General features: G+C 71.1%; 52 protein-coding genes and 1 pseudogene (1 of these 53 running past the window's edge). 22 read left to right on the forward strand and 31 right to left on the reverse strand.

Going from position 1 to position 55,557, the window contains the following annotated elements; all coding sequences use genetic code 11:
- Window positions 1-41: 41 nt before the first annotated feature.
- Window positions 42-269: a chaplin gene (locus ACGF5O_RS05995; RefSeq protein ID WP_393808692.1), complete on the reverse strand. Its 228-nt coding sequence runs from the start codon at window positions 267-269 to the stop codon at window positions 42-44.
- Between the two features lie 290 nt (window positions 270-559).
- Window positions 560-976, reverse strand: a complete 417-nt coding sequence (locus tag ACGF5O_RS06000; protein WP_393808693.1) for a rodlin — start codon at window positions 974-976, stop codon at window positions 560-562.
- 271 nt (window positions 977-1,247) lie between these two features.
- On the opposite strand from ACGF5O_RS06000, the gene ACGF5O_RS06005 reads away from it, so the two are divergent.
- Together ACGF5O_RS06005 and ACGF5O_RS06010 are read left to right on the forward strand one after the other, a co-directional pair.
- A complete protein-coding gene (locus tag ACGF5O_RS06005; protein WP_294002033.1) occupies window positions 1,248-1,661 on the forward strand; it encodes a rodlin in 414 nt (137 codons plus the stop codon).
- Window positions 1,662-1,815: 154 nt separating this feature from the next.
- Window positions 1,816-2,226, forward strand: a complete 411-nt coding sequence (locus tag ACGF5O_RS06010) for a rodlin (protein WP_393808694.1) — start codon at window positions 1,816-1,818, stop codon at window positions 2,224-2,226.
- A gap of 58 nt (window positions 2,227-2,284) precedes the next feature.
- On the opposite strand, the gene ACGF5O_RS06015 is transcribed toward ACGF5O_RS06010, so the two are convergent.
- The 10 genes from ACGF5O_RS06015 to iolC all read right to left on the reverse strand — a co-directional run bounded on the left by ACGF5O_RS06015 (window position 2,285) and on the right by iolC (window position 17,807).
- Window positions 2,285-4,195 (reverse strand): AMP-dependent synthetase/ligase, encoded by a 1,911-nt coding sequence (locus ACGF5O_RS06015; RefSeq protein WP_393808695.1) that lies wholly within the window; start codon window positions 4,193-4,195, stop codon window positions 2,285-2,287.
- A 102-nt stretch (window positions 4,196-4,297) separates the two neighbouring features.
- The gene (locus tag ACGF5O_RS06020) at window positions 4,298-5,785 is read right to left on the reverse strand and encodes a von Willebrand factor type A domain-containing protein (protein WP_393808696.1); all 1,488 of its coding nucleotides are present in this window, start codon (window positions 5,783-5,785) and stop codon (window positions 4,298-4,300) included.
- A gap of 169 nt (window positions 5,786-5,954) precedes the next feature.
- On the reverse strand, window positions 5,955-6,830 hold the full coding sequence (locus tag ACGF5O_RS06025) for an ABC transporter permease (RefSeq protein WP_393808697.1): 876 nt from the start codon (window positions 6,828-6,830) through the stop codon (window positions 5,955-5,957).
- Window positions 6,827-9,472, reverse strand: coding sequence for a CocE/NonD family hydrolase (locus tag ACGF5O_RS06030; protein WP_393808698.1), 2,646 nt, complete (start codon window positions 9,470-9,472; stop codon window positions 6,827-6,829). The genes ACGF5O_RS06025 and ACGF5O_RS06030 overlap by 4 nt, the downstream gene beginning before the upstream one ends.
- 499 nt (window positions 9,473-9,971) lie before the next feature.
- Window positions 9,972-11,369 (reverse strand): APC family permease, encoded by a 1,398-nt coding sequence (locus ACGF5O_RS06035; RefSeq protein ID WP_393808699.1) that lies wholly within the window; start codon window positions 11,367-11,369, stop codon window positions 9,972-9,974.
- 329 nt (window positions 11,370-11,698) lie between these two features.
- On the reverse strand, window positions 11,699-13,201 hold the full coding sequence (mmsA, locus tag ACGF5O_RS06040; protein WP_393808700.1) for a CoA-acylating methylmalonate-semialdehyde dehydrogenase: 1,503 nt from the start codon (window positions 13,199-13,201) through the stop codon (window positions 11,699-11,701).
- A 14-nt stretch (window positions 13,202-13,215) separates the two neighbouring features.
- Window positions 13,216-15,087 carry a 3D-(3,5/4)-trihydroxycyclohexane-1,2-dione acylhydrolase (decyclizing) gene (gene iolD / locus ACGF5O_RS06045; RefSeq protein WP_393808701.1) on the reverse strand — a complete coding sequence of 624 codons (1,872 nt, stop codon included), beginning with the start codon at window positions 15,085-15,087 and terminating at the stop codon, window positions 13,216-13,218.
- A complete protein-coding gene (gene iolB / locus ACGF5O_RS06050) occupies window positions 15,084-15,899 on the reverse strand; it encodes a 5-deoxy-glucuronate isomerase (RefSeq protein WP_393808702.1) in 816 nt (271 codons plus the stop codon). Before iolB ends, iolD begins: the two co-directional genes overlap by 4 nt.
- 10 nt (window positions 15,900-15,909) lie before the next feature.
- The gene (locus tag ACGF5O_RS06055) at window positions 15,910-16,791 is read right to left on the reverse strand and encodes a deoxyribose-phosphate aldolase (RefSeq protein ID WP_393808976.1); all 882 of its coding nucleotides are present in this window, start codon (window positions 16,789-16,791) and stop codon (window positions 15,910-15,912) included.
- 65 nt (window positions 16,792-16,856) lie between these two features.
- Window positions 16,857-17,807, reverse strand: a complete 951-nt coding sequence (gene iolC, locus ACGF5O_RS06060) for a 5-dehydro-2-deoxygluconokinase (protein WP_393808703.1) — start codon at window positions 17,805-17,807, stop codon at window positions 16,857-16,859.
- Between the two features lie 458 nt (window positions 17,808-18,265).
- Here iolC and ACGF5O_RS06065 point away from each other — a divergent pair, with 458 nt between their 5' ends.
- Window positions 18,266-18,466 (forward strand): AlpA family transcriptional regulator, encoded by a 201-nt coding sequence (locus ACGF5O_RS06065; RefSeq protein ID WP_089105276.1) that lies wholly within the window; start codon window positions 18,266-18,268, stop codon window positions 18,464-18,466.
- A gap of 19 nt (window positions 18,467-18,485) precedes the next feature.
- Here the strand turns inward: ACGF5O_RS06065 and ACGF5O_RS06070 are convergent, their stop codons facing one another.
- Together ACGF5O_RS06070 and ACGF5O_RS06075 are read right to left on the reverse strand one after the other, a co-directional pair.
- Entirely contained in the window at window positions 18,486-19,529 is a 1,044-nt protein-coding gene (locus ACGF5O_RS06070) for a zinc-dependent alcohol dehydrogenase family protein (protein ID WP_393808704.1), read from the reverse strand.
- 32 nt (window positions 19,530-19,561) lie between these two features.
- Window positions 19,562-21,856 (reverse strand): MMPL family transporter, encoded by a 2,295-nt coding sequence (locus tag ACGF5O_RS06075; protein ID WP_393808705.1) that lies wholly within the window; start codon window positions 21,854-21,856, stop codon window positions 19,562-19,564.
- Window positions 21,857-22,054: 198 nt separating this feature from the next.
- On the opposite strand from ACGF5O_RS06075, the gene ACGF5O_RS06080 reads away from it, so the two are divergent.
- The 4 genes from ACGF5O_RS06080 to ACGF5O_RS06095 all read left to right on the forward strand — a co-directional run bounded on the left by ACGF5O_RS06080 (window position 22,055) and on the right by ACGF5O_RS06095 (window position 26,579).
- Window positions 22,055-22,741 carry a TetR/AcrR family transcriptional regulator gene (locus ACGF5O_RS06080; RefSeq protein WP_393808977.1) on the forward strand — a complete coding sequence of 229 codons (687 nt, stop codon included), beginning with the start codon at window positions 22,055-22,057 and terminating at the stop codon, window positions 22,739-22,741.
- Between the two features lie 166 nt (window positions 22,742-22,907).
- Window positions 22,908-23,858, forward strand: a complete 951-nt coding sequence (locus ACGF5O_RS06085; RefSeq protein WP_393808706.1) for a PrsW family intramembrane metalloprotease — start codon at window positions 22,908-22,910, stop codon at window positions 23,856-23,858.
- A gap of 73 nt (window positions 23,859-23,931) precedes the next feature.
- Complete coding sequence (locus tag ACGF5O_RS06090; protein WP_093508307.1) at window positions 23,932-24,171, forward strand: heavy-metal-associated domain-containing protein; 240 nt, start codon at window positions 23,932-23,934, stop codon at window positions 24,169-24,171.
- A gap of 128 nt (window positions 24,172-24,299) precedes the next feature.
- Window positions 24,300-26,579, forward strand: coding sequence for a heavy metal translocating P-type ATPase (locus ACGF5O_RS06095; protein WP_393808707.1), 2,280 nt, complete (start codon window positions 24,300-24,302; stop codon window positions 26,577-26,579).
- Between the two features lie 556 nt (window positions 26,580-27,135).
- On the opposite strand, the gene ACGF5O_RS06100 is transcribed toward ACGF5O_RS06095, so the two are convergent.
- Window positions 27,136-28,425 (reverse strand): citrate synthase, encoded by a 1,290-nt coding sequence (locus tag ACGF5O_RS06100; RefSeq protein WP_362582763.1) that lies wholly within the window; start codon window positions 28,423-28,425, stop codon window positions 27,136-27,138.
- Window positions 28,426-28,603: 178 nt separating this feature from the next.
- Window positions 28,604-30,892, reverse strand: a complete 2,289-nt coding sequence (locus tag ACGF5O_RS06105) for an ATP-dependent RecD-like DNA helicase (protein WP_393808708.1) — start codon at window positions 30,890-30,892, stop codon at window positions 28,604-28,606.
- A gap of 95 nt (window positions 30,893-30,987) precedes the next feature.
- Here ACGF5O_RS06105 and ACGF5O_RS06110 point away from each other — a divergent pair, with 95 nt between their 5' ends.
- Window positions 30,988-31,818 carry an isocitrate lyase/phosphoenolpyruvate mutase family protein gene (locus ACGF5O_RS06110; RefSeq protein WP_393808709.1) on the forward strand — a complete coding sequence of 277 codons (831 nt, stop codon included), beginning with the start codon at window positions 30,988-30,990 and terminating at the stop codon, window positions 31,816-31,818.
- On the opposite strand, the gene ACGF5O_RS06115 is transcribed toward ACGF5O_RS06110, so the two are convergent.
- The 3 genes and pseudogenes from ACGF5O_RS06115 to ACGF5O_RS06125 all read right to left on the reverse strand — a co-directional run bounded on the left by ACGF5O_RS06115 (window position 31,796) and on the right by ACGF5O_RS06125 (window position 33,171).
- Window positions 31,796-32,005, reverse strand: a complete 210-nt coding sequence (locus tag ACGF5O_RS06115) for a DUF397 domain-containing protein (protein WP_393808978.1) — start codon at window positions 32,003-32,005, stop codon at window positions 31,796-31,798. The two genes, ACGF5O_RS06110 and ACGF5O_RS06115, sit on opposite strands and share 23 nt — an antisense overlap.
- Window positions 32,003-32,326 (reverse strand): annotated as a pseudogene (locus tag ACGF5O_RS06120) (DUF397 domain-containing protein); the annotation flags it as partial. The gene ACGF5O_RS06115 and the pseudogene ACGF5O_RS06120, both read right to left, overlap by 3 nt.
- An 8-nt stretch (window positions 32,327-32,334) precedes the next feature.
- On the reverse strand, window positions 32,335-33,171 hold the full coding sequence (locus tag ACGF5O_RS06125) for a helix-turn-helix domain-containing protein (RefSeq protein ID WP_393808710.1): 837 nt from the start codon (window positions 33,169-33,171) through the stop codon (window positions 32,335-32,337).
- Between the two features lie 180 nt (window positions 33,172-33,351).
- On the opposite strand from ACGF5O_RS06125, the gene ACGF5O_RS06130 reads away from it, so the two are divergent.
- The 11 genes from ACGF5O_RS06130 (at window position 33,352) to rbsD (ending at window position 44,000) form a co-directional block, all read left to right on the forward strand.
- The gene (locus ACGF5O_RS06130; protein ID WP_393808711.1) at window positions 33,352-33,756 is read left to right on the forward strand and encodes an ATP-binding protein; all 405 of its coding nucleotides are present in this window, start codon (window positions 33,352-33,354) and stop codon (window positions 33,754-33,756) included.
- Between the two features lie 91 nt (window positions 33,757-33,847).
- Entirely contained in the window at window positions 33,848-34,171 is a 324-nt protein-coding gene (locus ACGF5O_RS06135; RefSeq protein WP_393808979.1) for a hypothetical protein, read from the forward strand.
- 108 nt (window positions 34,172-34,279) lie between these two features.
- A complete protein-coding gene (locus ACGF5O_RS06140) occupies window positions 34,280-34,996 on the forward strand; it encodes a VOC family protein (RefSeq protein WP_393808712.1) in 717 nt (238 codons plus the stop codon).
- Window positions 34,997-35,121: 125 nt separating this feature from the next.
- The gene (locus ACGF5O_RS06145; RefSeq protein ID WP_393808713.1) at window positions 35,122-35,904 is read left to right on the forward strand and encodes a VOC family protein; all 783 of its coding nucleotides are present in this window, start codon (window positions 35,122-35,124) and stop codon (window positions 35,902-35,904) included.
- Between the two features lie 145 nt (window positions 35,905-36,049).
- Window positions 36,050-36,958, forward strand: a complete 909-nt coding sequence (locus ACGF5O_RS06150) for an MBL fold metallo-hydrolase (RefSeq protein WP_393808714.1) — start codon at window positions 36,050-36,052, stop codon at window positions 36,956-36,958.
- Between the two features lie 90 nt (window positions 36,959-37,048).
- Entirely contained in the window at window positions 37,049-37,810 is a 762-nt protein-coding gene (locus ACGF5O_RS06155) for a DUF5995 family protein (RefSeq protein WP_393808715.1), read from the forward strand.
- Between the two features lie 238 nt (window positions 37,811-38,048).
- Window positions 38,049-39,116: a LacI family DNA-binding transcriptional regulator gene (locus ACGF5O_RS06160; RefSeq protein ID WP_393808716.1), complete on the forward strand. Its 1,068-nt coding sequence runs from the start codon at window positions 38,049-38,051 to the stop codon at window positions 39,114-39,116.
- A complete protein-coding gene (locus ACGF5O_RS06165; RefSeq protein ID WP_393808717.1) occupies window positions 39,113-40,690 on the forward strand; it encodes a sugar ABC transporter ATP-binding protein in 1,578 nt (525 codons plus the stop codon). The genes ACGF5O_RS06160 and ACGF5O_RS06165 overlap by 4 nt, the downstream gene beginning before the upstream one ends.
- Entirely contained in the window at window positions 40,680-42,626 is a 1,947-nt protein-coding gene (locus tag ACGF5O_RS06170; protein WP_393808718.1) for a substrate-binding domain-containing protein, read from the forward strand. Before ACGF5O_RS06165 ends, ACGF5O_RS06170 begins: the two co-directional genes overlap by 11 nt.
- A gap of 85 nt (window positions 42,627-42,711) precedes the next feature.
- The gene (locus ACGF5O_RS06175; RefSeq protein ID WP_393808719.1) at window positions 42,712-43,614 is read left to right on the forward strand and encodes a ribokinase; all 903 of its coding nucleotides are present in this window, start codon (window positions 42,712-42,714) and stop codon (window positions 43,612-43,614) included.
- Window positions 43,611-44,000 carry a D-ribose pyranase gene (gene rbsD / locus ACGF5O_RS06180; RefSeq protein ID WP_393808720.1) on the forward strand — a complete coding sequence of 130 codons (390 nt, stop codon included), beginning with the start codon at window positions 43,611-43,613 and terminating at the stop codon, window positions 43,998-44,000. The genes ACGF5O_RS06175 and rbsD overlap by 4 nt, the downstream gene beginning before the upstream one ends.
- A gap of 5 nt (window positions 44,001-44,005) precedes the next feature.
- On the opposite strand, the gene ACGF5O_RS06185 is transcribed toward rbsD, so the two are convergent.
- From ACGF5O_RS06185 to ACGF5O_RS06195, 3 genes are all read right to left on the reverse strand, one after another.
- Window positions 44,006-44,887: a hypothetical protein gene (locus ACGF5O_RS06185; protein WP_393808721.1), complete on the reverse strand. Its 882-nt coding sequence runs from the start codon at window positions 44,885-44,887 to the stop codon at window positions 44,006-44,008.
- A gap of 80 nt (window positions 44,888-44,967) precedes the next feature.
- A complete protein-coding gene (locus ACGF5O_RS06190; RefSeq protein WP_393808722.1) occupies window positions 44,968-45,393 on the reverse strand; it encodes a hypothetical protein in 426 nt (141 codons plus the stop codon).
- 111 nt (window positions 45,394-45,504) lie between these two features.
- On the reverse strand, window positions 45,505-46,500 hold the full coding sequence (locus ACGF5O_RS06195; RefSeq protein ID WP_393808723.1) for an ArsR/SmtB family transcription factor: 996 nt from the start codon (window positions 46,498-46,500) through the stop codon (window positions 45,505-45,507).
- A gap of 242 nt (window positions 46,501-46,742) precedes the next feature.
- Between ACGF5O_RS06195 and ACGF5O_RS06200 the strand changes: the two genes are divergently transcribed.
- Window positions 46,743-46,955, forward strand: a complete 213-nt coding sequence (locus ACGF5O_RS06200) for a hypothetical protein (RefSeq protein ID WP_393808724.1) — start codon at window positions 46,743-46,745, stop codon at window positions 46,953-46,955.
- A 175-nt stretch (window positions 46,956-47,130) separates the two neighbouring features.
- On the opposite strand, the gene ACGF5O_RS06205 is transcribed toward ACGF5O_RS06200, so the two are convergent.
- The 4 genes from ACGF5O_RS06205 to ACGF5O_RS06220 all read right to left on the reverse strand — a co-directional run bounded on the left by ACGF5O_RS06205 (window position 47,131) and on the right by ACGF5O_RS06220 (window position 49,325).
- Window positions 47,131-47,481: a hypothetical protein gene (locus tag ACGF5O_RS06205; protein ID WP_362582808.1), complete on the reverse strand. Its 351-nt coding sequence runs from the start codon at window positions 47,479-47,481 to the stop codon at window positions 47,131-47,133.
- Window positions 47,482-47,714: 233 nt separating this feature from the next.
- Window positions 47,715-48,806, reverse strand: coding sequence for a MerR family transcriptional regulator (locus ACGF5O_RS06210; protein ID WP_393808725.1), 1,092 nt, complete (start codon window positions 48,804-48,806; stop codon window positions 47,715-47,717).
- A gap of 46 nt (window positions 48,807-48,852) precedes the next feature.
- Window positions 48,853-49,125, reverse strand: a complete 273-nt coding sequence (locus tag ACGF5O_RS06215; RefSeq protein ID WP_393808726.1) for a hypothetical protein — start codon at window positions 49,123-49,125, stop codon at window positions 48,853-48,855.
- Window positions 49,122-49,325, reverse strand: coding sequence for a hypothetical protein (locus tag ACGF5O_RS06220; protein ID WP_393808727.1), 204 nt, complete (start codon window positions 49,323-49,325; stop codon window positions 49,122-49,124). The genes ACGF5O_RS06215 and ACGF5O_RS06220 overlap by 4 nt, the downstream gene beginning before the upstream one ends.
- Before the next feature lie 129 nt (window positions 49,326-49,454).
- Here ACGF5O_RS06220 and ACGF5O_RS06225 point away from each other — a divergent pair, with 129 nt between their 5' ends.
- Both ACGF5O_RS06225 and ACGF5O_RS06230 read left to right on the forward strand, forming a co-directional pair.
- A complete protein-coding gene (locus ACGF5O_RS06225) occupies window positions 49,455-50,279 on the forward strand; it encodes a helix-turn-helix transcriptional regulator (protein ID WP_362582822.1) in 825 nt (274 codons plus the stop codon).
- On the forward strand, window positions 50,266-50,475 hold the full coding sequence (locus ACGF5O_RS06230; protein WP_393808728.1) for a DUF397 domain-containing protein: 210 nt from the start codon (window positions 50,266-50,268) through the stop codon (window positions 50,473-50,475). The genes ACGF5O_RS06225 and ACGF5O_RS06230 overlap by 14 nt, the downstream gene beginning before the upstream one ends.
- On the opposite strand, the gene ACGF5O_RS06235 is transcribed toward ACGF5O_RS06230, so the two are convergent.
- The 5 genes from ACGF5O_RS06235 to ACGF5O_RS06255 form a co-directional block, all read right to left on the reverse strand.
- Window positions 50,465-51,223 carry an HNH endonuclease gene (locus tag ACGF5O_RS06235; protein WP_393808729.1) on the reverse strand — a complete coding sequence of 253 codons (759 nt, stop codon included), beginning with the start codon at window positions 51,221-51,223 and terminating at the stop codon, window positions 50,465-50,467. The genes ACGF5O_RS06230 and ACGF5O_RS06235 overlap by 11 nt on opposite strands.
- Entirely contained in the window at window positions 51,220-52,623 is a 1,404-nt protein-coding gene (locus tag ACGF5O_RS06240; protein ID WP_393808730.1) for an AAA family ATPase, read from the reverse strand. The genes ACGF5O_RS06235 and ACGF5O_RS06240 overlap by 4 nt, the downstream gene beginning before the upstream one ends.
- A 91-nt stretch (window positions 52,624-52,714) precedes the next feature.
- Window positions 52,715-53,548, reverse strand: coding sequence for a sugar phosphate isomerase/epimerase family protein (locus ACGF5O_RS06245; protein WP_393808731.1), 834 nt, complete (start codon window positions 53,546-53,548; stop codon window positions 52,715-52,717).
- On the reverse strand, window positions 53,545-54,639 hold the full coding sequence (locus tag ACGF5O_RS06250; RefSeq protein WP_393808980.1) for a dihydrodipicolinate synthase family protein: 1,095 nt from the start codon (window positions 54,637-54,639) through the stop codon (window positions 53,545-53,547). The genes ACGF5O_RS06245 and ACGF5O_RS06250 overlap by 4 nt, the downstream gene beginning before the upstream one ends.
- A 230-nt stretch (window positions 54,640-54,869) precedes the next feature.
- A protein-coding gene (locus tag ACGF5O_RS06255; protein ID WP_393808732.1) for a Gfo/Idh/MocA family protein crosses the window boundary here: on the reverse strand, window positions 54,870-55,557 show its 3' portion. It continues 470 nt past the right edge of the window; 688 of the gene's 1,158 nt are visible here — the last part of the coding sequence; its start codon lies beyond the right edge, outside the window — the gene reads right to left on this strand; it ends in the stop codon at window positions 54,870-54,872.

Genomic DNA, 55,557 nt, shown 5'->3' on the forward strand with positions numbered 1-55,557 from the left:
GCCATGACACAGCCGGGGGGTTGGTGCGCTGTGTGACGCCGTCAGACGTTGGCGCAGGGGTTGCCGAACGACGGGTTCAGCAGACCGATGACGTCGACGGTGTCGCCGCAGGCGTTGACCGGGACGTGGACCGGAACCTCGATCACGTCGCCGGAGACGACGCCCGGGGAGTTGGTGGCCGTGCCCTGCGCACCGGCGTCGGCGAAGGCGGGGACGGCACCGCCCAGCGCCAGGATGGCGCCGGCGATCACAGCAGCGGTCTTCTTCATGAACTTTCCCTTCTCTGCGGTCATGCCGAATGTCGGCCGAAACCGAGCGAGCACAGCTTGAACGGCTCGCACCATGACCGGCAGTTTGTAGAACGAGGAATAGACAGCCGAAGAAACTACGGAACGCAAGCCGTCGGTTAATTCACTCGAACGCCTCCGCAGAATTGACATAAAGAGCGGAAACGCTTCTTCGACGCTTCGGCCGGCGTCGGGAATTACGCGCCCACGACGAAAGCCCGCCCGGGGGCGCATGAACGCGCACCGCCCGGGCGGGCTTCACGGGACCGGGGTCACTGGTTGGCGACGCCGTTGGCCGCGAGGACCGCGATGTCGTCCAGGACGTGCGACACCGGCTCGTCGCCCTTGGCCTGGGTCGAGTTCTCGGCACACTGCTGGTTCTGTGCGGCGGACAGGACCGGGATGTCCTGGGCCACCCCGACGGCGGCGATGAGGCCGAAGATCCCCTGGGCGTTCGCCTTCGCCGGGAGACCGACGCAGAGCTTGTTGAGCGAGCTCTGGACCAGGGTGGCCTGCGGGCTCATCCTGCCCTTGGTCACCGAGTTGCCGAACGCCTCCTTGGCGCCGTTGCCACTGGCGGAGGTGGTGCCGTGGTCGTTGCCGGTGGCAAGCGCCTGGGGGGCTGCCGCCGCCGACACACCTACGACGGACACGGCGACCGCCGCCGCGGCCATTGCCTTCTTCAGCATTTCGCTATTCCTTTCCTGCCCCGGCTTCAGGCCGGGACGGACGTTCCTGCCCGGCATCAACCGCCCGCATCCGGAATGGTTTCGGCACCCGGCGGCACGTCACCCGTTCGGACCGACGGCCACCCGGAATTCCCCGGAAACCCGGGCCGTCGCACAATCCGGCGGCTGCCGGACCATGGGCCGTTGGAGTGAAGCGGAGCAACCAAACGGAGCGCGCGCAGTTGACCAGAGCGCTCCGGTGGACGGGGTATCCTCAGAAGGGAACTGACAAGTGATCAAGAAGGTTCTGGCCGCCGCCGCAGTCGCAGCCTCCGTCGTCGGCGCCTCCGCTGCCGCCGCCTCGCCGGCCCTGGCCACGGGCAACGACCACGGCACCACCTCCGCCAGCGGCAACGGTGCCCAGCAGGCGTTCGGCAACTCCGCCACCTACGGCAACATGAGCCCCCAGCTGGCGCTCATCCAGGGCTCCTTCAACAAGCCCTGCATCGGCCTCCCGGCGAAGCTGAACCTCCAGGGCCTGGCCGGCCTGGGTGCCGTCGGCGTCCTCCAGGACGTGCCGATCCTGTCCGCGCCGCAGAACCAGCAGTGCGTCGAGAACTCCACCCAGGCCAAGGGCGACGAGCCGCTGTCGCACATCCTGGACGACATCTCCGCGCTGTCCGCGAACGGCACCGGCAACAAGTAGTCCGGAAGTACGCCGGACCCCGGTTCGAGCGCGCCGGTCGGTTGATCCGACTGCGCTCCGCCAATCGGGGCATTCCACGCAACCTGGGCGAATCCGGGTAGGTTGACGATCACGCAGCTCCTCCCCGGAGCTCGCCTTTCGAAAGGGAACAAACATGAAGAAGCTGTGGGCAACCGCGGCTGTCGCCGTCACCGTCGCCGGTTTCGCGGCCACGGCCGCTCCCCAGGCCCTGGCCACCGGCAACGACAACGGCACCACCTCGGCCAGCGGCAACGGCGCCAAGTCGGAGTTCGGCAACTCGGCCACGTTCGGCGACCAGAGCCCGCAGCTCTCGCTGGTCCAGGGCTCGCTGAACAAGCCGTGCGTCGGCCTCCCGGTCAAGGCGAACCTGCAGGGTCTGATCGGTGCGGTCGCCGTCGGCGTCGCCCAGGACGTGCCGATCCTGTCCGCGCCGCAGAACCAGCAGTGCGTCGAGAACTCCACCCAGGCCAAGGGTGACGAGCCGCTGTCGCACATCCTGGACGACATCTCCGCGCTGTCCGCGAACGGCACCGCGAACCAGTAGTCCGCAGACTCCGCGGGCGGCGGGCCACCGGTTCCTCCGGTGGCCCGCCGCTCTTTGCTCACCTGCGGTACAGCGCCTCGATCTCGGCCGCGTACCGGGCCGTCACCGCGTGCCGCTTGACCTTCAGAGACGGCGTGAGCAGGCCGTTCTCCTCGTTGAACTCGCCCTCCACCAGGGCGAAGGCCCGGATCGACTCGGCGCGGGAGACGGCCAGGTTGGCGTGGTCGACCGCCTTCTGCACCTCGGCCCGCATCCGGTCGTCGCCCACCAGCCCGGCGAGCGGGGTGTCCGGCGGCAGTCCCCGCACGGACAGCCAGTGCGCGACCGCCTCGGGGTCCAGGGTGACCAGGGCGGCGACGAACGGCCGGTTGTCGCCGACCACCAGGCACTGGCCGACCGGCGACCGGCTGCGCAGCCGGTCCTCCAGGACGGCCGGGGAGACGTTCTTGCCGCCGGAGGTGACCAGGATGTCCTTCTTGCGGCCGGTGATGGTGAGATACCCGTCCGCGTCCAGCGCGCCGAGGTCGCCGGTCTCGAACCAGCCGTCGTCCGCCAGCACTTCGGCGGTCGCGGCCGGGTTGTTCCAGTAGGCCCCGAACACCACCGGTCCCTTGACCAGCACCTCGCCGTCGTCGGCGATCCGTACGGCCGTGCCCGGGATCGGCTGTCCCACCGTGCCGGGGCGCGGGGCGAGCGGCGGCACGATCGTGGCGGCCGCGCTGGTCTCGGTCAGGCCGTAGCCCTCGTAGACGACGATGCCGGCCGCGTGGAAGAACAGGCTGAGGTCGCGGTCGAGCGGTGAGCCGCCGCTGATCGCGTACCGCATCCTGCCGCCGAGCTCCTTGCGGATACGGCGGTAGACCAGCAGGTCGTACAGCGCCCAGGCGGCGTACAGGCCGGGCCCCGGGCCCTTCCCCCTGCCAAGGAACTTCGCCAGGTGGGCCGTGGCGAACCGCACTCCGGTCCGCTCGGCGCGGTCGAAGGACGCGGCCCGCCCGATCTTCTCCGCCGTCGCCCGCCCGGTGTCGTGGATCTTCTCGAAGAGGTACGGCACCCCGACCAGGAACGTCGGCCGGAACTCCCGCAGCGCGGGCCGGAGTTCGTCCGGCTTCACGCTCGGGAAGTGGCCCATCTCGATCCGGCCCAGCAGGCAGGCGATCTGGAGCGTACGGCCCAGGATGTGGGCGAGCGGGAGGAACAGCAGGGTGGACGCGGCCCGGCCGGTGACCGCCTGGAAGACGGGGTGCAGCAGCTCGACCGTGTTGGCGGCCTCGGCGTGCAGGTTGGCGTGGGTGAGGACGCAGCCCTTGGGGCGGCCGGTGGTGCCGGAGGTGTAGCAGACGGTGGCGACCGTGTCGGGGGTGAGCGCGGCGCGGCGCTTCGCCACGTCCTCGTCCGGGACGCTCCGGCCGAGGGCGGTCAGGTCGGCGAGTGCGCCGGCGTCCAACTCCCAGATCCGCGGCGGGTGTTCGTGGGCGGCCGTGCCGGTGGTGACGGTGGCGGTGTGCTGCGCGGTCTCGGTGACGACGTGGCGGGCGCCGGAGTCCCGGACGATCCACTCCACCTGGTCGGCGGAGGAGGTGGGGTAGACCGGGACGGTCACACCGCCGGCCGCCCAGACGGCGAAGTCGAGGACCGTCCACTCGTAGCGGGTACGGGACATGACGGCGACGCGGGCGCCTGCGGTCAGGCCGGCGGCGATGAGGCCCTTTGCGGCGGAGGTCACCTGGGCCGCGAAGGCTTCCGCGGTGACCGGGCCGTCGCTGCGGCGGATCGCGGTGGCGTGGGGTTCCGCCGCAGCGTTGGTGTAGGGGAGGTCGGCGAGGGAGCCGGTGGTGAGGGGTGGCGCCAGCGGCTCTCGGCGTGCCTCGCGTACGACACCCTTCGCGTCCTTGATGACCTCGACTCTGCCCCGATCTGCCAGATCCGTCAGCCGACGTGCTCGTTCGAGGTCGCTGCGTACGCTCATGGGGCGTCAACTTACTCGGAAGTAAGGAGAGGTCAATGGGTTCGGAGGGTTCGGAGTTCGGGTGCGGGTGGGTGGGGGCTGGTCGCGCAGTTCCCCGCGCCCCTAAAGGGGCGTTGCCTCGCCGATCGCTGTGGACAACTCGGCGACGTCCTTGTCCTCGGTCACCCTTGCCAGAGTCGTTGCCCGGGACTGGAGCTTGGTGAGGCTCGGTGCTCCCGGCATGCCGTACTCCCCCTCCGCCAGCGCGTCCGCGAAGTAGGCGGCGACTGCCGCCACTTGGAAGCGTGGGGAGGCCGACCAGACGTCGTCGTAGAGGGTGTTGGTCTCCATCGAGCCCGTGTTCTCGTGGGGGGAACGGGTGTTGGGGTCGAGCCAGCGGACCGTGGCAGTGGCGAGGTGGCCGGTCGTGCCGGGGACGGTGCGGACGGCGTAGAGGGCGGTGACCGTGTGGCCGGGGCCGATCTCGCCACCGTCGACCCGGTCGTTGCGGAAGTCCTGGTCGGCGACCTTGCGGTCCTGGTAGCCGATCAGGCGGAAGTCGGCGACCGTGTGCGGGTCGAAGGCCACCTGGGCCTTGGCGTCGCGGGCCACCAGGTCGATGTTCTGCGGGAGTCGGCGGCAGAAGACGTCGGCGGCGGTCGCGGTGTCGGAGACGTAGACCGTGTGGCCGTCGCCCTTGTCGGCCAGGCGTTCCATGAGCGCGTCGCCGTAGTCGCTGCCCACGCCGACGCCGAACAGGGTGATGCCGTACTCGCGGCGGTCGCCGTCGATGCGCCTGAGGATGGCGTTCGGGTCGGTCTCGCCGTCGTTGGCGAGGGCGTCGGAGATCAGGACGACGCGGTTGGTGGCGTTCTTGCGCAGGCCCTCGACGGCGGTGGCGTAGCCGGTCTCGACGCCCTCGCCGAGGTTGGTGGAGGAGAGCGGGGCGAGGCCGTCGACGGCGTCGTGGATCTCGGCGCGGTGGCCGCCGAGGCGGGTCATCGGGAGGACCGTCTCGGCGTGTTCGCTGAAGGTGACGAGCGCGACCGAGTCGTCGTCGCGCAGCCTGTCGGTCATCGTGTCCAGGGACTTCCTGGCCAGGTCGAGGCGGCCCGGTTCGCCCATGGAACCGGAGACGTCGATGACGAAGGTGAGGGCGGCCGGGGGACGTTCGTCGGGGTCGTCGGCGGCGGGGCGGGTGGCGAGGCCGACGCGGACCAGGGACCAGTCCGGATCGCTGGTGCGGGCGCCGTCGACGGTGACCGTGAAGCCGTTGTGCTCGGGGGTGCGGTAGTCCTGGCGGAAGCTGTTGACGAATTCCTCGGGCCGGACGGTCGAGGGGTCGGGGCGGCCGCCGTCGGCGAGGGTGCGGCGGGCGTAGCCGTAGGAGGCGGTGTCGACGTCGAGGGCGAAGGTGGAGAGGTGGTCGGAGGGTGCGCCGGTCTCGTCGCCCGCGGCCCGGGAGGGGTCCGGGGCGTCGGTGGCGGTCGTGTAATTCGCGCCGTCGGCGCGGTTCTCGTCGGCGCCGCAGCCGGTCAGCAGCAGGGTGCCCGCGGTGGTGAGAGCGAGCAGTGCCGCGCAGGTCTGTCGTCGGGTCCGGTGTCGGTTCATCGCTGTGCCCCCTGTGCCGGTCGGAGTCGACTTCCCGACTCTTCTTCCTGACTTGTCGTCGACTGTGACGGCGCGGGGGGCCGGAACGTGCGTCCCGTTGCGTTGCGGATGGATCTCGAAGCGGCCACGGACCAGGGGTTTCGAGGCCGGAGGGAGATCGTCCGGTGATCTAGGAGACGATGTCCTTGCGGGCGAAACCCCGGAAGGCCAGGGCGAACAGCACCAGGGCGTACGTTATGGAGACGGCCGTGCCCTGGATCATGCCGGACCACTCCAGGTGGGGTTGTACGGCGTCCGCCCAGGCGAACTGCCAGTGCGCGGGCAGGAAGTCGCGCCAGTGGCCGAGGGCGGTGACCGCGTCCAGGACGTTGCCGACGATGGTCAGGCCGACCGCGCCGCCGACCGCGCCGAGGGGCGCGTCGGTCTTCGTGGAGAGCCAGAACGCGAGGCCCGCGGTGACCAGTTGGGACAGGAAGACGTACGCGACGACGATCGCGAGGCGCTGGGCGGCGGTGGTGGTGTCGAGTGAGCCGCCGGTGGGGATCTGGAGCGGCCCCCAGCCGTAGGCGGCCGTGCCGACGGCCAGGGCGACCAGCGGCAGCAGGATCATCGCGGCCAGGCTGAGGCCGAGCGCGACGACCAGTTTGGACCAGAGCAGCCGGGCCCTCGGCACGGGTGCCGCGAGCAGGTAGCGCAGGGAGGACCAGCTCGCCTCGGAGGCGACCGTGTCCCCGCAGAACAGGGCGACCGGGATGACCAGCAGGAAGCCCGCCGACACGAACAGGTTGACCGCGGCGAAGTTGGCGCCGGACGCGGTGGCCGTGTCCAGGAGGGTGACCTGGCCGTTCTGCTCGCCCGGCTGGCCGCCGATGGCGAACGCGATCAGCAGCACGAACGGCAGTACGGCGAGGATCCCGCCCATCACCAGGGTGCGGCGGCGCTTGAGCTGGCGGACCAGTTCGACGCGGAGCGGCAGGGTGCGGCCGGCCCGGTAGCCGGAGGCGACCGCGGCCTTCTCGGTGAGAGTGCTCGTGCTGCTGCTCATGCGGAACCTCCGATCAGGGTCAGGAAGGCGTCTTCCAGACGGCGGTGCGGGCCGACCGACGCGACCGGCACGTCGAGGCGGACGAGTTCGGCGACCAGGCGCGGTGCGCTGCCGCCGGGCTCCATGCGGACGAGCAGGCCGTCGTCCGTGCTGGTCACGGAGGCCACGCCGGGCAGCGCGGCCACCTTCTCCACGACCGGCTCCTCCACGGGGGTGCCGGTGCCGACGAGGAGGGTGTCGCCGGAGCCGATGATCTCGGCGACCGGTCCGGCCTGGACGAGCCGGCCGCGGTCCATCACCACGAGGTGGGTGCAGGACTGCTCGACCTCGGCGAGGAGATGGCTGGAGACGATCACGGTGCGGCCGGCGGCCGCGTAGCGGATCATCACCTCGCGCATCTCGCGGATCTGCGGCGGGTCGAGGCCGTTGGTGGGTTCGTCGAGGATGAGCAGGTCCGGCAGGCCGAGCATGGCCTGGGCGATGGCGAGGCGCTGCCGCATGCCCTGCGAGTAGGTGCGGACCGCGCGGGCCAGCGCGTCGCCGAGGCCGGCGATCTGCAGGGCCTCTTCGAGGTGGGCGTCCTCCGCGGGGCGCCCGGTGGCCTGCCAGTACAGCTCCAGGTTCTCCCGGCCGGACAGGTGCGGCAGGAAGCCGGCGCCCTCCACGAAGGCGCCGACCCGGGAGAGGACGGGGGTGCCGGGGCGGATGGCGTGGCCGAAGACCCGGACCTCGCCGCCGTCCGGCCTGATCAGGCCCATCAGCATGCGCAGCGTGGTCGTCTTGCCCGCGCCGTTCGGGCCGAGGAGACCCAGCACCTGGCCCTTCTCGACGCGGAAGGACAGCTCCCGGACCGCGTACCGGTCGGTCGAGCCCTTGTAGCGCTTGCTCAGGTCCGTTATCTGGAGCGGGACTTCGGCGAGCGCCGGGTCGGGGGCAGGGCCCGCGGTGCGGCGGCGGCCGGTGAGCAGCAGGGCGAGGGCGGCCAGCGCGCCGGCCGCCGGCAGCCACCACACCCAGGCGGGCAGCGGTGCGGCGGCCGTGTCCACCTGGGGTGCCGTCGGCACGCTCAGCGGGCTCCTGAGGGTGACGGTGTAGGTGGCCGGGGCGGTCGGGGAGGCGTAGCCGAGGTCGGTGGAGGCGAGGACCAGGCGGAGCCGGTGGCCCTTCTGCACCTCGTGGTCGATGGCCGGGAGGGTGATCGTGACGTCCCGGCCGGCCTTGGCGCCCTCGACGCGGATCGGGGCGACCAGCTGGGAGGGCAGCACCTGCTGGGTGCCGTCGGGGCCGACGTCGTACACCTTGCCGAAGAGCACGGCGTCGTCGGTGGTGGAGGTGAGGTGGACGGTGGCCGTGGGGGCGCCGGTGATCTGCACGTTGTCGGTCATCGGTGCCGAGTCGAAGCGGGCGTACTGGCCCGGGAAGTCGAGGGAGACGCCGACGCCGAGGGAGGAGAGCTGGGAGAGGCCGCCGCCACCGAGGCCGGGCAGCGCGGAGACCGCGGGCGGGCTGGCGCCGGCCGGGTTGGCGACGCGCTGGGTGCCGCCCTTCAGGGCGATGTCCTTGCGGTCGCTCTCCAGGCCGGGGTAGCTGTCGGCGGTCGCGCCGCGCAGCTGGGCGGCGCCGTCGGTGGAGTCGACGCCGCCGGTGCGGGTGACGCGGAAGGCCGGGCCGGTGTCGGTGGCCTTGTCGCCCTTGAGATACCGGTCGAACCAGGAGGTCACCCGGCTCTCGACGCGGCTGGTCTCCAGGTTTCCGCCGTCGTGGCCGCCGGCGATCCAGTCGACGTCGACGGGGGCGCCGTTGGCCTTGATGGCCTTCGCGGCGGCGTCGGACTGGTCGAGCGTGAAGAGGGAGTCGGTCTGGCCCTGGAAGAGCAGCGTCGGCACCTTGATGCGGCTGCCGACGGCGGAAGGCGACCGCTCTTCGAGGAGCTTGACGGCGGCGGCGTCCGGCCTGCCCGACTCGGCGACCCGGTTGTACATCGCGCACAGCTCGGGCTGGAACTCGGCGCAGCCGCCGCCGGTGTTGAAGAAGATCCCGGCCCAGAGCTTCTTGAAGACGCCGTTCGGGAACAGGGCGTCCGAGAGGTTCCAGTACGTGATGGACGGGGCGATGGCGTCGACCCGGTCGTCGTAACCGGCGGTGAGGAGGGAGATCGCGCCGCCGTACGAGCCGCCCGCCATGCCGACGCGCGGGTCGCCGGGCTTGTCGAGCTGGACCTGGGGCTGCTTCGCCAGCCAGTCGATGAGCTTGGAGACGTCGGCGACCTCGCCCTTCGGGTCGTTGAGGCCGATCTTCCCGGTGGACCTGCCGAAGCCGCGGGCCGACCAGGTGAGGACCGCGTAGCCGTCGCGGGCCAGGTCCTCGGCCTCGGTGCGCATGTCGTCCTTGCTGCCGCCGAAGCCGTGGGCGAGGAGGACGGCGGGGCGGCGGCCGGTGCCGGCGGCGGTGAAGTACGAGGTGTCGAGACGCACCCCGTCCACGGCCATCACCTTGTCGGAGCGGTGCACCGGGGCCGGGTCGTCGGAGGCGACGGCCGTCCACGTACCGGCGCCGGCCAGCACGACGACGACGGCCGCGGCGGCCAGCAGCCGTCGCGGCCGCCCGAGCAGCGCTCGTAGGCCGGGGGGTCGAAGATCCATGCTTCAACGGTACGGGCCCGCACGGACATCCGATGCCGACGGTGGGCTGAACAGCGGGCCATCCCCGAGGAGTACGACCCTGTTCCCGCCTACTTCGACCGCGGTACACGGGGCTACCGCCCCACCCGATCCCGCCGCAACGACGGAATCCGGCGGCGCCGAACCGGCCGGTGGTCCCCCGCGGGCCCGGTGGGGGCCGGTCGCGCAGTTCCCCGCGCCCCTGAGGTGGGCGTCCGCCCCGACGCTCGCAACACACCGCCGCTCCACCGAACACCACCGCGCCGCCCAATCCCGGCGCCTCGCCCGATCCCCCCGCAACGGCCGAGTCCGGCGGCGCCGAACCGGCCGGTGGTCCCCCGCGGGCCCGGTGGGGGTCGGTCGCGCAGTTCCCCGCGCCCCTGGGTCGGGCGTCCGCCCCGGCGCTCAGAACCCACCGCTGCTGCACCGGACCGGTCGGTCATCCACCGCGGGACGGTCGCGTAGGTGGACTTGCCGGCGCTCAGGGCTGGGTGTCGTCCGGGATGGAGACGACCCAGTGGGTTTCCTTGCGGGGGCGGAGGTAGAAGGCCCAGTAGAGGGTGGCGGCGGCGGTGATGCCGCCGGTCCAGAGGAGGTAGGTCGTTTCCTGCTGGGTGAGGATGTAGCCGAGGACGGCGATGAGGAGGATCGGCATCGCGGGCCAGAGCGGCATGCGCCAGGCCTGGGTGTGCTTGTGGTGGCCGCGGCGGGAGAGGAGGGCCGCGACGGCGACGAGGAGGTACATGCCGGTCACCGAGACGCCCGTGACGCCGTAGAGGGTGTCCAGGTTGACGAAGCAGAGCACGGCGCCGGGGACGCCGACGGCGAGGGTCGCGACCCAGGGGGAGCCGAAGCGGCCGAGGCGGGAGAGGGCGCTGTTGACCGGCGCCGGCCAGGCCTTGTCGCGGGCCGAGGCGAACAGGACGCGGGAGTTCTGGATGACCATGACGATGCCCGCGTTGATGATCGCGAGGGCCACGCAGAGGCTGACGAAGGTGCCGACCGCGGAGTTGGACCAGGCGGTGACCATGGAGCTGATGTCGCCGCCGGTGAGGGCCTTGAGGTCGGTCGCGCCCATGGTGATCGCGGCGACCGGGACGAGGATGATCACCGTGGAGATCGCGAGGGTGGCGAGGACCGTGCGGGCGACGTTGCGGCGCGGGTCCTCCAGTTCCTCGGAGAGGTAGACGGCCGTCGAGAAGCCCTGGGTGACGAAGAGGGCGATGGCGAGGCCGGAGACGACCAGCATGGCGGTGACCGTGGTGGTGTGGCCGCCCGTGTCCGCGACCTGCATCGAGGTGAGGCTGCCGATGCCGCGGTGGCTGTGGGAGAAGCCGAGGACCGCCACCACGCCTGCCGCGATGACCTCCAGGACCAGGAAGATGCCGGTGATCCAGGCGTTGGCGCGCAGGTCCAGGAGGCCGGCGAGGGTCGCGAGGAGCATCACGCCGGCGCCGGTCATGGCCGGGTCGAGGTGGACGATCGGGGCGAGGTAGTCGGCCGTGCCCATCGCGATCACCGGCGGCACGATCATCACGACGAGGAGGGAGAGGACGAAGACCAGCCAGCCGGCGAGGCGGCCCGCCATCGTCGAGACCATCGCGTACTCGCCGCCCGCGCTGGGGATGAGGGTGCCCAGCTCCGAGTAGCAGAAGGCCACGGCGATACAGAGGAGGGAGCCGATGGCGATCGTGAGGGCGGTGGCGGTCCCGAGGGAGCCGAACAGGTCGGGGACGACCACGAAGAGCGTGGAGGCCGGGGTGACACAGGAGAGGGTGAGAAGGGTGCCGCCGACCACTCCGATGGAGCGCCTGAGCGTCTTGGGGCTGTCGGACGCCTCGGGGAGGGCGGTATCGACAGGGCGGAGCGTGTCGGTCATGCGGCGGTTCCGATCGACTCTGGCGGATGCCTCCGGCGTTGGACTGTGCTGCATGGAACCCCGACGAAAACCATTGCGTCAATGGCTGTTTACCTTCGGATTCCGCACTCGTAAAGCGACGCCCGTCACATCGCTTTCGCAGGAGCAAGCGACCGAATGAGGCAATCACCAAGCTTTCGATTCGCATGACCTTGGTTTTGAAGGTCATGAACGCAAAGAACTTAAGTCACCCGTTTCATCCCATGGAAACGAGAACCGCAGCATCGCCGACAAAAAAAGTCGGGGCCGTCCGGTATCCGGACGGCCCCGACGGGGTCAGGCGGTCATGCTCAGTGGTTGCGCGGGAAGCCCAGGTCGACGCCGGACGGGGCCTCGGAGGGGTCCGGCCAGCGGGTGGTGACGACCTTGCCGCGGGTGTAGAAGTGCGTGCCGTCGTTGCCGTAGATGTGGTGGTCGCCGAAGAGCGAGTCCTTCCAGCCACCGAAGGAGTGGTAGCCGACGGGGACCGGGATCGGGACGTTCACGCCGACCATGCCGGCCTCGATCTCCAGCTGGAAGCGGCGGGCAGCGCCGCCGTCCCGGGTGAAGATCGCGGTGCCGTTGCCGAACGGGGAGGAGTTGATCAGCGCCACGCCCTCCTCGTACGTCTCCACGCGCAGGACGCACAGGACCGGGCCGAAGATCTCGTCCTGGTAGGCCTTGGCGGTGGTGGGCACCTTGTCGAGCAGCGAGATGCCGATCCAGTGGCCGTCCTCGAAGCCCTCGACCGTGTAGCCGGTGCCGTCCAGGACGACCTCGGCACCCTCGGCGGCGGCGCCGGAGACGTAGGAGGCCACCTTGTCGCGGTGGACGGCCGTGATCAGCGGGCCCATCTCGGAGGTGGGGTCGTTGCCGGGGCCGATCTTGATCTTCTCGGCGCGCTCGCGGATCTTCTCCACCAGCTCGTCGCCGATCGCGCCCACCGCGACCACCGCGGAGATGGCCATGCAGCGCTCGCCGGCCGAGCCGTAGGCGGCGGAGACGGCCGCGTCCGCCGCCGCGTCCAGGTCGGCGTCCGGGAGGACCAGCATGTGGTTCTTGGCGCCGCCGAGGGCCTGGACCCGCTTGTGGTTGGCGGAGGCGGTGGTGTGGATGTAGCGGGCGATCGGCGTCGAGCCGACGAAGGAGACCGCCTTGACGTCCGGGTGCTCCAGGAGCCGGTCGACGGCCACCTTGTCACCGTGCACGACGTTGAAGACGCCGTCGGGCAGGCCGGCCTCGGCCAGCAGCTCGGCGAGCTTGACCGCGGCCGAGGGGTCCTTCTCGGACGGCTTGAGGACGAAGGTGTTGCCGGTCGCGATGGCCATCGGGAACATCCACATCGGGACCATCGCCGGGAAGTTGAACGGCGTGATGCCCGCGACCACGCCGAGCGGCTGGCGGATCGAGGAGACGTCGACGCGGGACGCGACCTGCGTGGACAGCTCACCCTTCAGCTGCACGTTGATGCCGCACGCCAGGTCCACGATCTCCAGACCGCGGGCGACCTCGCCGAGGGCGTCGCTGTGCACCTTGCCGTGCTCGGCGGTGATCAGCTCGGCGATCGCGTCCCGGTTGGCGTCCAGCAGGGCGCGGAAGCGGAACAGGATCTCCGTGCGCTTGGCCAGCGAGGACTGGCCCCAGGTCACGAAGGCGTCCTTGGCGGCGGCGACCGCGGCGTCGACCTCGTCGACGGACGCGAACGCGACCTTCGTGGTGACCGCGCCGGTGGCCGGGTCGGTGACCGGCCCGTAGTTGCCCGACGTGCCGTCGACGGACTTGCCGCCGATCCAGTGGTTGACGATCTTCGTCATGACCGGTTACTCCTTCACAGATGGCGGCGTCGGGTGGAGACGTGCCGTTCGTAGAGCTCACGTGCCTTGACCGCGGCGGATCGGGTCGCGGTCTCGGCCACAGGTACATCCCACCAGGCCTGCGCGGGAGGCGGGCCCGACACAGTGTCGGCCGTTTCGGTCTCCACGTAGACACATGTGGGAGTGTCGGCGGCCCGCGCCTCGGCGAGCGCCGTGCGCAGGTCCCGGACGGTCTTCGCGCGCAGGACGCGCATGCCGAGGCTGGCCGCGTTGGCGGCCAGGTCGACGGGGAGCGGGGCACCCGTGAGGGTGCCGTCGTCGGAGGGGAAGCGGTACGCGGTGCCGAACCGCTCGCCGCCCACCGACTCGGAGAGCCCGCCGATGGAGGCGTAGCCGTGGTTCTGCACCAGCAGCACCTTGATGGCTATCCCCTCCTGCACGGCGGTGACGATCTCGGTCGGCATCATCAGATACGTGCCGTCGCCGACCAGCGCCCACACGTTCCGCTCGGGCGCCGCGAGTTTCACCCCGATGGCGGCCGGTATCTCGTAGCCCATGCAGGAGTAGCCGTACTCCAGGTGGTACTGGTCCCGGGACCGGGCCCGCCACATCCGGTGCAGGTCGCCGGGGAGCGAGCCGGCCGCGTTGACCAGGACGTCGGTGTCGTCGACGAGCGCGTCCAGGGCGCCGAGGACCTGCGGCTGGGTCGGCCGGATGTCCGGCTCGTCGGCCTCGTAGCAGGCGTCGACGCGCTGCTCCCAGCGCTCCTTGTCCTCGGTGTACTCGGTGACGTACGAGTCGGCGGTGCGGTGGCCGTCGAGGGCCTGCCGCAGCTCGGTGAGAGCGCTGCGGGCGTCGGCGACCAGGGGCAGGCCGGCCAGCTTGTGGCCGTCGTACGGGGCGATGTTGAGGTTGAGGAAGCGGACGTCCGGGTTCTCGAAGAGGGTGCCGGAGGCCGTGGTGAAGTCGGTGTAGCGGGTGCCGATCCCGATCACCAGGTCGGCGGTGCGGGCGAGTTCGTCGGCGGTGGCGGTGCCGGTGTGGCCGACGCCGCCGACGTCCTGCGGGTGGTCCCAGCGGAGCGAGCCCTTGCCGGCCTGCGTCGAGGCGACCGGGATGCGGGTGGCCGCGGCGAACTCGGCCAGTACGGCCTCGGCACGGCTGTGGTGGACGCCGCCGCCCGCGACGACCAGGGGCCGGCGCGCGGTCCTGACCGCCGTCACGGCCGCCGCGAGTTCGGCGGGGTCGGCGCCCGGTCGCCGTACGGTCCACACCCGCTCGGCGAAGAACTCCTCCGGCCAGTCGTACGCCTCGGCCTGCACGTCCTGCGGGAGGGCGAGGGTGACGGCGCCGGTCTCGACCGGGTCGGTGAGGACCCGCATGGCGGCGAGGGCGGAGGGGATCAGCTGTTCGGGGCGGTTGATCCGGTCGAAGAACTTCGAGACGGGGCGGAGGGTGTCGTTGACGGACACGTCGGCCGCGTGCGGGACTTCGAGCTGCTGGAGGACCGGGTCGGCGGGGCGGGTGGCGAAGACGTCGCCGGGCAGGAGCAGGACCGGGAGGTGGTTGACGGTGGCGAGGGCGGCGCCGGTGACCAGGTTGGTGGCGCCCGGACCGATGGACGTCGTCACGGCGTGCGTGGCGAGCCGGTTCGACTGACGCGCGTAGCCGACCGCCGCGTGCACCATGGCCTGCTCGTTGCGGCCCTGGTGGTACGGCATCTCGTCGCCGTGCTCCAGGAGCGCCTGGCCGAGGCCGGCCACGTTGCCGTGGCCGAAGATGCCCCAGGTGGCGCCGATCAGGCGGCGGCGCTCGCCGTCCCGCTCGGTGAACTGGACGGCGAGGAAGCGGACAAGCGCTTGCGCGACGGTCAACCGAATCGTCATCGGTAACCCTCCGTATGGTCCGGGTGGAAGCAGATCCGCCACTCCCGCGTCGCACCGGGCCCCGCCATGACGTTCAGGTAGTACATGTCGTGCCCGGGCTGCGCGATCGACGGGCCGTGCCATCCGTCGGGAACGAGCACGGCGTCGCCGGAGCGGACCTCGGCGAGGACGTCCGTACCGCCCTCACGGGAGGGGAATACGCGCTGATACCCGATACCGTTCGGTCCGTCGATCTCGAAGTAGTAGATCTCCTCCAGCTCCGACTCCTCGCCGGGCCGATGCTCGTCGTGCTTGTGCGGCGGGTACGAGGACCAGTTGCCGCCGGGCGTGATCACCTCGACGGCGATGAGCTTGTCGCAGTCGAAGGCGGACGCGGAGGCGAAGTTGCGCACCCGGCGGGCGCTGGTGCCGCTGCCGCGGTCTTCGACGGGGACCTCCGGCGCGGGGCCGTAGCGGGCGGGGAGTTGTCGCTCGCACTTCGCTCCTGCCAGGGCGAAGCGGCCTCCCGCGCCGGAGGCGATCTGGACCTGGGCGTCCCGGGGCACGTACGCGAAGTCGGAGACTCCGCTGAACACGCTTTCCCGGCCCAGGATCTGGAACTCGTTTCCCTCTGTTTGCACCGTACAACCGCCCTGTAGCGGAAGCACGATCCATTCGCTGTCCCCGGTGGTGAACAAATGCGTTCCGCCCGGGGGCAGTTCGACGATCCTCAGGCTGCTGTGCGCCCAACCGGCCCGCTTGGGGTCGATGTCGAGCGCGTACTGGGCGTTCGTGGTCGAACCCTTGGTGAGGTGCAGCTCGTTGGTCGTCATCTTCTCGCCCTCACAGGAGTCCGACAGCGGTGTCCACGGCGGCGGCCACGTCGCCGTCCGCCGGGTACAGCAGCGAGCGGCCGACCACCAGGCCGCGCACGGTGGGGAGTTGCAGGGCGCTGCGCCACTTCTCGTAGGCGCCGTCCTGATCGTCGCCCACCTCGCCGCCCAGCAGCACGGCGGGCAGCGTGGACGTCTCCATGACCTGGGCCATGTCGTCGGGGTTGTCGGTGACCGGCACCTTCAGCCAGGTGTAGGCCGAACTCCCGCCGAGGCCGGAGGCGATGGCGATGGACTTGGTGACCGCCTCGGGGGACAGGTCGTTCTTGACCTTGCCCTCGGGGGTGCGACGGCTGATGAACGGCTCGACGAAGACCGGCAGCCGGCGCGCGGCCATGTCGTCGATGGCGCGGGCCGTGGACTCCAGGGTGGTGAGGGAGCCCGGGTCGTCGTAGTCGATGCGCAGCAGCAGCTTGCCGGCGTCGAACCCGAGGCGCTGTATGTCCTCGCCGCGGTGCCCGGTGAAGCGGTCGTCGAGCTCGAAGGAGGCGCCCTGCAGTCCGCCGCGGTTCATCGAGCCCATGACGACCTTGCCGTCGAGGGCGCCGAGCAGGAGCAGGTCGTCCAGGATGTCGGCGGTGGCGAGGACGCCGTCGACGCCGGGCCGGGACAGCGCCAGGCAGAGCCGTTCGAGCAGCTCGGCCCGGTTGGCCATGGCGAGCTTGTCGCCGCCCACGCCGAGGGCGCCGCGGGCCGGGTGGTCGGCGGCGACGATCATCAGCTTGCCGTCCTCGTTGAGGAGCGGACGGCGGACGCGGCGGGTGGCCGCCTCGGCGATGGCCTCGGGGTGGTGGGTGCGGGTGTGGACGAGGGCGGAGACGTCGACCTTCACCTGCGGGGCGGGGACGCCGGCGCCGGCGCCGTCGACGGGGTGCGCGCCCGCGACGCGGCCGGCCCTCACAGCACCGCTCCGGCGGCGAGCGCGGCGTCGATCTCGTCGCCGGTCGGCATGGCGGAGGAGCACTCCAGGCGGGAGGCGACGATCGCACCGGCCGCGTTGGCGTGCCGCATGATCTTCTCCAGGTCCCAGCCTTCGAGGAGGCCGTGGCAGAGGGAGCCGCCGAAGGCGTCTCCGGCGCCGAGGCCGTTCAGCACGTCGACGGGCAGCGGCGGGACCTCGGCGGAGTCGCCGTCGCGGCCGACCGCGAGGACGCCCTTGGGGCCCTGCTTGACGACGGCGATCTCGACACCGGCGTCGAGGAGGGCCTGGGCGGCGGCCCGCGGCTCGCGCACGCCGGTCGCGACCTCCACCTCGTCGAGATTGCCGACGGCGACGGTGGCGTGCTTGAGCGCCTCGGCGTAGAACGGCCGGGCCGACTCCGGGTCCTTCCAGAACATCGGCCGCCAGTCGAGGTCGAAGACGGTGGTCCCGGCCTTGGCGCGGTGGGCGAGGGCCGCGAGGGTCGCCGTACGGCTGGGCTCCTCGCTCAGGCCGGTGCCGGTGATCCAGAAGATGCGGGCGGACCGGACGGCGTCGAGGTCCAGCTCGTGGGCGTCGATCTCCAGGTCCGGGGCCTTGGGCTGCCGGTAGAAGTACAGCGGGAAGTCGTCCGGCGGGAAGATCTCGCAGAACGTGACCGGGGTGTTCAGGCCGGGGACCGGGGTGACCCAGCGGTCGTCCACGCCGAAGCCCTGGAGGGCCTCGTGCAGGTAGGCGCCGAAGGCGTCGTCACCGGTGCGGGTGATGACGGCGGTGCTGCGGCCGAGGCGGGCCGCGGCCACGGCCACGTTCGTCGCCGACCCGCCGAGGAACTTGCCGAAGGACGACACCTGGGCGAGCGGGACTCCGGTCTGGAGCGGATAGAGATCCACCCCGATCCGCCCCATGGTGATCAGGTCGTACGCCATCGGCTTCCCTTCGTCATGGCTCTCCCGTGGTTTGTAGTCCGGGAGGGGACGTCGTGTCAATGGTTTGTCCGGACATTCTGACGAGAAGCGGTGGCTGGGGGCCGACAGCACCTACGGGGGTGGGTACAGCGGTGGGTGCGCGGGTGCAGGCCGGGGGGGGTGGTTGGTCGCGCAGTTCCCCGCGCCCCTGAAGGGCCCGCTATTGTTCACGCAGATGTCAACGCGCCTCGCCGATGAGCCGGCGCATTCCTGTGGCCCGGCTGTGTCACAAAGTCGTCCCCTGTGTCACACATGTCGCGTGTACGCGGGCTCTCGGTCACACCCGGTCCACAGCTGCTTGCGCACAGTCACTCTCCGTCGTTCACCGGGCACAGGCTTTGTGATCGCCAGCGCAGCGCCCGGCTCCCCCGACGACCGCCTCAGGTCGCCCCCGCGGTGCGCGCAGGGAGGTGCACCTCATGACCGACCGACGGCTCTGGTCCTACAAGGAGATCGCGGCGCACATCCGGGTGCAGCCGGACACCGTCCGGTCCTACCGCAAGCACGGGCTGCTCCCGCCGCCGGACCATGTCGAGGGCGGCAAGCCCTACTGGTACGCCGACACGGTCCGGGCCTGGGTCGCCTCCCGGCCGGGCAACCGGGGGCGCAGAGACTTCTGAGCCCGGTCGCGGGGGCCCGTCAGGCCCAGGGCTCGATGACCGTCACCCCTGCCGCCGGCGCCGCGCCCATCGCCGCGAGGGCCGCCGGGGCCGCGTCCAGGGTGATCGTCGAGGTGACCAGGAGGTCGGGGCGGAGGGTGCCGGCGCGGACCGGTTCCAGCATGGCGGGGTAGGTGTGGGCCGCCATGCCGTGGCTGCCGAGGAGCTCGAGCTCCAGGCCGATCGCGCGGGCCAGCGGCACCGGGGTGTTGCCGTCCGGGGACGGCAGCAGGCCCACCTGGACGTGGCGGCCGCGGCGGCGCAGGGAGTTGACCGAGGCGGCCGAGGTAGCGGGTGAGCCGAGGGCGTCCAGGGAGAGGTGGGCGCCGCCGGAGGTCAGGTCGCGGACCGCCGCCGCGGGGTCCGCGACGTCCGACGCGTCGACGGCATGGGCCGCGCCGAACTTCCTTGCCAGGTCCAGGGCTTGGGGCGACACGTCGACCGCCGCCACCCGCGCCCCCGACGCCGCCGCGATCATCACCGCGGACAGGCCCACGCCCCCGCAGCCGTACACCGCCACCCACTCCCCCGCCGCGACCCTGCCCTGCTGCACCACCGCGCGGAAGGCGGTGGCGAAGCGGCAGCCCAGGGAGGCGGCGGTGGCATACGACATGTCGTCCGGGATCGCCACCAGGTTCACGTCGGCGTGGTCCAGCGCCACGTACTGGGCGAAGGAACCCCAGTGGGTGAAGCCGGGCTGGGTCTGGCGTTCGCAGACCTGCTGGTCGCCGGCCGCGCAGGACGGGCAGCTGCCGCAGGCGCAGACGAAGGGGACGGTGACCCGGTCGCCGGGGTGCCAGGCGGTCACTCCGGGGCCGACCTCCTCGACGACCCCGGCCAGTTCGTGGCCGGGGACGTGCGGGAGGGTGATGTCCGGGTCGTGGCCCTGCCAGCCGTGCCAGTCGCTGCGGCAGAGGCCGGTGGCCTCCACGCGGACGACCACTCCGTGGGGGGCCGGGCGGGGGTCGGGGACGTCCCGTACCTCGGCAGGGGTGGCGTAGTGGTCGAAGACGACTGCTCGCATCGCGCGGGCTCCTTTCGGGGGCTGCGCGAAGGCTAAGCGCCGCGGGGCTCCTGTTGCAGCGCCAGTTCCGGCTCGTCGTGGCCGGTCGCGCCCACGCGGCGGCAGCCGCATGTCGAATGCAGCCCCGCGCCCCTTTGGGGCGCCTCAAGCGCCTGCCGTTCGCCCTCGCTCAGGCCGAACCGGTCGTGGAAGCGGCGCAGGGGGGCCGGGGCCCACCAGGTGGCCTTGCCCGTGAGGCGCATGATGGCCGGGACCAGGAGGCTGCGGACGACCATCGCGTCCATCAGGACCGCCAGGGCGATGCCGAGGCCGAGCATCTTGGTGTTGGTGACCCGGGAGGTGCCGATCGCCACCATCACCACCGCCAGGATGATCGCCGCCGCGGTGATCAGGCCTCCGGTGCGCTGGAGGCCGAGCCGGACCGCCCGTTCGTGGTCGCCTGTCCTGTCGTACTCCTCCTTGATGCGGGAGAGCAGGAACACCCCGTAGTCCATCGAGAGGCCGAAGGCCACGCAGAACATGAGGACGGGGAGCGTGGTCTCGATCGAGCCGGGGCTGGTGAAGCCCAGCAGGTTCGAGAGGTGGCCGTCCTGGAAGACCCAGACCACCGCACCGAACATCGCCGTCAGGCTGAGCGCGTTGAGCACGACCGCCTGTATGGGGATGAGGACGCTGCCGGTGAGGAGGAAGACCAGCAGCAGGGTGACGATCGCTATGATCGCCGCCGCCCAGGGCAGGCTCTCCCCGATGGCGTGCTTGGAGTCGACCAGGACCGCGGCCGTGCCCGTCACCTTCGTGTCGAAGGGGGTGTTCAGCGCGCGCAGTTCGCCCACCAGGCGCTGGGCGCCGGCGTCCACCGACTCGCCCCTCGGCTGCACCGTGAAGTACGCCGCGTCGCCCTTGACCAGCGGTCCGGCCACTCCGGCCACCTCCGGCAGGGCCGCCACCCGCTCCTTGTAGGCCGTGTACTGCGCCTGGGTCGCCCCGCCCGCGGCCAGGACTTCGAGGTCACCGCCGGGGTTGCCGGGGAAGCCGTCCCGGATGTGCTGCTGGACGACGTGGGACTCGGCGCCGGCCGGGAGCTGGCGGTCGTCCGCGGTGCCGAACCTGACGCCCAGGAACGGCAGTCCGAGGACGATCAGGAAGGCCGTGGTGGCGACGGCGAAGAGCGGGGCCCTGCGCATCACCAGGGTCGCGGCGCGGGCCCAGGCCGTGCCCTCGGTGCCGGAGGGGCGTGCTTCCCGGCCCCTGCGGAACACTCTGCGCAGGTCCAGTGCGTTGACCCGGTCGCCCAGCAGGATCAGCGCCGCCGGGAGCAGGATCAGGGCGGCCCCCGCGGCCAGCAGGACCACCGCTATGCCGGCGTAGGCGAAGGAGCGCAGGAAGTACTGGGGGAAGACGAGCATCGCCGCGAGGGAGACGGCCACCGTCAGGGCCGAGAAGAGCACGGTGCGGCCCGCGGTGCGCAGGGTGGTGCCGACGGCCGTCAACGGGTCGGCGCCCGTGGCGAGTTCCTCGCGGAAGCGGCGGACGATGAAGAGGGCGTAGTCGATGGCGAGGCCGAGGCCGAGGGCCGTGGTCAGGTTCATCGCGAAGACGGAGACGTCCGTGAAGGACGTGATGCCGCGCAGGACCGCGTTGGTGCCGAGGATGGCGACGATGCCGATGCCGAGCGGGAGCAGGGCCGCGATCGCGCTGCCGAAGACCATCACCAGCAGGACCAGGGTGACGGGCAGGGCGATCAGCTCGGCGCGGGCCAGGTCCTCCTTGATGATCGTCTGCATGTCGCTGCGGACCGCCACCATGCCGCCGACCTTGACCGCCACCGGTCCGTGCGTGCCCCGGTAGTGCGGGGCGATGCGGTTCAGGGTGTCGGCCGCCGCCTTCTCGTCACCGGTGATGCGGGCCGCGATCAGCGCCTCGTGGCCGTCCTCGGCGCGCAGGGACGGCGACTTGGTCTGCCAGTACGAGCCGACGCCTATGACGCCCTTCTCGCCGGAGAGGCGGGTGACCAGGGCCTTCGCCTCCGCCGCCACCGCCGGGGCGTCCACCGAGCCGCCCCGCGCGTCCACCAGCAGGAGCAGGTTGGGCTGGGAGTCCGGGAACTCGCGCTCCAGCGCCTTCGTCGCGTACGTCGACTCGGCGGCCGGGTCCTCCCAGCCGCCGCTGCCGAGCCGGTCGGCGACCCCGCTGCCCGCCAGCACGGCGAGCGCGGTGATCACCAGGGCGAGCAGCAGCGAGAGCCGGGGGCGGGCGGTCACGAACCGGGTCCAGCCCCCTGGCCGGGCCCCGCTCCCGGCCTCCGAGGGCTTGTTGACTTCGGTCATCCTGCGGTGTCCCCTTCACCCTGACCACTGCCTGCCGGTACGCATCCGCTTCGTGCGCAGGGCAGCATGGGTCGGCCATTGCCAATTAGACTGGCAAACACGAGTCGTCGCTCGCGTTCCATCAGAATGCGAGCGACCGCTCGCGTTTGTCAATCGCGTTCGAAGAGCTGGGGATAACGCGTGCCCGACAAGCCCGACATGCCGGAGCGGCCCGCCACCGCCGGCCCCGACGACCCCGCCGGCACGGCCGCGGCCAAGGAGCAGCCGCGCCGGCGGCAGGCCCGCGGCGAGCGGCGCATCCAGCAGCTGCTCGAAGCCGCCGCGTCGGTCTTCTGCACCTCGGGCTACACGGCCGCCAGCACCAACGCCATCGCCCGCGAGGCCGGCGTCTCCCCCGGCACGCTCTACCAGTTCTTCCCGAACAAGGAAGCGATCGCGATCGAGCTGGGCGACCGGCTCATGCACGTCCTGCGGGACACCTACGGCGAGGCGCTCGCGCCGATCGACCCCGGCACCTCGCTGGCGGACGCGGTCGACGCCACCGTGGACCGCCTCACCGCCTTCAACACCGAACACCCCGTGTTCTTCGCGCTGATGCACGGCCCCGACGTGCCCGGCGGGATCGCCGAGGCCCACGACGCCCTGCACACCAACCTGCTCGGCCGCATCGAGGGCCTGCTCGCCTCGCTCCTCCCGCCGGACGCCGACAAGGCCTACATCACGCGCACGGCGCATGTCAGCCTCGGCATCTACAAGGCGGGGCTGGAGCTGGTGCTCAGCCACGAGGGCGCCGAGCGCCAGGCGTACATCCAGGAGATCAAGAACGTGCTCACCCGCTACCTGGAACCCCTGGTCGGCGAAGAGCTCGGCCGCCCCTCCCGCTGACCGGCCACCCCCTCGAACCACCCAGACTGCAATACACGGCACATCTGCCTAAAGTGCGGGTAAATCGCGCCAATCCCGATTCGTCGATCCGATTCGTCGATCCCGATTCGGAGATCCCGAGCCGACGAGCGCCACCCGCACCCGCAGGAGCACAAGGGGGACCGCCGTGACCCACTCTCCGCCGCCCGGCCGGCCGCAGGCCCGGATCCCCGGTCCGCTGCAGCCGCCACCGCCGTACCCCCGCATCCGCGCCGGCCTGTGGCGGCGCTGCCTCGGCGGCGGGCTCGCCCTGTGGGCGCTGACCGCGGTGGTCACGTACACGACGAAGAACACCACCCTGCTGCCGACGCTGATCCTGCTCGGCAGCTTTCTCGTCCCGGTCGCCTTCGTGCTGTGGGCGTACGAGCGGCACGGCCGCGACCTCGGGGTCAGCGCGATCCTCGGCTGCTTCCTGACCGGCGGCACGCTCGGGGTGCTGGGCGCCTCCGTGATGGAGTCCTACCTCGTCCGGCCGTCCTGGGGGATGTTCGTCGGCGTCGGCCTGATCGAGGAGGCGGTGAAGCTCGGCGCGCTGGTGTTCGTGCTGCGCCGGATGCCCGGGATCCGGGGCATGCGGGCCGGGCTGGTGCTCGGCGCCGCCGTCGGCTTCGGCTTCGCGGCCCTGGAGAGCACCGGGTACGCGTTCAACGCGGCCGTCTCCACCGAGGGCGTCGACCTGCGCGCGCTGATCGAGACGGAGATCCTGCGCGGGGTGCCGGCCCCCTTCGGGCACGGCCTGTGGACGGCGATCGCCGGCGGTGTCCTGCTCTCCTTCCGGCGCCCGAACGGCCGCTTCCGCGTCACCGCCCCGGTCGTGGCCGCCGGCCTCGGGGTCGCCCTGATGCACGCGCTGTGGGACTCCACGCACGGCATCGCGATCTGGCTGGTGGCGCACCTGGCGGGCACCGGGCTGGACCGGCAGCTGTTCGCCGAGGGGTACATCCCGCGCCCCAGCGCGGCACAGGAGCACCTTTTCACGGTGTTCTCGGTCGGCCTGCTGGTACTCGTCTCGCTGCTCGGCGTCGCCTGGGTGCTCTCCCTGACGCGCCGGGACCCCTCTTGGAGAAATACCCCCTAGGGGTATAGTGTGACCACAGTGGGGTTCTCTCGTGGGCCCCATCGGCCCCACACGCCTCGACGAGGAGAACGACATGACCGCCCAGACCGACACCCCGGGCTCCGTGACCGCCGTCTACAAGGTGACCGGCATGAGCTGCGGACACTGTGAGGGTTCCGTCTCCGCAGAGATCTCCGGGCTGCCCGGCGTCAGCTCGGTGACGGCCGTCGCGGCCAGCGGCGAGGTCACGGTCGTCTCCGCCGCCCCGCTCGACGAGGAGGCGGTCCGCGCCGCCGTCGACGAGGCGGGCTTCGAGCTCGCCGGCCGCGTCTGAGCACCCGAACACCGAGCACCACAAGCACCGCAGGCAGTACGCACGACGGAAACGTATCTCTCCGCCGGGCCGTGCCGACCAGCTGATACTGGCTCCGTGCGGTCCGGTCCGTTGTCTGGAGTCCGGACATGACGACCAGCACCACCACCAGCACCACGCAGGCACCGACACCCATAGCCCTGCCGCGCCCGGCCGACGGCGAGTCCGAGGTCGAGCTGCTCATCGGCGGGATGACCTGCGCCTCCTGCGCCGCCCGGGTCGAGAAGAAGCTCAACCGCATGGACGGCGTCACCGCCACCGTGAACTACGCGACCGAGAAGGCGAAGGTCACATACCCCCAGGGGGTTCAGGTCACCGACCTGATCGCCACGGTCGTGAAGACGGGCTACACCGCCGAGGAACCCGCGCCCCCGGAGCCGGAACAGCGGCCGGAACAGGAGACCGGGCCCGGGCGGGATCCCGAGCTCGCCGCCCTGCGCCACCGCCTCCTGGTCTCCGTCCTGCTCGCCGCCCCGGTGGTGCTGCTCGCGATGGTCCCGGCGCTCCAGTTCGACAACTGGCAGTGGCTGTCGCTGACGCTCGCCGCCCCGGTGGTCGTCTGGGGCGGCTGGCAGTTCCACCGGGCCGCCTGGACCAACGCCCGGCACGGCGCCGCCACCATGGACACCCTGGTCTCGGTCGGCACGCTGGCCGCGTTCGGCTGGTCGCTGTGGGCGCTGTTCTTCGGCGACGCGGGCATGCCGGGCATGCACGACGCGTTCCGGTTCACCGTCTCCCGGATGGACGGCGCGTCCACGATCTACCTGGAGGTGGCCTCCGGGGTCGTCGCGCTGATCCTGCTCGGTCGCTACCTGGAGGCGCGCTCCAAGCGGCGCGCGGGGGCGGCCCTGCGGGCGCTGCTGGAGCTGGGCGCCCGGGACGTGGCGGTGCTGCGGGACGGCCGTGAGGTGCGGGTGCCGGTGGCGTCGCTCGAGGTCGGCGACCGGTTCGTCGTACGGCCCGGGGAGAAGGTCGCCACCGACGGGACCGTGGTCGAGGGGGCGTCCGCGGTGGACGCGTCGATGCTGACCGGCGAGTCCGTGCCGGTGGACGTGACCGTCGGGGACGCCGTCACGGGCGCGACCGTGAACGCCGGCGGGCGGCTGGTCGTCGCGGCGACCCGGGTCGGCGCCGACACGCAGCTCGCGCGGATGGCGCGGCTGGTGGAGGACGCGCAGAACGGCAAGGCCGAGGTGCAGCGGCTCGCCGACCGGATCTCCGCGGTCTTCGTCCCGGCCGTCATCGTGATCGCGCTCGGCACCTTCGGGGTCTGGCTGGGCGTCACCGGGGACACGGCCGCCGCGTTCACGGCCGCCGTCGCCGTCCTGATCATCGCCTGCCCCTGCGCCCTGGGCCTGGCCACGCCGACCGCGCTGATGGTCGGCACCGGGCGGGGCGCCCAGCTGGGCATCCTCATCAAGGGCCCGGAGGTCCTGGAGTCCACGCGCCGGGTCGACACCGTCGTGCTCGACAAGACCGGGACGGTGACCACCGGGCGGATGAGCCTCCAGGAGGTGTACGCCGTCCAGGGCGCCGACGCGGACGAGGTGCTGCGGCTCGCGGGCGCCCTCGAACACGCCTCCGAGCATCCGGTCGCCCGGGCGATCGCCGCGGGGGCGGCGGAGAGGATCGGCACGCTGCCCGCGGCCGAGGATTTCGAGAACGTCCCCGGGCGGGGCGTACGCGGGCGCGTGGAGGGCCGTGAGGTGGCCGTGGGGCGCCTCTTCGACGTGGTGCCGGAGGAGTTGACCCTGGCCCGCTCCCGGGCCGAGCAGGAGGGCCGTACGGCCGTCCTGGCCGGCTGGGACGGGCAGGCCCGGGGTGTCCTCGCCGTCGCCGACACGGTCAAGGAGACCAGCGCCGAGGCGGTCCGGGAGCTGCGCGCGCTCGGGCTGACGCCGGTGCTGCTGACCGGGGACAACCGGGCGGTGGCCGAATCGGTCGCACGGGCGGTCGGGATCACCGAGGTCGTCGCCGAGGTGCTGCCCGAGGAGAAGGTGGACGTCGTACGACGGCTGCAGCGCGAGGGGCGGACGGTCGCGATGGTCGGCGACGGCGTCAACGACGCGGCGGCGCTGGCCACCGCCGATCTGGGGCTGGCGATGGGCACCGGGACGGACGCGGCGATCGAGGCCGGCGACCTGACCCTGGTGCGCGGGGACCTGCGGGTGGCGGCGGACGCGATCCGGCTCTCCCGGCGGACCCTCGCCACCATCAAGGGGAACCTCGGGTGGGCCTTCGGCTACAACGTGGCCGCGCTCCCGCTGGCCGCCGCCGGTCTCCTCAATCCCATGATCGCGGGGGCCGCGATGGCCTTCTCGTCGGTCTTCGTGGTGACCAACAGCCTGCGGCTGCGCACCTTCCGCTGAAAGTTACCGGCGGTTCGGCCCAGTGGATGTATGAGTCCCCCTGGAGTCCAACGCGCACCTCACATAAGCTCTTCACAAGGCTCGCGCATCATCCTTACGCTTGAGCTCCGATCACCATATCGGGGCTCTTGCGCATCTATCGGACAGATGCAAGAGACGCAGATCACAGTGATGTGAACGTAACCATCGAAGGGGTTCGAAGGTCTAAGTTGGCGATGTCAGAGATGCGTCTTGGGGGGCGCTGACCTGGCATCTGGGGATGTCTTGGGGGACTTCCTCAGAGATGCGTTGCCGGGGCACGTACGACGGGAAGCTTTGAGCGGCCCTCCCGTGCCGTACGGGTCCCGGCAGATCGCACCGCATCACTGGATCAAGTACGGCGAGTTCTGCTCGTTGTGCTCACAGCAGCGATTCAGGCGCTGCCGTACCGAGCGCCCGGCCGGATCCCGTGGGGGGAATCCGCACCGGGACACGGGAAGGCGCCCTGGTCGCCGGCCCGTGGGGGGACCGGCGCTCCAGGGCGCCTTCTGCTGTGCCCGTATGGTCGCTAGCGCGTTCAGCGCTCCTCGACGGGCACGAAGTCGCGCTCGACGACGCCCGTGTAGATCTGGCGCGGGCGGCCGATGCGGGAGCCCGGCTCCTTGATCATTTCCTGCCACTGGGCGATCCAGCCGGGCAGCCGGCCGAGGGCGAACAGGACCGTGAACATCTCGGTCGGGAAGCCCATGGCGCGGTAGATCAGGCCGGTGTAGAAGTCCACGTTCGGGTAGAGGTTGCGCGAGACGAAGTAGTCGTCGGAGAGCGCGTGCTCCTCCAGCTTCAGCGCGATGTCCAGCAGCTCGTCGGACTTGCCGAGAGCGGAGAGGACGTCGTGCGCGGCCGACTTGATGATCTTGGCACGCGGGTCGAAGGACTTGTAGACCCGGTGGCCGAAGCCCATCAGGCGGACGCCGTCCTCCTTGTTCTTCACCTTGGTGATGAAGGAGTCGACGTCGCCGCCGTTGGCCTGGATGCCCTCCAGCATCTCCAGGACGGACTGGTTGGCGCCGCCGTGCAGCGGGCCCCAGAGCGCCGAGATACCGGCCGAGATCGACGCGAACATGTTCGCCTGCGACGAGCCGACCAGGCGGACCGTCGACGTCGAACAGTTCTGCTCGTGGTCCGCGTGCAGGATGAGCAGCTTGTCCAGCGCCGAGACGACGACCGGGTCCAGCTCGTAGTCCTGCGCCGGCACCGAGAACGTCATGCGCAGGAAGTTCTCCACGTAGGAGAGGTCGTTGCGCGGGTAGACGAACGGGTGGCCGACCGACTTCTTGTACGCGTACGCGGCGATGGTCGGAAGCTTGGCGAGCAGGCGGATGGTGGAGAGGTCGCGCTGCTTCGCGTCGAACGGGTTGTGGCTGTCCTGGTAGAAGGTGGACAGCGCGGAGACCACCGACGACAGCATGGCCATCGGGTGCGCGTCCCGCGGGAAGCCGCGGTAGAAGTTCTTGACGTCCTCGTGCAGCAGCGTGTGCCGCGTGATCTCGTTCTTGAACGTGGTGAGCTCGTCCACGGTCGGCAGCTCACCGTTGATCAGCAGGTAGGCCACCTCCAGGAAGGTGGAGCGCTCGGCCAGCTGCTCGATGGGGTATCCGCGGTACCGGAGGATGCCCGCCTCGCCGTCGAGGTAGGTGACGGCGGATTTGTAGGCAGCGGTGTTGCCGTAGCCGCTGTCCAGGGTCACAAGGCCGGTCTGCGCCCGGAGCTTCCCGATGTCGAAGCCCTTGTCACCGACGGTGCTGTCGACCACCGGGTAGGTGTACTCGCCGTCGCCGTACCGCAGTACTACTGAGTTGTCGCTCACGTCTTCCCTCACCGACGTAGTGCCTCATCTTCGAGGTGCCCTGACTGTCTCTACCATCCCCCATTTGGCTCAGGAGAGTGCACTCGGGGTCGACCGTTGGGCCCATCGGCGGCACTCAGTGCCGCCAACCCACTCATCCTGCCCCCTCGTCCCCCCATCGGGAAGGGCTCTGTGACCTTCACGACTCATTTGATCGATCATTTTTCCGGAGATCGCTCCGTCCGAGCCGGAAGTCCAGTGCCGTACAGCGCCGACCTGCCGACACGGTGCGTACCGCCTGGCCGATCGCCTTGCGCGAACCGACGAGGACGACGAGCTTCTTGGCCCGGGTGACCGCCGTGTAGAGCAGGTTCCGCTGGAGCATCATCCACGCTCCCGTGGTGACCGGGATCACCACCGCGGGATATTCACTCCCCTGTGAACGGTGGATGGTCACCGCGTAGGCGTGCGCCAGTTCGTCCAGTTCGTCGAATTCGTACGGCACCTCCTCGTCCTCGTCGGTCAGCACCGTGAGGCGCTGGTCGACCGGGTCGAGCGAGGTGACCACGCCCACGGTGCCGTTGAAGACGCCGTTCTCGCCCTTCTCGTAGTTGTTGCGGATCTGGGTGACCTTGTCGCCGACCCGGAACACCCGCCCGCCGAACCGCTTTTCGGGCAGCTCGGGCCGGGCCGGGGTGATGACCTGCTGGAGCAGGCCGTTGAGCACGCCGGCGCCGGCCGGTCCGCGGTGCATGGGGGCGAGCACCTGTACGTCCCGCCGCGGATCGAGCCCGAACCTGGCCGGAAGGCGCCGGGCGGCGACGTCCACGGCGAGCTTGCCCGCCTCCTCCGTCTCGTCCGCCACGAAGAGGAAGAAGTCCTTCATGCCGTCGGTGACGGGGTGTTGTCCCGCGTTGATCCGGTGCGCGTTGGTCACCACGCCCGACTGCTGGGCCTGCCGGAAGACCTGGGTGAGCCGGACGGCGGGGATCGGGCCGCCGTCGGCGAGCAGGTCCCGCAGCACCTCCCCCGCCCCGACGCTGGGCAGTTGGTCCACGTCCCCCACGAAAAGCAGGTGCGCGCCGGGCGGTACGGCCTTGACCAGCTTGTTGGCGAGGAGCAGATCGAGCATCGACGCCTCGTCCACCACCACGAGGTCGGCGTCGAGCGGCCGGTCCCGGTCGTAGGCCGCGTCCCCGCCCGGCTTCAGCTCAAGGAGGCGGTGCACGGTCGACGCCTCGGCGCCGGTCAGCTCGGCCAGCCGCTTGGCGGCCCGCCCGGTCGGCGCGGCGAGCACCACCTTCGCCTTCTTCGCCCGCGCCAGCTCCACGATCGACCTGACAGTGAACGACTTGCCGCAGCCGGGCCCGCCGGTCAGCACCGCGACCTTCTCGGTCAGCGCCAGCCTGACGGCGGCCTCCTGCTCGGGGGCGAGGTCGACGCCGGTACGGTCCTTCAGCCAGCCGAGCGCCTTGTCCCAGACGACGTCCCGGAACGACGGCATCCGGTCGTCGTCGGTACGGAGAAGGCGCAGCAGCTGGGAGGCGAGGGCGACTTCGGCCCGGTGGAAGGGGACGAGGTAGACGGCGGTGACGGGTTCGGCGTCCGGGTCCGGGCCGGGGACCTTCTCCCGTACGACGCCCGGATCCTCCCCGTCCTCGGGCGGCGCGGCCAACTCGCCGAGACAGTCGATGACAAGGCCGGTGTCGACCTGGAGGAGTTTCACGGCATCCGCGATGAGCCGCTCCTCGGGCAGGTAGCAGTGCCCCTGGTCGGCGGACTGGGACAGCGCGTACTGCAGCCCCGCCTTCACCCGCTCCGGGCTGTCGTGCGGAATCCCCACCGACTGGGCGATCTTGTCGGCGGTCAGGAACCCGATGCCCCACACGTCGGCGGCGAGCCGGTACGGCTGGTTCTTCACCACGGAGATCGACGCGTCCCCGTACTTCTTGTAGATCCGCACGGCGATCGACGTCGACACCTCGACGGTCTGGAGGAAGAGCATGACCTCCTTGATCGCCTTCTGCTCCTCCCAGGCGTCGGCGATCTTCCTCGTCCGCTTCGGCCCGAGCCCCGGCACCTCGACGAGCCGTTTCGGCTCCTCCTCGATGATCCGGAGGGTGTCCACCCCGAAGTGCTGGGTGATCCGGTCGGCGAACACCGGCCCGATGCCCTTGACAAGACCGGACCCCAGATAGCGCCGGATCCCCTGGACGGTGGCCGGCAGCACGGTCGTGTAGTTCTCGACGGTGAACTGCTTCCCGTACTGCGGATGCGACCCCCACCGCCCCTCCATCCGCAGCGACTCCCCCACCTGGGCGCCGAGCAGGGCCCCGACGACCGTGAGCAGGTCACCGGCGCCTCTGCCGGTGTCGACGCGGGCGACCGTGTACCCGTTCTCCTCGTTGGCGTACGTGATGCGTTCGAGCACGCCTTCGACGGTGGCGAGTCGTCGTTCGCCTGTGGGGGTCCCCGCCTGCTGAGCCATGATCCGACGGTACCGGTGGGCTCTGACAGCGGGCTCCGCATCCATGTCGGATTCCTGCCAGCCGTAGCCCGGGGCCGGGTGGTTGAGTCGTCCCCATGACGACGAATCACCTCCTCCGCGACCAGGCCCTCGCCTTCCGCTCCCACCACGTCCCCGGACGCCCGCTCGTCCTGCCGAACGCCTGGGACGTCACGAGCGCCCGCCTCGTCGAGGACGTGGGCGCCGCCGCGGTGGCCACCACCAGCGCGGGCCTGGCCTGGGCGCTCGGCGCGGCGGACGGCGACCGGCTCGACCGCGACCGGGCGCTCACCGCGGTCGCGCGCATCGCCGAGGCGGTACGCGTACCGGTGACCGCCGACATCGAGACCGGCTACGCGCCGGACGCCGCGGGCGTCGGCGACACGGTCCGCGCGGTGATCGCCGCGGGCGCGGTCGGCGTCAACATCGAGGACGCGCTCTACGGAAGCGGCGAGGGCCCGCTGCGGGCGGTCCCCGAACAGGCCGAGCGCATCGCCGCCGCCCGCGAGGCCGCGGACGCGGCGGGCGTACCGCTGTTCGTCAACGCCCGCATCGACACGTTCCTCAGCGGCGCCGGCGGAGTCGCCGAGACCCTGGAGCGGGCCTCGGCGTTCCTCGCCGCGGGCGCCGACGGGGTCTTCGTCCCCGGGGTCGTCGACCCCGACGCCCTCAAGATGCTGGTCGCGGGCGTCGACGGCCCCCTCAACGTCATGGCGGGCCCCGGCGCACCCGCGGTCGCCGACCTCGCCGCACTCGGCGTCGCCCGCATCAGCATCGGCTCCGCCATCGCCCAGGCCGCGCATGCGGCGGTCCGCCGCGCCGCACGGGAACTACTGGAGACGGGGACTTACGAGTCGCTGACCGACGGTCTGGGCTACGGCGACCTCAACGACCTGCTGGGCCGCTAGCCCGCTTCACCTCTTCGAGGAAGGGCGCGAAGGCGGGGGCGGGGAAGGTGAGGGTGGCTCGGGCGGGGGCTTTGGAGTCGCGGACGGCTGTGTGGGTGGGGGTGGTGGCTATCTCGACGCAGTTGTTGCCGTCGTCCGGGCCCGAGTAGGACGACTTCCGCCAACCGGCTGCCTTGAGGCCGTGGATGAAGGCGCTAAAGACCCCGGCGCGGAAGGCCAGGACTGGGCCGGTCGGGGCCTTGGAGTCTCGGACAGCTGTGCAGGTAGAGACAGTGGCTATCTCCACGCACTCGTTGCCGTCGCCACCGCCGGAGTAGGACGACTTCCGCCAGTCGGTGTTTTTGAGGTCGCCGATGAAGGCGGTGAAGGCTTCGGCAGGGAAGGTGAGGGTGGCCCGGGCGGGGGCTTTGGAGTCTCGGACGGCTGTGCGGGCGGGGGTGGTGGCTATCTCCACGCACTCGTTGCCGTCGTCCGGGCCCGAGTAGGACGACTTCCGCCAGTTGTCCATGGGGTGCCTCACAGCTCTTTCGCCAGCCGGTTGATGAAGTCACGCGACCGTTCGGGGCCGAGTGCTACCGCTTCAACCTTACGGAAGCGCGTTCGAAAGGCGTTCAGTTGAGCTTCTGAGTCGATGAAGGCCGAGCCATGGGGCACGTCGCGGACGACAGTGTCCAGCTTGGTAACAGAGCTGCCCGCGTACGTCATCGTGCTTGCGGCCTGGGCGAAGCCGTCCAAGTCGAAGGGGATGACACGTACGGCAGCGCGGTCCGCTTCGGAGAATTCCAGGATTTTGGCGAGTTGAGCTCGGGAGGCGGCGCGATCACTGACCCTGATGCGAAGGGCCGACTCATGGATCACCAATTCGTAGGGAACTGCGATCTGCTGGCGTCGCATCCTGTGCTGGACGCGCAGCTCAAGTTCCTCTGAGGTGAGTTCAGGCACCCTGGAGGAGAAGACGGCACGAGCGTAGCCCTCCGTCTGAATCAGACCCGGAACGTACAAGATCGCCACCTCGTGAAGGTAAGCAGCATGGTGATCCAGTTCAGCGAGGTCCAGGAATGACGTGGGCAACAGCCCCCGGTACTCCTCCCACCAGCCCCGCGTCCGGTCGGTGGCCATCTCGACCAAGGCCTCGACGAACTCGGTGTCCGTACAGGCGTAATGAGAGGCCAGTCGACGCACCCGCTCCTCGCTCACACCCGTGAGCCCCAGCTCGATGTGGCTGATCTGCACCCTGTTCGCCCCGAGAAGGGCCGCCGCCTGCGCACCGGTCATGCCGGCGGCCTCACGGAGCCTGCGCAACTCAACACCCAGGCGCACCTGACGGGCTGTCGGCTCACGCCTCTGGACCATGAGTTGCTCTCCTCTTTCGGGGGCGGATCACGCGATCAGCTTGCCACGGGTAACAGATTACCCATACCGTCGGTGACGCAACACTCACACAGCGGAAGTGCACCGCTCCGCCCTGCCAAAGCGGCCGCGGCAACGCCACCGCGCGTGAAACTCCCCCAGGTTCACCGGAGTTGATGACGCATGCCCGAAGCCTGGGAGTACACCCTCACCATCCCGAACGACCTCCGGGCGGTCACCGTCAGCCGGCACACCCTCAGACTCGTCCTCACCGCGCACGAACTCGGCGACTTCCTGGACGTCGCCGAACTGCTCGCGACCGAGCTGGTCTCCAACGCCGTACGGCATACGAAGGGGCCCGCCGCGCTGCGGGTCCGCTGGTCGCCTCCCGGGACTCTCCGGATCGGTGCCTGGGACGCGGACCCGGAACCGCCGGAACCGCCCGTGCCGTTGGAGCGGCTCGGGGAGGTGGAGGACGGGCGGGGGCTGGCGCTCGTACGGGCCTGTTCGGATCTGTGGGGGTGGCAGCCGCTGTCGAGGTTCGGCAACCGGGGGAAGTACGTGTGGTGCGAGCTGGCCGCGGCCTAGTTCGGATAACGCGTTGTGGGGCCGGATGCGCCGCCATAAGGTCACCGGCATGTCTGTGCGTCTGCGTATGCGTCAAGCCCTGCCGGAAGCGATGCGTGCCCGTGACAGGGTCGCGGTGAGCGCCCTGCGCTCGACACTCGCCGCGCTGGACAACGCGGAGGCGGTGCCCGTGGGCGAGACGGAGCTGCGCGGTCTGGCCCTTGAGGCGTCGCCGGTCGGGGCCGGTGCCACCGAGGCGGCGCGGCGGGAGCTGAGCGAGCGCGACGTGGTGGATGTCGTGCGTGCCGAGGCCGCCGAACGCCTGGAGGCCGCGGCGCTGTTGACCGCGCCCGCGCATGCCGACCGGGCCGAGCGGCTGCGCGCCGAGGCCGCCGTGCTGCTGCGCTTCGCCGACGGGACCGCAGGGGACCACTGAGCGCTCGCGGTGGGACGGACGGCGCTTCGCTGACGTCGGCCCGCGAGAGCCGAAGACGGGAGCGCACGGCGCTGTATCGGCTGTCAATGGATCGGAGACCCACCGGATATGACCAGTCAACTGTTCGCCGTCTGCTTCCACGCGACCCGGCCGTCGGACCTGGCGCGGTTCTGGTCCGGGGTCCTGGGCTGGGAACTGGGCGACGGCCCGGACGACGGCGTCACGATCCGGCCCCCCGACGCCGCCGGGTTCCGCATCCGTTTCCTGCCGAGCCAGGAGCCGAAGACCGGTCAGAACCGGGCGCACTTCGACCTGACGAGCGCATCGCCGGAGGAGCAGCGGCAGACGGTGGCGAGGGCGCTGGCGCTCGGCGGGAGACACATCGACGTGGGGCAGCTCCCGGAAGAGGGGCATGTCGTGCTCGCCGATCCGGACGGCAACGAGTTCTGCGTCATCGAGGCGGGCAACAAGTTCCTCGCCGACACCGGCTTCATCGGAGCGCTGGCCTGCGACGGCAGTCAGGAGGTCGGTTACTTCTGGAGCGAGGCGCTGCGGTGGCCGCTGGTCTGGGACCAGGACCAGGAGACAGCGATCCAGTCGCCCGACGGCGGTACGAAGATCACATGGGGTGGTCCGCCGGTGGCGCCGAAGACGGGGAAGAACAGACTGTTCCTCGATCTGGAGCTGCCCGCCCACGAGGACTGGGAGACGGAGCTCGGCCGTCTGATCTCGCTCGGCGCGACGCGTGCGGACGGCGGCGGCGCCGACCGGGTGCCGATGCTCGACCCCGACGGCAACGAATTCGTCGTCCACAGGCACCGGTGAGAAACGGGCCGGCGTGAGTCCACCGGGGTTCGACCGTAAAAGTCCGGCCGTTCCGGTGGCGAGAACCGGCCAGGGCGGTGATGGTGGGCGGCGGGGATATTTTTCGCGCGCAGGGAGAACCCGAGATGCCCGAAGTCACTACTCCGTACCCGACCGGAACCCCGTGCTGGGTCGATCTGATGGCGCAGGACCAGCAGGCCGCGCTGGACTTCTACCGTGACCTGTTCGGCTGGCAGGGCGAGGTCGGCGGGGCCGACTTCGGCGGGTACGCGGTCTGCACGCTGCAGGGCAAGCCGGTGGCCGGCATCGGCTCGGCCATGGCGCCCGAGGGGCAGCCGGAGCCGCCGACCGTCTGGACCACCTACCTGGCCAGCACCGACGCCCAGGCCACCCAGGACACGATCGTCTCGGCGGGCGGCACGCTGATCGCCCCGGTGATGGACGTCGGCGCCATCGGCCGGATGCTGATCGCCGCCGATCCGCAGGGCGCGGTGTTCGGGGTGTGGCAGCCGGGCGACTTCCACGGCGCGGGCGTGGTCAACGAGCCGGGCGCGCTGATCTGGAACGAGCTGAACACCAGCGACGTACCCGCCGCCACCGGCTTCTACGGCGAGTCCTTCGGGATCGAGATCCAGCCGATGGAGGGCGCTGGCGGGAACTACTGGTCGCTGAACGTCGGCGGCCGGGGCGTCGGCGGCGCCGCCCAGCTCGGCGACGACCGTCCTGGCGTCCCGCCGCACTGGCTCACCTACTTCGCGGTCGACGACGTCGACTCCACCGTGGACGCCCTGGTCAAGCGCAACGGCACGGTGTTCCAGCCGCCGTTCGAGATGATGGCCGGCCGCATGGCCGTGGTCGCCGACCCGCAGGGCGCGACCTTCGCGGTGTTCAAGCCGAAGCCCATGTAAGACGGCCGGCGCGAGACGGCGCGAGACGGCGGCGGCAGAGCGGCACCTTGCCGAAAGCGCCAGAACCCGACCCCCTTCCGCTTTCCTGACCGCCCGGGATACCCCTGAGGAGACCGGCGGTACGGGAACGGAAGGGGACGGGATCATGGGGACCGAGCAGGCCGGGCACGGCTGGCGGGTGGACGGGCGCTGCACGAACTGCGACGTGGCACGGCAGCTCGCGCCGGGGCTCGTCGGGGAGGTGGCGGGGCGCTCGGCCGTACTGCGCCAGCCGCGCGACGCGGCGGAGGCGGAGCTTCTGCACGCGGCGGCGCACGCCTGCCCCACCCGGTCCGTCCGGCCTCCGGGCGGGCGGCTGGACCCGGCACGGGATCCGTTCCCGATGCCCCTGGACGGCGTCGGCTCCGACCCCGGCGCCGTGCTGCTGTGCGGGCACAACTCGCCGCACACCGCCGGCGCCAACTCCTACCTCCTGCGCCGCCCCGACGGCACGTCCATGATGATCGACACCCCGCGCTGGAGCCCGGCGCTCGCCGCCCGCTACACGGCGCCGGGGCCCGTCACCGACGTACTCCTCACCCACCGCGACCACGCCGCGCACGGCCGCCGCTACGCCGACCGGTTCGGCGCCCGGCTCTGGATCCACGAGGGCGACCTCGCCGCCGCCCCGGACGCCGACCGGGTGCTGCGCGGCACCGGACCGGCCGAGATCGCCGACGGCGTCCTCGCCCTCCCCTTCCCCGGGCACACCCGGGGCAGCGTGCTCTACCTCGCCGACGGGCGGTACTGCTTCAGCGGCGACAGCTTCTACTGGTCGCGTACGACGGCGGACATCGAGGTGGTCGACAGCGTCACCTGGTACTCCGTCCGCGAACTGGCCGCCTCGCTGACCCGGGCCGCCGCCGAGGAGCTGTGCTTCGAGTGGCTGCTGCCGGGACACGGCGACCGCCGCCACCTCCCCCACGAGGATATGGCCGCGCGGCTACGGCATCTGGCGGCCCGCACCCGCCAACTCCGGCCCCGTCCGGTGGACTTCACCGCAGTCCGCTGGTGAACCCCCATCTCCCGGGTTCAACCCCCGTCCGGCGCCTCGCGGTGGTAGGACAGGGCTGCGTACCGGTCCCGCCGGCAAGGGGAGTTGGGCATGACGGCACAGAACATCGACGATGTCGTGGACGGGCTCGCCGGGATCGTGCGCGAGGCCGAGCGCACGGGTGACCGGATCGGGTACTTCGCGGCGCTGTACCGGCAGGTGACCGTCGAGATCCGCGCCGCGATACACAGCGGGCAGTTCGACGACGGCCCCCGCATGGACCGTTTCGACACGCTCTTCGGCAACCGCTACTTCGACGCGTACGACGCCTGGCGCCGGGACCGGAGCGGGCCGCGCTGCTGGCGCGAGACGTTCGGGCTGCTGGACGACGCCGACACCGTCATCGTCCAGCACCTGGTCCTGGGCGTGAACGCGCACATCAACCTCGACCTGGCGGTCGCCGCCGCGGCGACCGTCCCGGGCCAGGACATCCAGGTCCTGCGCCACGACTTCCTGCTGATCAACGACATCCTCGCGCGGGTGGTGCTGGCGGTGCAGGACTCCGTCGACGCCCTGTCGCCCCTGCTGTCGCTGCTGGACAAGGTCGGTGGCCGCACCGACGAGCGGATCCTCGACTTCAGCGTCCGCGAGTCACGCCAGGAGGCCTGGTACAACGCCGTCCTGCTGGCCGGCCAGAACGAAGCGGAGCGCGCGGCCACCGTCGAGCGGCTCGACACCCGGGCCACCGTGCTCGCCCGGCTGATCGCACGGCCCGGCGGCATCGTCCGGCCGGCCCTGGAGCTGATCCGGCACACCGAGAGCGACGACGTCCCGGCCGTCATCAGGCATCTGGACAGCGCCGTGCCCCGATGACGGCTGCGACCGTCTAGAGGCCCGCCGCCGCCGGACGAGGTCACGGACCGGAACTCCCCAGGTCAGGGCGCGAGTGGACCAGCCCCCTCCGGCTCTCCCTCCGGCTCTCCCTCTGGCAGCCCTCCGGTCACGATTGGATTTCGGCCACCTCCGGGCCCTTGCACCATCGCCGTGTAATCGATTCCAATCCTCGGTACACGAAGTCGTGTAATCGATTCCACGAGGAGGTGGAGCGGCGATGGCGAGCATCAAGGACGTCGCCGCCGAGGCGGGCGTTTCCGTCGCCACGGTGTCCCGGGTCCTGAACGACCATCCGTCGGTCAGCGACGACGCCCGTACCCGCGTACTGGCCGCCGTCCAGGCGCTGGGCTACCGCCCGAACGCCGTCGCCCGCTCCCTGCGCACCGACCAGACCCGCACCCTCGGCCTGGTCATCAGCGACGTGATGAACCCCTACTTCACCGAGCTGGCCCGCTCGGTCGAGGAGGCGGCCCGCGCGCTCGGCTACAGCGTCATCATCGGCAACGCCGACGAGCGGCCGGAGCTCCAGGACCACCACGTACGGACGCTGCTCGACCGGCGGATCGACGGGCTGCTGGTCTCCCCCACCGACGGCGGCTCGCCGCTGATGCTGGAGGCGGCCCGGGCCGGGACGCCCATGGTGTTCGTCGACCGGTGGATCCCGGGCGTCGACGTGCCGGTGGTGCGGGCGGACGGGCGGGCCGCGATCCGCGACCTCGTCGCCCACCTGTGCGGGCTGGGGCACCGGCGGGTCGCGATCATCGCCGGGCCGGCGGCCACCACCACCGGCAGCGAACGTGTCCAGGCCTTCCGCGAGGCCCTCGCCGAGTACGGTGTCCCCCTCCCCGACGCCTACATCGGCCAGGGCGACTTCCAGGCCGAGAGCGGGCGGCGGGTCACCGAGGGGTTCCTCGACCTGCCCGAGCCGCCCGAGGTCGTGTTCGCCACGGACAACCTGATGGCGCTGGGCGCGCTGGACGCGGTGCGGGCGCGGGGGCTGCGGGTGCCATGTGACATAGCACTGGCCGCCTTCGACGACATCCCCTGGTTCGTGCACACCGACCCGCCCGTCACCGCCATCGCCCAGCCGACCGGCGAACTCGGCCGGGCCGCCGTACGCGCGCTGGTCGACCGCATCGAGGGCCGGCCGCCCAGGTCCGTCACCCTCCCGGCCCGGCTCGTCGTCCGCCGTTCGTGCGGCGAGGGCCGCGGCGAGAGCGCCGGTGACAACGAGAGGCAGACCCCCGTGCAGAACCAGACCCCTGTGCAAAGGAGCACGTCGTGAGCAACCCGGACGAGTTGCTGCGTATCGAGGGCATACGGAAGTCCTTCCCCGGCGTGGTCGCGCTCGACGGCGTCGACTTCGACCTGCGCCGGGGCGAGGTACACGTACTCCTCGGTGAGAACGGCGCGGGCAAGAGCACGCTCATCAAGATGCTCTCCGGCGCCTACACCCCCGACGCGGGGCGGATCCTGGCCGGCGGCGAGGAGGTGCGCATCCATGGTGCGCAGGACTCCGAGCGGCTCGGGATCGCCACCATCTACCAGGAGTTCAACCTCGTACCCGACCTCACGGTCGCCGAGAACATCTTCCTGGGGCGGCAGCCGCGCCGTTTCGGGATGATCGACCGGAAGCGGATGGAGGCCGACGCCCAGGTCCTGCTGACCCGGGTCGGCGTGAACGTGCCGCCACGTGCGCGGGTCCGTGAACTCGGTATCGCCCGCCTCCAGATGGTCGAGATCGCCAAGGCGCTCAGCCTGGACGCGCGCGTGCTCATCATGGACGAGCCGACCGCCGTGCTCACCTCGGAGGAGGTGGAGAAGCTCTTCGCGATCGTGCGGCAGTTGCGCGCGGACGGGGTCGGGATCGTCTTCATCACGCATCACCTGGAGGAGATCGCCGCCCTCGGGGACCGGGTCACCGTCATCCGCGACGGGAAGAGCGTGGGCCAGGTGCCCGCCGCCACCCCGCAGGAGGAGCTGGTCCGGCTGATGGTCGGGCGGTCCATCGAGCAGCAGTACCCGCGGGAGCGGGGCGAGGCCGGTGCGGCGCTGCTGTCCGTGGAGGGGCTGACCCGGGACGGCGTCTTCCACGACGTGAGTTTCGAGGTGCACGCCGGGGAGGTCGTGGGGATCGCGGGCCTGGTGGGCGCGGGCCGTACGGAGGTCGTACGGGCCGTGTTCGGGGCCGATCCGTACGACAAGGGGGCCGTGAAGGTCTCCGGTGCGGCGCTGCGGCGGCACGACGTCAACGCGGCCATGACCGCAGGGATCGGGCTCGTCCCCGAGGACCGCAAGGGGCAGGGGCTGGTCCTTGACGCCTCCGTCGAGGAGAACCTCGGCCTGGTGACGCTGCGCAAGGCGACCCGGGCCGGGATCGTCGACCTCAGGGGGCAGCATGTGGCCGCCGAGCGGATCGCCGGGCAGCTGGGCGTGCGGATGGCCGGGCTCGGCCAGCACGTGCGGACGCTCTCCGGCGGCAACCAGCAGAAGGTCGTCATCGGCAAGTGGCTGCTCGCCGACACCAAGGTGCTGATCCTCGACGAGCCGACGCGCGGCATCGACGTCGGCGCCAAGGTCGAGATCTACCAGCTGATCAACGAGCTGACGGCGGCCGGGGCGGCCGTACTGATGATCTCCAGCGATCTACCGGAGGTCCTCGGGATGAGCGACCGGGTGCTGGTGATGGCCCAGGGCCGGATCGCGGGCGAACTGACCTCGGACGAGGCCACCCAGGACGCCGTCATGTCCCTCGCCGTGAGCACCCCGACCACCGCGGCCACCTCCACTCCCGCCTCCACCCCCACCGCAACCGACAAGACCGACAGGACCGACAAGGAGGCCGGACGTGGCCACTGACACGCTCAAGAGCGGGAACGCGGGCGCCGGTGGCGTCTCCGGCGTGCGCCGGCTGCTCCTCGACAACGGCGCGCTCACCGCGCTGATCGTTCTCGTCATCGCCATGTCGGCGCTGTCCGGGGACTTCCTCACCACCGACAACCTGCTCAACGTCGGCGTCCAGGCGGCCGTGACGGCCATCCTGGCGTTCGGCGCGACGTTCGTGATCGTCGCGGCGGGCATCGACCTGTCGGTCGGCTCGGTGGCGGCCCTGTCGGCCACCGTGCTGGCGTGGAGCGCCACCTCGCACGGGGTGCCGGTGTTCCTGGCCGTCGTCCTCGCCGTCGCGACCGGCATCGCGGCCGGTCTGGTCAACGGCTTCCTCATCGCCTACGGCAAGCTGCCGCCGTTCATCGCGACGCTCGCGATGCTGTCGGTGGGGCGCGGTCTGGCGCTGGTGATCTCCGGGGGCTCCCCGATCGCCTTCCCCGACTCGGTCTCGCACCTCGGTGACACCCTCGGCGGCTGGCTGCCGGTGCCGGTGCTGGTCATGGTCCTGATGGGGCTGATCGCGGCCTTCGTGCTCGGCCGGACCTACATCGGGCGCTCGATGTACGCGATCGGCGGCAACGAGGAGGCCGCCCGGCTGTCCGGGCTGCGGGTGAACAAGCAGAAGCTCGCCATCTACGCGCTGTCCGGGCTGTTCGCGGCCGTCGCCGGCATCGTGCTGGCCGCCCGGCTGTCCTCGGCGCAGCCGCAGGCCGCCAACGGCTACGAACTGGACGCCATCGCGGCGGTCGTGATCGGCGGCGCCTCGCTGGCCGGCGGCACCGGCAAGGCGTCCGGCACGCTGATCGGCGCGCTGATCCTCGCGGTGCTGCGCAACGGCCTCAACCTGCTCAACGTCTCGGCGTTCTGGCAGCAGGTCGTCATCGGCGTCGTCATCGCGCTGGCCGTCCTGCTGGACACCCTGCGCCGCAAGGCCGGGGCCACCCCGCTCGCCGCCGGCACCGGGGGCAACAGGGGCAAGCAGGCCGGGACGTACGCGCTGGCCGCGGCCGTCACGGTGGCCCTGGTGGCGGCGACCTCGCTGCTCCACACGGGCTCGTCGTCGAGCAACCCGAAGATCGGCCTGTCCCTGTCCACCCTCAACAACCCCTTCTTCGTGCAGATCCGGGCCGGTGCCCAGGCCGAGGCGAAGAAGCAGGGCGTGGACCTGACCGTCACCGACGCCCAGAACGACGCCTCGCAGCAGGCCAACCAGCTCCAGAACTTCACCAGTTCGGGGCTGGGCGCGATCATCGTCAACCCGGTCGACTCGGACGCGGCGAGCAACTCCGTGAAGGCCGCCGACAAGGCCGACATCCCGGTCATCGCCGTCGACCGCGGCGTCAACAACGCCAGGACGGCGACGCTGGTCGCCTCCGACAACGTCACCGGCGGCGAGCTGGCCGCGAAGACGATCGCCGAGAAGCTCGGCGGCCAGGGCAAGATCGTGATCCTGCAGGGCCAGGCCGGCACCTCCGCGGCCCGGGAGCGGGCGCAGGGCTTCGCCAACGGCCTGAAGGCCTACCCCGGTATCCAGGTGGTGGCCCAGCAGCCCGCCGACTTCGACCGCACCAAGGGCCTCGACGTGATGTCGAACCTGCTCCAGGCCCACCCGGACGTCCAGGGCGTCATCGCCGCCAACGACGAGATGGCCCTCGGCGCGATCAAGGCGCTGGGTTCAAAGGCCGGTTCGTCGGTCTCGGTGATCGGCTTCGACGGCACGCCGGACGGCCTGACCGCGGTGAAGAACGGCACGCTGTACGCGTCGGTGGCCCAGCAGCCCAGCCAGCTCGGGAAGATCGCCGTGGACAACGCGCTGAAGGCCGTCAAGGACCAGAAGATCCCGTCGGCGATCAAGGTGCCGGTGAAGGTGGTCACGAAGGACAACGTGGCCGGTTTCACGGGCTGAGACACCAGGGAGGCGGCCGGGCGGTTGAATTGAGCCCCCGGCCGCCTCACCCCATCCGCCGTCCAGCCGTTTAGGGAGTCAACCGATGTACGACTACGACCTCCTGGTCGTGGGTTCGGCCAACGCCGACCTGGTGATCCGTGTCGAGCGGCGGCCGGGCGCGGGTGAGACCGTGCTCGGCGGCGACCTCGCCACGCACCCCGGCGGCAAGGGCGCCAACCAGGCGGTCGCGGCCGCCCGGCTCGGTGCCCGTACCGCCCTGCTGGCCCGGGTCGGCGACGACGCGCACGGCAGGCTGCTGCTCGACTCGCAGCGGGCGGCGGGCGCGGACCCGGTGGGCGTGCTGGTGGGCGGGGCGCCGACGGGGGTCGCCCTCATCACCGTGGATCCTTCCGGGGACAACAGCATCGTCGTCTCGCCGGGCGCGAACGGCCGGCTCACGCCGGCGGACGTGCAGGCCGCGGTGAGCCTCTTCCACGCCTCCCGGGTGGTCTCCGCACAGCTGGAGATCCCGCTGGAGACGGTGCTGGAGGCCGTACGGAACCTGGCCCCCGGCAGCCGTTTCGTCCTCAACCCCTCCCCGCCGCGGCCCCTCCCCGGTGAGGTCCTCGCGGCCTGCGACCCGCTGATCGTGAACGAGCACGAGGCGCGGGTGATCCTCGGCGAGGCGTGCGTGAGCGAGGAACCGGCCGACTGGGCGCGGCTGCTGCTCGCCAAGGGCCCGAAGTCGGTGGTGGTGACGCTGGGCGCGGAGGGTGCGCTGGTGGCCGACGGCGGCGGGGTCTCGCACGTCCCCTCCGTGAAGGTGGACGCGGTGGACACGACCGGCGCCGGGGACGCGTTCACGGCGGCCCTCGCGGTACGGCTCGGGGCGGGCGCGTCGCTCGCCGAGGCGGCGGCGTACGCGGCGCGGGTCGGGGCGGCGGCGGTGACGAAGCGGGGTGCGCAGGAGTCGTACCCGACGGCGGCGGAGGTCGACGCGCTGTGAAGCGGGCGGGGATTCTCAACCGTCATCTCGCGGGCGCGCTCGCCGAGTTGGGGCACGGGCACGGGGTGCTGGTGTGCGACGCCGGGATGCCGATACCGAAGGGGCCGCGAGTGGTGGACCTCGCCTTCCGGGCGGGGGTGCCGTCCTTCGCGGAGGTGCTGGAGGGGCTGCTGGCCGAGCTGGTCGTGGAGGGCGCGACGGCGGCGACGGAGACCCGCGGGGCCAACCCGGCCGCCGCCGCACTCCTCGACGGCCACTTCCCCGACCTGGCCCTGGTCCCGCACGCGCGGCTGAAGAAGCTGTCGGCGGACGCACACCTGGTCGTACGCACTGGCGAGGCCCGGCCGTACGCGAACGTGCTGCTGCGGTGCGGGGTGTTCTTCTGACGCGGCTACGGTTCCGGGAACACCAGCGGCACGCCGTACCGCTTCTCCGCCGCCCGCAGGGCCGGGACGAGGGTGGTGCGCAGCGCGTGGACGGCATCGGCGTGTTCGGGGGCCGCGAGGAAACGGGTGCGCAGCTTGGCGCGGGCAGGTTCGCGCACCGCCTCGACGGGGCGCATGCAGGCTGCGTAGATTCGGCCCAACTCCCTTTCCTTTAATGGAAGTTCACTCGCGTCAGCGGTCTGCATCAGCTGGTCGGCGAGGGCGAAGTAGTCCAGTTCGTCGCGGGCCTCGATGCCGTACCGGGCGAAGCAGTCCGGCAGGGTGTGCAGGGCGCGGACGGTGGCAGGATCCCGGCGTAGTGAGGTGACCGTGCCGAACCACTGCCCCTGCACGTCGGCGTAGCGGTCGCGCAGGGCCCCGGCGGCCGTCTTCCCCCGGGCGAGGCAGGCTCGTACCCCGGCCGCGGTTCCGCTCCGGGCGGGGGCGGGGCCCGCCGACAAAGCGGGCACGGTGGCGCTCTCGCTGGTGCCGTGACGGGCGATGAAGTCCAGGTCGGGGAGTTCGGAGAAGCGGATGAAGGCGGCGGGGTCCGAGGCGGGCAGGGTGAAGCCGCGCTCACGGGCGCAGGAGGCCGCCGCGGCCTGCTCCACCTGCCGCACGAACACGTCCAGCCCTTGCGTCCAGCGGGACTCCGCGCCGGTCGCGGGCAGGACCATGCGCACGGGATCGGCCGGCAGGATGTCGCCGAGCCGGGCCGGGGTCACGGTGACCGCACGCGGGCCGGAGGCGGACTGCGCGGCCGGGGCGGCCGTACAGGAGGTGGCGGCGGCAGTGGTGAGCAGCGCGAGGGCGGCGGCGGTGAGTGCGCGGCGTGGCGAACGGAACATCCGGGTCACGGGTCCTGCCTGCGGGAGGAGGGGTGCCGCGGTCCGCTCGGGCCCACGGCACCCCTGGAGCCGGAACAGGTTCAGTGTGTGATCTCGACGTAGTCGCCTTGGTTGTTGTAGCTCACCACCGTGAACTTCGCGTTGTCCTTCACGTCGGAGCACAGGACCTTCTTGTCGACGGCATAGCTGCCGTCCGCGGCCCAGAGGTAACCCGCGCTGCAGGTCTTCCAGGTCTTGGTGGAGGTGTAGTAGAGACGGCCGGCGTAGGAGTCGGAGTCCGAAGGCAGGTCGCCCGAATAGACAAGATTGACCGCTTTGGTGAGGTTGAGATCGCTGCAGCTGCTGGTCGCCGACTTCAGCGCCGTGTTCCCGACGCCGTCGCGGGGCCCGGTCGCCAGCGACGTGACCACACACGCGTTCGCCGAGGCGGACGCGGCGGGTGCGAGTACCAGACAGCCGGCGGCGGAGACGAGTGCGAGCGCGCCCGCGGCGATGGCCTTCCTCATGTTTCCCCCATGGATTGGAGTGGCTCGGTCTCCCGGAACGCTCGCAGAACGGGCCCCTCGGGGACCACTTCCTTCGAGGGTGTTCTAAAGTCCCGTGCCGCACGCCGGAATTCACGGTTCCGGCGGCGCGGGCCGGGAGGCCGGCCGGAGCAGCGCGGCGCCCAGTGGGGTGAGGGTGTGCAGCACCGTGTTGTGGTGACGGTGGCTGTGGACCAGGCCGGCGTCGCGCAGCACGGTGGTGTGGTGGGTGGCCGTGGGCACCGACACCCCCAGGAACCTGGCCAGTTCGGAGGTGGTCGCGCCGAGTGCGAGGGAGCGCAGGGCAGCCGCCCGGGTCCGGCCCAGCAGGGCCGCGAGCGAGGCGTCCGGCGGGCGTTCGGGGACGGGGCGGCGGACGCCGTGCACGGGGTAGACCAGCAGCGGCTGGAGGGTGTCGTCGGCCATCGAGACCGGTGACTGCCAGCAGAAGTAGGAGGGGACCAGGCGCAGTCCGCGGCCGGCCAGGTGCAGGTCGCGGTCCTCGACGTAGTCGACGTGCAGGACCGGCGGGTGCCAGCGGATGGCGGGTGACAGGCCGGTGAGGAGTCCGTCGACGCCGGCGGCGAGGGCGTCCCGGCCGCGCAGGGCGCGTTCCGCGGCGACCGTGGCGAGGATGCGGTTCTCGTAGGGCGCGACGACCGCCTCGTGGTAGGCGCGCAGGAGTCCGGCCAGGTCCTCGCGGGCCTCGCGTTCCGGCAGCCGGGACGCCCAGTCGGGGGCGCCGCTGGACCGGTCCAGCAGCCCGATCTCGTGGGCGACGCGGTCGGGCGGGGTGTCGACGATCGCGGCGAGCCCGCGGTCCAGGCCGTCGGCGGCCTCGTGCGGGGTGAGGAAGTCGGGCAGGTAGCGGGCCCGGGGCAGCACGGGGACCAGGAGCCGGCGGACGGCCGTGCCGAGCCGGGTGCCGGCCAGGGTGGTCCGGGTCTCGCGGTACCAGTCGGCGTACGCCCAGCGGCCCCGTGAGGTCTGCAATCGGTGCAGGCTGCAGGCGATCTCCCAGAGCGGGTCGGGGGCGCTCGCCACCCGGACACGGGCCAGGTCCCGCGGCGTGAAATGGATGCGCAGCACGAGAACCCCCGTAGTCGACTGCGACGCTTCCGTGCCCCCGGGACATCGCGCCCCGGGACCGATTCGAGGGGGCCCGGTCCGTCGACCGAACCCCCTCGGCTTTCCCCTCCGTATCAGAACCCCCGCGATCCCCCCGGATCCCCCTCCGAAAGCCCTGACGCCAAGTAGACCGGCGGGGTGGGGGGAGGGTTGTACGCGGGTTGAAGATTTTTTCGCGACGGATGACGGCACGGCCCCGCGCAGTGAGCCCGCAGCCGGCGCTGCCGTCCCGGATGACGTGGTGGCAGCGGCCGTTCCCCGACGCCAACATCCCGCTCCTGCACGGACGCCGCCCCGCCCTGATCGACAGCGGGTTCGTCGGCCATGCCGGGGAGACCGCGGTCTGGAACCCCGCGCACACCGGTGGACTCGCCCTGGTCGTGAACACCCACTGGCACTCCGGGCACGCCAATTAACGACAATCTAAGGCAACCGCGAAGACAGGCGGTCCATAGGATCCGTAGGATTCGACGAACGCGCAGGCGTCCCGACGACACCTGCCCCACCCCGGATCGGACGGGGTGGGGCAGGCTCTCGGGGAAGCCGGCCAGGGGAAACCGACTATTCAGCCGCGGCGCGCCGCGGGCGGATTCAGCGGACCGTGACGGACACGTTCTTGGAGACGGCGCTGCCGTCCTTGACGCGCAGAACCTCGACGCCCTTCTTGTCGAACTTGTCGGTCAGCTTGTAGGCCGCCTTGGAGACCTTCGCGGTCGCGGGCAGCGACACCCACTTCTTGCCGTCCTTGACCTGGAGGGTCACCTTGCTGCCCTCCTTGACGCCGTCGACCTTGCCGGTGAAGGTGACGACATCGCCCAGGCGGACGGTGCCGGCGCTCGCCTTGAGGGTGATGGAGGGAGCCGGGGCCGGGGCGGCGACAGCGGCGGTGGCACCGGCGGCGACAAGGGCGGCGGAGGCCACGGCGACGGTGGCGATACGCATGTTCACAGAGAACTCCTTGGTTATCAATTGCCTTTTCCAACCGCAATCCCGGGCCATTTACTCGCCCTTGCGGCTGACTCGAATCCTATAGACACGAGCAGGCAGGGCGCGGTTCCGACCGAATGGAAAAAACCTGAACTGACAGGTGAAACACAGCAAATTGAAAAAGGCCGTAACCCGTGAACAGGGAATATAAAAAAGACCTGTGTGAAGAAGTCCTCACACAGGTGCCGTCAGCCCTCCAGCCGGACCGGCATCAGAAGCGAGAAGGCGCTCTCGTCGTCGGGTCGGCGGATCGTGATCGGCGCGGTGGGCACGCCGAACTCCAGAACCAGCCGGTCGCGGGCCCCGGAGGCCAGCGCGGCAAGCGCGGCCAGCAGGAACTCGCGGTTGACGGCGACGCGGTTCGGGTCTTCACCGGCATCGGCCCCGTCGGCATCGGCGCAGAGGGTCACCGCGCCGTCGTCCGCCACCCCGAGCACGCTGAGATCGGGCGCCCCGGCCTCCCCGGAGCGGACGGGCCCCGTCTCCAGGGCCCGCCGGAAGGCCGCCACCTCGACGACCGCGCGGCGGCCACCGGCCCGGGGCAGGAGACGGTGGTAGTCGGGGAACTCGTGGGCGAGACACCGGCCGGCCGTCTGCCTGTCCCCGGCCTCCAACGTCACGCGGTCACCGTCGAGCGAGAGTCGCACCGGCCCCTCGCCGTCCGACAGCGCTCGCATCGCGTCGGCGAGCGCGCTGGGCACGACGGCCTGCACCCGGCCCCCGTCATGCCCGGCGACGCCGACCCGTGCGAACGCCATTCGGTACCGGTCGGTGGCCACGACACGCAGGCTCTCGCCCTGGACGTCGAACAGCACACCGCCGAGCATCGGCAGTGCGGGGTCGGTGCTCACCGCGAAACGGACCGCGTCCAGCGCGGCTGCCAGTTCCGGCGCGGCGACGGACAGCCGGACGGCGGGGATACGGAGCGAGGTCATGACGTTCTCCCGGTGATCGAGTAGTGCGCGGAGCGCGGAGAACTCGCTGCGGGCGTCGGACAGCCCCAGTTCGAGACGGCGCAGGTGTGCTTTGAAGAGCTCCCGGACCAGATCGGTGTCCGCGCCGGACCAACTGGCCAGCACCAGCCGGATGTCCGCCAGCGGCATCCCGGCCCGGCGCAGCCGGGCCAGCAGCCGGGCCTCCTCCAACTGCTCCGGCTCGTACCAGCGATAACCGCTCACCGGATCCACCCAGGCCGGGACCAGCACACCGGCCCGGTCGTAGAACCGCAGGGCACTCACGCCCAGGCCGCTGTCACGGGCCAGCTCCCCGATGCTGCGCATGTCGTTCTCCACACCCGGCACTCTGGGCCCTGCACAAGGTCGAGGGTCAACCACGCGGCAGCCGCGCGCCCCTGCTCTCGGCGACACGCTTCACGTCCCGCAGCGATTCGCTCAGCCGCCGGGCCAGGTAACGGAGTTCCTCGGCGGTCAGCCGCTGCTCGGCGAGGAGTTCGGCCGCGTGGTCGAGCAGGTCGTCCGCCATAGCGAGGTGCACACTCTCGATCCGGTCGGCGAGCCGGGAGACGTATCCCGTCCCGTCGCCCACGAGATACCCCGGCTTGCCGTCCGCACCGGTCCACGGAAGCAGACGCCCGCTCACGCGTAGATCTCCACGTGGTCGAGATAAGGCCGGACGAGCGGGCTGTCCTCGCCGCGCAAGGGGGCTTCACGGCCGACGTACGGGCACGAGTACGGGTATGTGTACGCGAGCGGCACGACCGCCCTGCGGCGCCGTCGCCCGCGAGCGGGCAGGAGGAACCGGAGCAACGGCTCGACCAGCCGGGACAGGAGATGCGTCATGCCGACCTGCTTTCTCACCTGCGGTGACTTCACTGTGTGGCGATTCCCTCACAGAGTGGGGTCGGGAGTGGCTACGCTTCCAGGGGCGGGGACTTGACAGAGCCTTTGTCAGGAACGGGAGTTGGCCGCATGAGCGAGCGCCAGAAGCCTCGGACGCAACGGGAGAAGTACGGGGAGGAGCTGAGGCTGCGGCGGACGACCGCCGGTCTCACCCAGGAGGAACTGGGCGAACTGGTCGTGTGCTCGCCCACGCTGATCAGTCACTTCGAGGCGGGGCGGCGGCTGCCGAAGCCGGATGACGCGCGCCGGATCGACCGGGCCATCAAGACGGACGGGTTCTTCGAACGGTGGCTGCAGGACCTGGACTCGAAGTACAACGACTATTTCGCGGCCGTGGCCGAGCTGGAGCAACAGGCGACGGTGATCCAGCAGTTCGCGCTGTCGTTGGTTCCCGGCGTGTTCCAGACCGAGGACTACGCAAGTGCACTCTTCCGCGCGTACCGGCCGACCTATGTGGCTGAGGAACTTGACGGGTTCCTCGTCAACCGAACAAAACGCCGCCGAATCCTCGACGGCCCCGACCAGCCGGTCATCTGGACGCTACTCGACGAGTCGGTGTTGCGGCGCCACGTCGGCGGCGCCCAGGTCATGGCCGTACAGTTGCACAAGATCGCGGACATGGCCGAGGCGGGGCGACTACGGCTTCATGTGCTTCCGTACGGTGTCGGAGCACACGCTCTCCTGCAGAGCTACCTCACGCTCATGAGCTTTGAGGACTCCGCCCCTGTGGCCTACGTCGAAGGCTTTCTCACCGGCAACCTGATGGACGATCCGGCGCTGGTGAGTGCCAGCCAGACGGCCTACGCTCTGGCCTTGAGCGACGCGTTGTCGCACCAGCAGTCACTTGCCGTCGTCAGAGCGGCAGCGGAGGAACACGCACATGGCCAGCAGTGAGCCCATCGCCACCGGGTGGTACAAGTCCAGCTACAGCGGTGGCACCAACGACGACTGCCTGGAGATCGCCCGCGGTCACGCCACCGTCCCCGTGCGCGACAGCAAGGCCGGTTCCACCGGCCCCGCGCTGGTGTTCTCGGCGGGCGGCTGGGCCGCGTTCGTAGGGGCCGTGCGGGACGGGCATCTCAGTAGCTGACGCCCCGGAAGTGCAGGAAAGCGGTGCGCAGTTCGGGGTCGCGGAGGAGGGCGAGGGTCTCCTCCTCCGCCACGAACAGGGCATCGGCCGCCGGGTGGCCGGACTGGTGGAACATGGCGACGAGCACATCGATGAGGGGGCGGTTCCAGGCGACCCGGACGATCCGCGTCGCCTTGTCGTGCTGTCCCCTGTCCATGGCTATGCGCCACAGCTCGACGGAGTCCGTGGCCGTCGAGTAGGCGTCCGTGCGCCCCTTGACCAGGACCGCTCTATTGAGGCCGAACACCTCGATGCAGGCCCGTCCCCGGTCGGTCAGGCCCCGGTACGTGCCCAGCGGGAGCACCAGCCGCAGGTGGTCCAGGGGGTCCTCGGCCGTCGGGTCGACGAGCAGGGGGCTGCCGTCGGCCGCGACCGGAAAACGGCTCCGCTTCTGGTTGCTGTTGCAGAACGAGCAGGCGAGCACATGGTTGAGCCAGTCGAAGGTGCGCAGCGGAGCGAGGCTCTTCGGCTCGAAGTGGTCGATGTCCGTGCCCTGGCCGTCGCCGCAGTACATGCAGCGCTCGTGGCCCGGAGCCATCTCCGCCAGCCCCTTGGCGAGTTCGGGGCGGACCTGTCGGCGGTTCGCCCAGAGTTCCTTCGCCCTGTCCTTGCGTTCCTGCTCCGTGGCCCGCTGCCTGATGTCGTCGGTGTAGTCCCGCAGCCGTTCCATCGTGGCCGCCTGCAAGACGGCACGCCGAAGCCGGATCACTCCCTCTCGTCCTTGATCTCCTCCGCGATCCGGTGGAGGTGCGCGCCCATCTCGTCCAGACGGGCCGACGGCGAGCTGGCGAGCCGTTCCTTGAGCTCCCGGTAGCGCGCGAGGGACTCCGCCGACGGGACCCCGTCGTAGATCTCCGCCTCCAGCTCCACGAACTCGGCCCTCGCCTGCTCGGCCCGCTCGGAGTAGGGCGTGTCGAGACCGAAGAGGTCGGAGAGGACGGCGTCGTCGCCGCTGCCGTACACCACCCGGTCGTACAGCTCCTGGTCGATGACCTCGGGCGGGCGGGCCTCGTCCACGCCGGGCAGCCGGATCAGGCCGCCGGGGTCGGCCGCCTGGCAGATGTAGGGGCTGTGCGTGGTGACGATGAACTGGATACGCGGGAAGTGGGCGGTCAGCCAGGGGCCGATCCGGCGCTGCCAGGACACGTGCAGATGGGCGTCGATCTCGTCGATGATGACGACGCCGGGGGCCGTCACCGTAGCCGACCCGAATCCGCCCTCCCGGAAGTCGGGCTCCCACATGTGCTCACCGAACACGTCGTGCAGTTGCTTGAGGATGTCGACGACAAGCGCCGCCACCGTACGGAACCCGTCGCTCATCTCCCGCAGCGGGAAGCGGCTGTCCCGCCGCTCCACCCACAGCCCCTCCGAGTCGACGTCGTTGATCCGGTACCCGTCCGGCAGCAGCCCGTCTCCGAGCAGCAGCAGAGCGAACGCCTTCAGCTCCCGCGCACCCCATCTGCCCTCCAGCCCGCGCAGATGCTGCTCGATCAGCCAGGTGACCCCCTCGGCGAGTGAGGCGTCCTCATGGAAGAGGCTCGTGTGCCTGGCCACGGGCCCCGACGCCAGCATCAGCCGCTGTACCTCGCCCGAGCCGCCGGCCATCCGCCGGAACGGCCCGTAGGCCGCGGAGAACCAGCCCGCGGGATTGTCCGCCCACGGACCACGGCGGGCGATGCTCGTCTGCCCTCTGGTGTACTTGATCTCGTCGAGTCCGGGCAGGGGGGTACCCCGGCGGACCGGAACCCTGCCCGCGAAGCCGTCGCGGGGCGTTTTCCAACGCAACCCGGCCCGGAAGGGACCGGCGGGCGGGCGGCCCTGCGAGAAGCGGTCGTGCCCCGTGTCCCGGCTGATCTCGACCTCGACCTCACCCGCCGTGCTCTGCTCACTCACCCAGTTCTCGAACACCGGCACCAGACTGCGGGCCACCCCCGGCCCGCTGAGCGCCAGCGCCATCGCCCGCAGCAGCGTCGTCTTGCCCGAGCCGTTGCGCCCCGCGAGCACCGTCCATCCAGCGTGACTTCCGTCGGGGCGGGTCAGCGTGAGGTCGACTTCGCGGGGGCCGTGGAAGGACTTGATGTCCTTCACGATGATCCGGCTGACGTACATGGTCGTCGGCGTCCGTTCGCTCGGGTGTCACACCCGATCCTAGGGCCGTGGCCTGCCCGGCAGTGCGGGAAACGGGCAGGCCACCGACCCGTCAGTCCGCCGTGTGCGCCACGAACCGCTTCGCGGTCTCGGCGAGCACCTCCCGTCCGTCGCGCGCCCACAGGCCGTCGTTGAAGAGTTCGACCTCGATGGGGCCGGTGTAGCCGGCCGCCTCCACGTAGCCCTGCCACTCGCGCATGTCGATCGCGCCGTCGCCGATCTGGCCGCGGCCGTTGAGGACGCCCTCCGGCAGCGGGGTGGTCCAGTCGGCGAGCTGGAAGGTGTGGATGCGGCCGCCCGCGCCGGCCCGGGCGATCTGTGCGGGTGCCTGGTCGTCCCACCAGATGTGGTACGTGTCGACGGTGACGCCGACCTGGTGGGCCGGGAAGCGTTCCGCGAGGTCCAGGGCCTGGGTGAGGGTGGAGACCACGCAGCGGTCCGAGGCGAACATGGGGTGCAGGGGCTCGATGGCGAGGCGGACGCCGTGCTCTTCGGCGTAGGGGCCGAGTTCGGCGAGGGCGTCGGCGATGCGTTCACGGGCGCCGTGCAGGTCCTTCGAGCCCGCAGGGAGGCCGCCGGAGACCAGGACGAGGGTGTCCGTGCCGAGGGTCGCGGCCTCCTCGATCGCCCGCCGGTTGTCGGCGAGCGCGGCGGCCCGCTCGTCCGGGTCGATGGCCGTGAAGAAGCCGCCGCGGCACAGGGTGGTGACGGTCAGGCCCGCCCCGCGCAGCAGTTTGGCGGTCGCGTCGAGGCCGTAGGACCGGACCGGCTCACGCCACAGACCGACGCCCGGCACGCCCAGGTCCAGGCAGGCGTCGGCCAGTTCGGGCAGCGAGAGCTGCTTGACGGTCATCTGGTTGATCGAGAAGCGGTCCAGGGACGTCATCGAGCGGCTCCGTACAGGGCGAGGAGGGTCTTCATCCGTTCCTCGGCAAGTTTGGGGTCCGGGAACAGGCCCAGGCCGTCGGCGAGTTCGTAGGCGCGCGCGAAGTGCGGGAGGGAACGCGCCGACTGGAGGCCGCCGACCATCGTGAAGTGGGTCTGGTGGCCGGCCAGCCAGGCCAGGAAGACCACGCCCGTCTTGTAGAAGCGGGTGGGCGTCTGGAAGAGGTGGCGGGAGAGTTCGACGGTGGGGTCGAGGAGGGCGCGGAAGCCCGCCGTGTCGCCCGTGTCCAGGATCCGGACCGCCTCGGCCGCCAGCGGTCCCAGCGGGTCGAAGATGCCGAGCAGGGCGTGGCTGAAGCCCTGCTCGTCGCCCGCGATCAGCTCGGGGTAGTTGAAGTCGTCGCCGGTGTAGCAGCGGACGCCCTGCGGCAGGCGGCGGCGGATGTCGATCTCGCGGCCGGCCTCCAGCAGCGACACCTTGATGCCGTCGACCTTGTCGGGGTGGGCGGCGATGACCTCAAGGAAGGTGTCGGTGGCCGTGTCGAGGTCGGCGGAGCCCCAGTAGCCCGCCAGCGCCGGGTCGAACATGGGGCCGAGCCAGTGCAGGACCACCGGCTCGGTGGCCTGGCGCAGCAGGTGGCCGTAGACGTCGAGGTAGTCCTCGGGGCCGGTGGCGGCCGCCGCGAGCGCCCGGGAGGCCATCAGGATGGCCTGGGCGCCGGTCTCCTCGACGAGGGCGAGCTGCTCCTCGTAGGCGGCGCGGACCTCGGCGAGGGTCGCCGGGCCGGTGAGCTGGTCGGTGCCGACGCCGCAGGCGATCCGGCCGCCGACGGCACGGGCCTCGGCGGCGCTGCGGCGGATCAGCTCGGCCGCGCCCGCCCAGTCCAGGCCCATGCCGCGCTGGGCGGTGTCCATCGCCTCGGCGACGCCCAGGCCGTGCGCCCACAGGTGGCGGCGGAAGGCGAGGGTGGCATCCCAGTCGACGGCGGCGGGCGCGTCCGGGCTGGTGTCGGCGAACGGGTCGGCGACAATGTGCGCCGCCGAGAAGACCGTACGGGAGTTGAACCCTCCCCCAGCCGAGGACAGGGAGATTCCTGGCTCACGTCGCCTGTGGCCCTGCGGACCAGCGGGTCTTACACGATCTACACCAGCCGGGTTGGAACCAGCCCGGTTTTGAACCGCGAGTGAAGAAGTTGTTGCGCTGGCTTGGCTCTCGCTCAGCACGTCGGAAATGTTACCAGGTGTCCCGGGGGTGCCTGCGAGCGGCTCGGTGCGCGGCTCGTAGACCCGGAACGACCCGTCGGGGGCGGGGAGGTGGATGGTCACAGCTCGATCTCCGGTACGTCGATGCGGCGGCCCTCCGCCGACGACTTCAGGCCCAGCTCGGCGAGCTGCACGCCGCGGGCGCCGGCCAGCAGGTCCCAGTGGTAGGGGGCGTCGGCGTAGACGTGCTTGAGGAACAGCTCCCACTGGGCCTTGAAGCCGTTGTCGAACTCGGTGTTGTCGGGGACCTCCTGCCACTGCTCGCGGAAGGCGTAGGTGGCGGGGATGTCCGGGTTCCAGACCGGCTTGGGGGTCGCGCTGCAGTGCTGGGCACGGCAGTTGCGCAGGCCGGCGACCGCTGAGCCTTCGGTGCCGTCCACCTGGAACTCGACCAGCTCGTCGCGGTTGACGCGGACCGCCCAGGAGGAGTTGATCTGGGCCACGGCGCCGCCGTCGAGCTCGAAGATGCCGTACGCGGCGTCGTCGGCCGTCGCGTCGTAGGGCTTGCCGTTCTCGTCCCAGCGCTGCGGGACGTGGGTGGCGGTGAGGGCCTGGACGGACTTCACGCGGCCGAACAGCTCGTGCAGCACGTACTCCCAGTGCGGGAACATGTCGACGACGATGCCGCCGCCGTCCTCCGCGCGGTAGTTCCAGGACGGGCGCTGGGCCTCCTGCCAGTCGCCCTCGAAGACCCAGTAGCCGAACTCGCCGCGGACCGAGAGGATCCGGCCGAAGAAGCCGCCGTCG

It is taken from the genome of Streptomyces sp. NPDC048291 (genome assembly GCF_043201715.1).
GTDB lineage: Bacteria > Actinomycetota > Actinomycetes > Streptomycetales > Streptomycetaceae > Streptomyces.

What these genes read in the sequence shown, in the direction of transcription:
- ACGF5O_RS05995 (WP_393808692.1), bottom strand. Translation starts at nt 269, where the DNA reads ATGAAGAAGACCGCTGCTGTGATCGCCGGCGCCATCCTGGCGCTGGGC.
- ACGF5O_RS06000 (WP_393808693.1), bottom strand. Translation starts at nt 976, where the DNA reads ATGCTGAAGAAGGCAATGGCCGCGGCGGCGGTCGCCGTGTCCGTCGTA.
- ACGF5O_RS06010 (WP_393808694.1), top strand. Translation starts at nt 1,816, where the DNA reads ATGAAGAAGCTGTGGGCAACCGCGGCTGTCGCCGTCACCGTCGCCGGT.
- ACGF5O_RS06015 (WP_393808695.1), bottom strand. Translation starts at nt 4,195, where the DNA reads ATGAGCGTACGCAGCGACCTCGAACGAGCACGTCGGCTGACGGATCTG.
- ACGF5O_RS06020 (WP_393808696.1), bottom strand. Translation starts at nt 5,785, where the DNA reads ATGAACCGACACCGGACCCGACGACAGACCTGCGCGGCACTGCTCGCT.
- ACGF5O_RS06025 (WP_393808697.1), bottom strand. Translation starts at nt 6,830, where the DNA reads ATGAGCAGCAGCACGAGCACTCTCACCGAGAAGGCCGCGGTCGCCTCC.
- ACGF5O_RS06030 (WP_393808698.1), bottom strand. Translation starts at nt 9,472, where the DNA reads ATGGATCTTCGACCCCCCGGCCTACGAGCGCTGCTCGGGCGGCCGCGA.
- ACGF5O_RS06035 (WP_393808699.1), bottom strand. Translation starts at nt 11,369, where the DNA reads ATGACCGACACGCTCCGCCCTGTCGATACCGCCCTCCCCGAGGCGTCC.
- mmsA (WP_393808700.1), bottom strand. Translation starts at nt 13,201, where the DNA reads ATGACGAAGATCGTCAACCACTGGATCGGCGGCAAGTCCGTCGACGGC.
- iolD (WP_393808701.1), bottom strand. Translation starts at nt 15,087, where the DNA reads ATGACGATTCGGTTGACCGTCGCGCAAGCGCTTGTCCGCTTCCTCGCC.
- iolB (WP_393808702.1), bottom strand. Translation starts at nt 15,899, where the DNA reads ATGACGACCAACGAGCTGCACCTCACCAAGGGTTCGACCACGAACGCC.
- iolC (WP_393808703.1), bottom strand. Translation starts at nt 17,807, where the DNA reads ATGGCGTACGACCTGATCACCATGGGGCGGATCGGGGTGGATCTCTAT.
- ACGF5O_RS06065 (WP_089105276.1), top strand. Translation starts at nt 18,266, where the DNA reads ATGACCGACCGACGGCTCTGGTCCTACAAGGAGATCGCGGCGCACATC.
- ACGF5O_RS06070 (WP_393808704.1), bottom strand. Translation starts at nt 19,529, where the DNA reads ATGCGAGCAGTCGTCTTCGACCACTACGCCACCCCTGCCGAGGTACGG.
- ACGF5O_RS06075 (WP_393808705.1), bottom strand. Translation starts at nt 21,856, where the DNA reads ATGACCGAAGTCAACAAGCCCTCGGAGGCCGGGAGCGGGGCCCGGCCA.
- ACGF5O_RS06080 (WP_393808977.1), top strand. Translation starts at nt 22,055, where the DNA reads ATGCCGGAGCGGCCCGCCACCGCCGGCCCCGACGACCCCGCCGGCACG.
- ACGF5O_RS06090 (WP_093508307.1), top strand. Translation starts at nt 23,932, where the DNA reads ATGACCGCCCAGACCGACACCCCGGGCTCCGTGACCGCCGTCTACAAG.
- ACGF5O_RS06095 (WP_393808707.1), top strand. Translation starts at nt 24,300, where the DNA reads ATGACGACCAGCACCACCACCAGCACCACGCAGGCACCGACACCCATA.
- ACGF5O_RS06105 (WP_393808708.1), bottom strand. Translation starts at nt 30,892, where the DNA reads ATGGCTCAGCAGGCGGGGACCCCCACAGGCGAACGACGACTCGCCACC.
- ACGF5O_RS06110 (WP_393808709.1), top strand. Translation starts at nt 30,988, where the DNA reads ATGACGACGAATCACCTCCTCCGCGACCAGGCCCTCGCCTTCCGCTCC.
- ACGF5O_RS06125 (WP_393808710.1), bottom strand. Translation starts at nt 33,171, where the DNA reads ATGGTCCAGAGGCGTGAGCCGACAGCCCGTCAGGTGCGCCTGGGTGTT.
- ACGF5O_RS06130 (WP_393808711.1), top strand. Translation starts at nt 33,352, where the DNA reads ATGCCCGAAGCCTGGGAGTACACCCTCACCATCCCGAACGACCTCCGG.
- ACGF5O_RS06135 (WP_393808979.1), top strand. Translation starts at nt 33,848, where the DNA reads ATGCGTGCCCGTGACAGGGTCGCGGTGAGCGCCCTGCGCTCGACACTC.
- ACGF5O_RS06140 (WP_393808712.1), top strand. Translation starts at nt 34,280, where the DNA reads ATGACCAGTCAACTGTTCGCCGTCTGCTTCCACGCGACCCGGCCGTCG.
- ACGF5O_RS06145 (WP_393808713.1), top strand. Translation starts at nt 35,122, where the DNA reads ATGCCCGAAGTCACTACTCCGTACCCGACCGGAACCCCGTGCTGGGTC.
- ACGF5O_RS06150 (WP_393808714.1), top strand. Translation starts at nt 36,050, where the DNA reads ATGGGGACCGAGCAGGCCGGGCACGGCTGGCGGGTGGACGGGCGCTGC.
- ACGF5O_RS06155 (WP_393808715.1), top strand. Translation starts at nt 37,049, where the DNA reads ATGACGGCACAGAACATCGACGATGTCGTGGACGGGCTCGCCGGGATC.
- ACGF5O_RS06160 (WP_393808716.1), top strand. Translation starts at nt 38,049, where the DNA reads ATGGCGAGCATCAAGGACGTCGCCGCCGAGGCGGGCGTTTCCGTCGCC.
- ACGF5O_RS06175 (WP_393808719.1), top strand. Translation starts at nt 42,712, where the DNA reads ATGTACGACTACGACCTCCTGGTCGTGGGTTCGGCCAACGCCGACCTG.
- ACGF5O_RS06185 (WP_393808721.1), bottom strand. Translation starts at nt 44,887, where the DNA reads ATGTTCCGTTCGCCACGCCGCGCACTCACCGCCGCCGCCCTCGCGCTG.
- ACGF5O_RS06190 (WP_393808722.1), bottom strand. Translation starts at nt 45,393, where the DNA reads ATGAGGAAGGCCATCGCCGCGGGCGCGCTCGCACTCGTCTCCGCCGCC.
- ACGF5O_RS06205 (WP_362582808.1), bottom strand. Translation starts at nt 47,481, where the DNA reads ATGCGTATCGCCACCGTCGCCGTGGCCTCCGCCGCCCTTGTCGCCGCC.
- ACGF5O_RS06210 (WP_393808725.1), bottom strand. Translation starts at nt 48,806, where the DNA reads ATGCGCAGCATCGGGGAGCTGGCCCGTGACAGCGGCCTGGGCGTGAGT.
- ACGF5O_RS06220 (WP_393808727.1), bottom strand. Translation starts at nt 49,325, where the DNA reads ATGACGCATCTCCTGTCCCGGCTGGTCGAGCCGTTGCTCCGGTTCCTC.
- ACGF5O_RS06225 (WP_362582822.1), top strand. Translation starts at nt 49,455, where the DNA reads ATGAGCGAGCGCCAGAAGCCTCGGACGCAACGGGAGAAGTACGGGGAG.
- ACGF5O_RS06230 (WP_393808728.1), top strand. Translation starts at nt 50,266, where the DNA reads ATGGCCAGCAGTGAGCCCATCGCCACCGGGTGGTACAAGTCCAGCTAC.
- ACGF5O_RS06240 (WP_393808730.1), bottom strand. Translation starts at nt 52,623, where the DNA reads ATGTACGTCAGCCGGATCATCGTGAAGGACATCAAGTCCTTCCACGGC.
- ACGF5O_RS06245 (WP_393808731.1), bottom strand. Translation starts at nt 53,548, where the DNA reads ATGACGTCCCTGGACCGCTTCTCGATCAACCAGATGACCGTCAAGCAG.